The following is a 57,671-nucleotide window of genomic DNA, read 5'->3' as shown; positions in this document are numbered from 1 at the left end:
TCCTCAAGTGCCGTGGCGGCTTGGCGCGTGCGGCGCCGATTGCCTTTACCGTGGGGCACTGAGGTCGCCATGCGCTGGGTGTGTATTCTGTTTCCGCAATTGGCCCTCGACGCCGTGCTGCGTCAGCGTCCCGATCCCGATGAACCGTTGGTGCTGCTCAACGGCCCGGCCCAGCGCCGGGTGCTGCAAGCAGTCAACCCGGCGGCGCGCAAACTCGGTTTGCGTCCCGGCCAGTCGATGACCGCTGCGCAAGCCATGAGCAAAGGCTTTACCACGGCTGATTATGAGGTCGCCGAGGTCGAACACTGGCAGCAGTTTCTTGCCGCGTGGGCCTACGGTTTCAGCGCGCAGGTCAGCGTGCATTACCCGCGCACCGTGGTGTTCGAAATCGAATCCAGCCTTGGCTTGTTCGGTTCGTGGGCGCAGTTCGAAGCACGACTGCGCCAGGAACTGACCGATCTGGGCTTCCGTCATCGCATCGTTGCCGCACCCAATCCGGTGGCGGCGCGGGTGCTGGCCAATGCTTACGATGGCTTGGTGGTGCCGGACGGCGAGGCCTTGCAGCATCACCTCGGTCAGTTGCCGGTCGACCGTGTCGGTCTGGAGCCAGCGGTGGCCACGGCATTATCACGCATGGGCCTGCGCAACCTCAGTCAGGTGCAGAGCCTGCCGCGTCAGGCGCTGGCCCGACGTTTCGAGGCACAGATGCTCAAACACCTCGACACCCTGTTCGGTGCGCGGCCATTGGCGCTTGAGTTTTACTTGCCGCCGGATCGTTTCGACGTGCGCATTGAACTGAATTTCGACGTGCAATCCCATCAGGCGCTGCTGTTCCCGCTACGGCGTTTGACCGGCGATCTGTCGGCATTCCTCTGTGGGCGTGACAGCGGCGTGCAGCGTTTCGACTTGCATCTGGAACATGCCGGGCTGCCGGACAGCATCATCAAGGTCGGGCTGCTCAGCGCCGAACGTGATCCGGCGATGCTCTTCGAACTGGCCCGTGGCCGCTTGGAACAGGTGCAGGTCGAGGCGCCGGTGCGCGGCTTTCGGCTGCGCGCCGAGGACCTGCCGAGCTTCGTGCCGCAGTTTCAGGAACTGTTCGACGACCGTCCGCAGCAGACCTTGCCGTGGGAGCAGTTGCGCGAACGCCTGCGCGCGCGCTTGGGCGATGACGCGGTGCAGGGGCTGCGCTTTCAGGCTGATCATCGCCCGGAGTGCGCGTGGCAGCACGGCGTTGACAAACAACGCTGCGCAGGCTTGCCGAATGTGCACCGTCCAGGCTGGTTGCTTGGCGAGCCGCAAAGCGTGGCAGAAGGTTCGGCGCGAATTCTCATGGGCCCGGAACGCATCGAGTCCGGCTGGTGGGACGGTGACGATGTGCGCCGCGATTATTACCTGATCCAGAACCGCGCCGGTCAGCAGGGCTGGGCTTATCGGGCGGTGGGTGAGGGCGGTCCGCTGTGGCTGCAGGGCTGGTTTGCATGAACGACGGTTATGCCGAGTTGCACTGCCTGTCGAACTTCAGTTTTCAGCGCGGTGCGTCCAGTGCGCTGGAACTGTTTCAACGGGCGAAAAAGCACGGCTATCAGGCACTGGCGATTACCGATGAATGCACGCTGGCCGGGATCGTTCGGGCCTGGCAAGCGGCGAAATCGGTGGAGTTGCCGCTGGTCATCGGCAGCGAAGTACGCATCGAAAACGGCCCGAAACTGGTGCTGCTGGTGGAGAACCTGGCGGGCTATCAGGCGCTGTGTGGCCTGATCACCCGCGCCCGACGGCGCACGCAGAAGGGCCAGTATCAAGTGCTGCGCGAGGACTTCGCCGAGCCATTGCCGGGGTTACTGGTGTTGTGGGTGCCGGACTCGCTTGATCAGGTGGAAGAGGGCCGTTGGCTGCAGCAGATCTTCGCCGAACGATTGTGGCTGGCGGTGCAATTGCATCGTGGCCAGGACGATCAGCAGCGGCTGGCGGCGTTGTTGAGTCTGGCCGCCGAGTTGCAGATTCCGCCGGTAGCCAGCGGCGATGTGCACATGCACGCCCGTGGCCGGCGTGCCTTGCAGGACACCATGACCGCGATCCGTCATCACGTACCGGTGGCCGAGGCGGGATTACGCTTGCACCCCAATGGTGAGCGGCATTTGCGCAGTGTCGAGGTGTTGCGCGAGTTGTATCCGCAGGCCTTGCTGGATGAGTCTGTGAGCCTGGCCCGACGCTGCACTTTCGATCTGGGCGAGTTGCGTTATCAATACCCCAAAGAATTGGTGCCTGAGGGGCACAGCGCCAGTTCCTGGTTGCGCCATCTGGCTGAGCAAGGCATCGCCTGGCGCTGGCCAAAAGGGCCGCAAGCCAAAGTGCTCAAGCAGATCGACGATGAACTGCAACTGATCGCCGAACTCGGTTATGAAAGCTACTTCCTCACCGTGCATGACGTGGTGCGCTTCGCCCGCGAGCAGAAGATTCTGTGCCAGGGCCGTGGCTCGGCGGCCAACTCGGCGGTGTGTTTTGCCTTGGGCATCACCGAAATCGACCCGGACCGCACCACGCTGCTGTTCGAACGCTTCATGTCCAGGGAACGCAATGAACCGCCGGACATCGACGTCGATTTCGAGCACGAACGCCGCGAAGAAGTCCTGCAATATGTGTTTCGCCGTTATGGCCGTGGTCGTGCGGCGCTGACGGCGGTGGTCAGCACCTACCACGCTGCCGGCGCGGTGCGCGACGTGGCCAAGGCCTTGGGCCTGCCGCCGGATCAGATCAATGCACTGGCCGATTGCTGCGGTCACTGGAGCGATGAAACGCCGCCGGTCGCGCGTTTGCTCGAAGGCGGTTTCGACCCGGACAGTCCGGTGCTGCGCCGGGTGCTGAGCCTGACCGGGCAGTTGATCGGTTTCCCCCGGCACCTGTCGCAGCACCCCGGCGGTTTTGTGATTTCCGAGCAGCCGCTGGACACGCTGGTGCCGGTGGAGAACGCCGCCATGGCCGAGCGCACGATCATTCAGTGGGACAAGGATGACCTCGATGCGGTCGGCCTGCTCAAGGTGGATATCCTCGCCCTCGGCATGCTCAGTGCCATCCGTCGCTGTTTCGACCTGCTGCGTCGCCATCGCAATCTGGACCTGAGCCTGGCGACGATTCCGGCCGAAGACAAACCGACCTACGACATGATCAGCCGCGCCGACACCATCGGCGTGTTCCAGATCGAGTCGCGGGCGCAGATGTCGATGCTGCCGCGCCTGAAACCGGCGAAGTTCTACGACTTGGTGATTGAGGTGGCCATCGTCCGCCCGGGGCCGATTCAGGGCGGGATGGTCCATCCGTATCTGCGCCGCCGAAACAAAGAGGAAGAGGAAACCTACCCGTCGCCAGAACTCAAGGTTGTCCTGGAAAGAACCCTCGGTGTGCCGCTGTTTCAGGAGCAGGTGATGCAGATCGCCATCGTCGCCGCCGATTACAGCCCTGGCGAGGCCGATCAGTTGCGTCGCTCGATGGCCGCGTGGAAACGCCACGGCGGACTGGAGCCGCACAAGGAGCGCCTGGCCGCCGGCATGAAGAAAAACGGCTATACGCCGGAGTTTGCCGCGCAGATTTTCGAGCAGATCAAAGGCTTCGGCAGCTACGGTTTTCCCGAGTCGCACGCCGCCAGTTTTGCCTTGCTGACTTACGCCAGTTGCTGGCTCAAATGCCACGAACCGGCAGCGTTCGCCTGTGCGTTGATCAATAGCTGGCCGATGGGCTTCTACAGCCCGGACCAGATTCTCCAGGACGCGCGCCGGCATCAGTTGCAGATCCGCCCGGTCGACGTGCGCGCCAGTGACTGGGATTGCAGCCTGGAAACCACCACGACGGCGCAACCGGCGATACGCATGGGCCTGCGGATGATCAAGGGCTTTCGCGAGGACGATGCCCGGCGCATCGAAGCGGCGCGGGCGTGCGGGGCGTTTGCCGATGTTGCCGATCTGGGCGAGCGGGCGGCGCTCGACAGTCGGGCGCAGGCGTTGCTGGCCGATTCCGGGGCGTTGCGCGGTTTGGCCGGACACCGGCATCGGGCGCGCTGGGAAGTGGCCGGGGTGCAGAAACAGCTGGGCCTGTTTGCCGGGTTGCCGAGTCAGGAAGAGCCGGAAGTGCTGCTGCCCAAACCCAGTGTTGGCGAGGATCTGCATGCCGATTACAGCACCGTCGGCACCACGTTGGGGCCGCATCCGCTGGCGCTGTTGCGCGCTGAACTCAAGGCCCGGCGCTGCCGCAGTTCGCAGGAGTTGCTTGAGGTCGAACACGGCCGACCGGTGAGCGTCGCCGGGCTGGTGACGGGACGGCAACGACCGGGCACCGCCAGTGGCGTGACCTTCGTGACCCTGGAAGACGAGTTCGGCAACGTCAACGTGGTGGTCTGGCGGGATCTGGCCGAGCGTCAGCGGCAAGTGCTGGTGGGCTCGCAACTGCTGAAAGTCGACGGCCGCTGGGAGCGCGAAGGCGAAGTGCGCCACCTGATCGCCGGCCGCCTGAGCGACCTCAGCCCGCTGCTCAACGGCATCCGCGTGCAGAGCCGCGATTTCCACTGATCTCAGGCCGAACACAAAACCCCTGTGGGAGCGAGCCTGCTCGCGAAAGCAATCTATCAGTCAGAGATGATTCGTCAGATCCATCGCTTTCGCGAGCAGGCTCGCTCCCACACGGGATTTTTGTGTGCTTAGCCAAGCCAATTCATTGGCGTCAAAAAAGTCTGTGCTCAATGATGGCACTTTGTCATAATGCCGGCCCTTTTCAGCTCCCGCCGCGCATTGCCGCGCCGGGACACCCCCGTTTTTCAAAAGGAATACTCAGTGAGAATGATCTCCCGGATGCTGGTCTCAGGCGTTGCGATTGCTGTGCTCGGCACGATTGCCGGCACGCTCGCCGGTTGCGCCACCGAAAGCTCCCGCGCGCTGCCGGTGGCCAAGGTTGAAAGCGCCACACAAGTCTGGACCGGTGTTCGTGTGCCGATGGCCGTGGGCAAGTTCGACAACCGCTCCAGCTACATGCGCGGGATCTTCTCCGACGGCGTCGACCGTCTCGGCGGTCAGGCCAAGACCATCCTCATCACCCACTTGCAGCAGACCAACCGCTTCAGCGTGCTGGATCGCGACAACATGGGCGAAATCCAGCAGGAAGCGGCGATCAAGGGCCAGGCCCAGCGTCTGAAAGGTGCTGATTACGTGGTCACCGGCGATGTCACCGAGTTCGGTCGCAAAGAGACCGGCGATCATCAGTTGTTCGGCATTCTTGGCCGTGGCAAGACCCAGGTGGCCTACGCCAAGGTCAACCTGAACATCGTCAACATCAGCACCTCCGAAGTGGTTTATTCGACTCAGGGCGCCGGCGAATACGCCTTGTCCAACCGCGAAATCATCGGCTTCGGCGGCACCGCTGCCTACGACTCGACCCTCAACGGCAAAGTACTGGATCTGGCCATGCGCGAGGCGATCAATCGTCTGGTTGATGGCATGAATGCCGGTGCCTGGAAACCGGGCAACTGATCGACGCCCATTGCAAGGAGCAACACCCATGACTCTGAATTTGTCGCGCTCGTTGATGGCGCTGACGCTGGCCGCCAGTGCCTTGCTGGCCGGCTGTGCCCCTGGCCCGCAAACCCTGTACCAGTGGGAAGGCTACGAGCCCCAGGTCTACGAATACTTCAAAGGCGAAGAGCCGAAGGAAGCCCAGGCCGAAGCGCTGGAACGTGACCTGCAGAAAATCCGCTCCACTGGCAAATCCGTACCGCCGGGCTATCACGCGCACCTTGGCTTGCTCTACCTGAGCATGGGCAAGGACGATCAGATGGTGCAGCAGTTCAACACCGAGAAAACCCTGTTCCCCGAGTCCGGCACGTACATGGATTTTCTGCTTAAAAACGCCAAGACCGGAGACGCGAAATGATCGCGCGCACCTTGAAACTGCTCGCGGCCGGTCTGGCCCTGACCGTGCTGGGTGGCTGCGTCGCACCCAAAACCGTGGACTACTCGGCCTATAAACAGGCGCGGCCGAAGACCATTCTGGTGCTGCCGCCGCTGAACACTTCGCCGGATGTGAAGGCGTCGTACAGCCTGTTGTCGCAGGTAACGTTCCCGCTGGCCGAGGCCGGTTACTACGTGCTGCCGATTGCGCTGGTTGACGAGACATTTCGCCAGAACGGCATGACCACGCCGGACGACATCCATCAGGCACCGCCGAACAAACTGAAGGAGATCTTCGGTGCGGACGCCGCGCTGTACATCACCGTGACCGAGTACGGCACGCGTTACATGGTGATCAGCAGCGAGACTGCGGTGACCGCGACGGCGAAACTGGTCGACCTGAAAAGCGGCACCACGCTGTGGACCGGTTCGGCACGGGCGTCGAGTGAAGAGGGCGGCAACAACAACGGTGGCGGTCTGATCGGCATGCTGATCACGGCAGCGGTGAAGCAGATCATCAACAGTGCCACCGATGCCGGCTACCCGATTGCCGGTGTGGCGAGCAATCGTCTGCTCTCGGCCGGGCATCCGGCAGGCCTGCTGTACGGCCCGCGTTCGCCGAAGTACGGCACAGACTGAACCCGCTAATGATCGTTCCCACGCAGAGCGTGGGAGCGATCCAGTGCAGCCCCCCTTGGCGCTGTATCCCTGCTTGCAACGAGCAGATGGGTAGAGCGACGCTGCCCCGATGGGTGATCCGCAATCAACCTCAATCAAGACCCTGCATCTCGAAGCCGAAGGCTATATCCTGCGTGACACTCAGTTGCTCGACGTTAAAGGAGTGCCCAAATGACCGAAAAGAAACCGGAAACCACGGTCGACCGCGTCTACCAAGGGGTTTACGAGGCGATCAGCAAGCGTTCGTTGCGTCCGGGGATGAAACTGGGCGAGGCCTCGCTGGCCGAGTTGTTCAATGTCAGTCGCACGTCGGTACGCGCGGCATTGAAGCAGTTGGAGGCCGATGGGCTGGTCACCACCGAGCCGAATAAAGGGGCATCGGTGTCGCTGCCGAGCAATGCAGAGCTGCGCTCGCTGTTTGAAACTCGCCGGCTGATCGAGATCGGCATCGTTACCGAATTGTGCCGGCGCAAGGACAGCGCGGCGATGCAGGATTTGCGCGAACACCTGCTGCTGGAAGACGAAGCCCACGCGGCGGGCGATCACGAACGGCTGATCCATCTGCTCGGCGAGTTCCACCTCAAACTGGCGCGCAGCCTCAATAATCCGGTGCTGCTCGACTGGTTCCAGAAACTGATCTCCCGCGCTTCGCTGTACGCTGCGGCGCTGGATGACGACAGCCATGAAGTCTGCCGCGACAACGAACACCTGCGCCTGATCGAGTACATCGAGGCCGGCAATCAGAGCGCCGCCATCGAGCTGACCTGCACGCATCTCAACGGCATCGAGAAGGCCATTCTCGACGCCGCCGCCAAAATGAAAACCGGCTACCACCCGCTCAAGCACCTGATCGGGGTCTAGGCGCCGGGCAGGGATGAAATCGGCTATACCTCATATGAAACCAATACGACTGATGACGCTCGAAACAGACGAGCGTTGCGTCGTTATGGCGTTGCGATTTATCGGGCAATCACCACAGGACACTGAGTCAGTCGATGCAGTTTTTATCCGATAGCCATGGTTGTGAGGGCTGGAAAGGCGAAATGGCCGGACGCATCAGCGCGTTCGACTGGAGCCACACCGAACTCGGTCCGCTCAACAGCTGGCCGCCCAGTCTGTGCAGCGCGGTGCAACTGATGCTGGCATCGCCGCTGCCGATGGTCATGCTCTGGGGTTACGCCGGGTACATGATCTACAACGACGCCTATTCGAAGTTTGCCGGTGGTCGCCACCCGTATCTGCTCGGATCGCCCGTGGAGCTGGGCTGGCCGGAGGTCGCCGATTTCAACCGGCACGTGGTCGATACCTGCCTGGCGGGTGGCACCTTGTCGTTTCGCAATAAAGAACTGGTGTTATTGCGCGATGGCGTCCCCGAAGACGTCTGGATGGATTTGTATTACAGCCCGGTGCCCAATGATGAAGGGCAACCGGCCGGAGTCATGGCGATGGTGGTGGAAACCACCGAATTCGTGCACTCCGAACGCCGGCGCCAGGAAGCCGAAAGCGCTTACCGCGCCGACAACGAACGGGTGCGTCTGGCGCTGAATGCCGGGGCCTTGCTTGGCTCGTTTGTCTGGGACGTGAAAAACAATACGTTGTCGGCAGACGAGCGATTCGCTCGCACGTTCTCCTATCCGCCGGATCAGGACCTGAGCGACTTGCCTCAAGACATCGCCGACTCGCGCATCCACCCCGACGATGCTGCCTGGGTGCAGGAACGGGTCGTCCACTCGGTGCAGACCGGCGAACCGTATAACGCCGAATATCGCGTGCGGCGCATTGATGGCAGTTATTCGTGGGTGTTGGCCAGTGGCGCCTGCGAGTTCGACGAACAGGGTGCGCCGTTACGCTTTCCCGGCGTCTTGATTGACATCCATGAACGCAAGATTGCCGAAGAATCCCTGCTCAAGTTCACCCGCAACCTCGAACAGCGCGTGGGCGAAGAGGTCGAGGCACGGCTGGCGGCTGAAGAACAGTTGCGCCAGTCACAGAAGCTCGAAGCGATTGGTGGCCTCACCGGCGGCGTCGCTCACGACTTCAATAATCTGCTGCAAGTGATCGCCGGCAATCTGCATCTGCTTGCGCGTCACGAACCGAACAACGCCAACGTGCAACGCCGGGTCAGCGCTTCGCTGGCGGCGGTCGAGCGCGGGGCCAAGCTGTCCTCGCAACTGCTCGCGTTTGCCCGGCGTCAGCCATTGTCGCCAGCGGTATGCAACCCGCGGCAGATCTTTGAAGGCGTCGGCGAATTACTGCAGCGAGCACTGGGTGAAACCATTCAGATCGACGTGCAGTTGCCGCAACAAGCGTGGTACATCAACGTCGATCGCAACCAGTTGGAAAATGCCATTCTCAACCTGGCGATCAACGCCCGTGATGCGATGAAGGGCGAGGGCACCATTACGCTCAGCGCTGCCAACGTGCGACTCGACCGCGAGTTCTGTGCCGGTAAAGGCATCGTCCCCGGCGAGTTTGTCCGCGTCGCCGTCAGTGACACCGGTGCCGGCATTCCACAAGAGATTCTCGAGCAGGTGTTTGAGCCGTTCTTCACCACCAAGGCCGATGGTCAGGGCACCGGGCTGGGCCTGAGCATGGTGTTCGGCTTCGTCAAGCAGAGCGGCGGACATGTCGAGATCACCAGCGCCCTGGGCGACGGTACTCGAGTGCAATTGTATTTCCCGCGCAGCCTGCGGCCGATTCTTGAGGAATCACCCAATCTGCAACGGCAGCAGAGCGGCGGCCATGAGACGATTCTGGTGGTCGAAGACAACGAGGCCGTGCGGGCCTCGGCGGTCGAGTTGTTGCGCGAAGAGGGCTATCGTGTGTTGACCGCCGGCCATGGCGATGCGGCCATGCAAATGCTCCTTGAAGGTGTCGAGGTAGACCTGATTTTCACCGATGTGGTCATGCCGGGGCTGATCAAAAGCTCCGACCTGTTCGCCTGGGCCAAGGTGCAGACGCCGCCGGTGGCGGTGCTGTTCACTTCCGGGCACACCCGCGACATCATCTCGCGCAATCACCAGTTGAGTCCCGACACCCACTTGCTTGGCAAACCGTACAGCCCGGAAGCCATGTTGCAGATGATTCGGGTGGTGCTTGGCAACTGAGCGCTGAACATTCCTTTACCAAGGCAGGTCGATGACTTCCAAGCGTAATTCCAAAGCGCCCGCCGGCATGGTCCGGGTACGCGGCGCCCGTGAGCACAACCTGAAGAACGTCGATGTCGACATCCCCCGCGATGCGTTGGTGGTGTTCACCGGGGTGTCCGGCTCGGGCAAGTCGTCACTGGCGTTCTCGACCTTGTATGCCGAGGCCCAGCGCCGCTACTTCGAATCGGTGGCGCCGTATGCGCGACGACTGATCGATCAGGTCGGCGTGCCGGATGTCGACTCCATCGAAGGCCTGCCGCCGGCCGTGGCCCTGCAACAGCAACGCGGCACGCCGAGTACGCGCTCGTCGGTGGGCAGCGTGACCACGCTGTCGAGCCTGATCCGCATGCTTTATTCCCGCGCCGGCAGCTATCCGCCGGGGCAACCGATGTTGTATGCCGAGGACTTTTCGCCGAACACCCCGCAAGGCGCGTGCCCGGAGTGCCATGGTCTGGGGCGGGTGTATGAAGTCACCGAGGCGCTGATGGTGCCGGACCCGAACCTGACCATCCGCCAGCGCGCGGTGGCGTCCTGGCCGCTGGCGTGGCAGGGGCAGAACCTGCGCGACATTCTTGTGACCATGGGTATCGACGTCGACATCCCGTGGAAAAAACTGCCGAAAAAACAGCGCGACTGGATTCTCTTCACCGAAGAAACCCCGACCGTGCCGGTGTACGCCGGGCTGACCCCGGAAGAAACCCGCGTCGCCCTCAAACGCAAGATGGAGCCGAGTTATCAGGGCACCTTCACCGGCGCCAGGCGCTACATCCTGCACACGTTTACCCATTCGCAAAGTGCGCTGATGAAAAAACGCGTTTCGCAGTTCATGCTCGGCAGTCCTTGTCCGTTGTGTGACGGCAAACGCCTGAAGCGTGAAGCGTTGTCGGTGACATTTGCCGGGTATGACATCGGCGAGCTGTCGCAGATGCCGTTGCTGCAAGTGGCCGAGGTACTGCGGCCGGTGGCAGCGGCCAGCTACCTCGAACACGCAGAAGAAACCGGCGAGACCTTGAGCCATGCGCAAACCCGCGAGGCCCGTCAGCAGCGCGTCGCTCATGGCGCCAGTGGCCACGCCAGCGCGCCGGATGTGCGGCACACGCCCAACCTGTCACTGGAAAAACGCCTGGCGGCGCAGCGCATTGCCGAGGATCTGCTGGAGCGGGTCAGCACCCTGACCGATCTGGGTCTCGGATATCTGGCGCTGGAGCGCAGCACGCCGACGCTGTCGTCCGGTGAGTTGCAGCGCTTGCGCCTGGCGACGCAACTGGGGTCGCAATTGTTCGGGGTGATCTACGTGCTCGACGAACCCTCCGCCGGTTTGCATCCGGCCGATGGCGAGGCGTTGTTCGAGGCGTTGCAGCGCTTGAAGGCTGACGGCAACACGCTGTTTGTGGTCGAACACGACGTGGAAACCATGCGCCGCGCTGACTGGCTGATCGACGTCGGCCCGGCGGCGGGCGAGCAGGGTGGTCAGGTGTTGTACAGCGGCCCACCCGCCGGTCTGGCCGAGATCGCAGCGTCGCAGACTCGCGCCTATCTGTTTGCCCAAGCGCAGCGCCAGACACGCACGGCGCGCAAACCGACGGCGTGGCTGAAACTCGATGGCATCACCCGCAACAACCTCAATAACCTCAGCGCCGAATTTCCGTTGGGCTGCTTCACCTCGGTGACCGGCGTTTCCGGCTCGGGCAAATCAAGTCTGGTCAGTCAGGCCTTGCTGGAACTGGTCGGCGCGCAATTGGGGCGTCCGCCGGTGGACAGCGAGCCGGAAGAACTCAGCCTCGAAGATGACGCGCCGCAGGTCAGCAGCGGCCAGGTCACGTCCGGGCTGGAGTCGATCAAGCGACTGGTGCAGGTCGACCAGAAACCCATCGGCCGCACGCCACGCTCCAATCTGGCGACTTACACCGGGTTGTTCGACAACGTGCGCAAGCTCTACGCCGCCACCGACGCGGCACGGGCCGCAGGTTTCGACGCCGGGCAGTTTTCCTTCAACGTCGCCAAGGGTCGTTGCGCCACGTGCGAAGGCGAAGGCTTTGTCAGCGTCGAGTTGTTGTTCATGCCCAGCGTCTATGCGCCGTGCCCGACTTGCCATGGTGCGCGGTACAACCCGCAGACCCTGGCCATTCTCTGGGAAGGTCTGAGCATTGCCCAAGTGCTGCAATTGACCGTCGAGGAAGCGGTGACCGTGTTTGCCGAGCAACCGGGGATTCGCCGTTCACTGGAAGTGCTGCGCGATATCGGCCTCGGTTATCTGCGCCTCGGGCAACCGGCCACGGAGCTGTCCGGCGGCGAAGCGCAGCGGATCAAACTGGCCACCGAGTTGCAGCGCAACCAGCGCGGCGCGACCTTGTATGTGCTGGATGAACCGACCACCGGGCTGCATCCGCGCGATGTCGATCGGCTGCTGGAGCAACTGGATACGCTGGTGACGGCGGGGCATACGGTGATTGTCGTCGAGCACGAAATGCGCGTGGTGGCGCAGAGTGACTGGGTGATCGACATCGGGCCGGGGGCGGGCGATCAGGGCGGCAGAATCGTAGCGGCTGGCACGCCGCAGAAGGTTGCGGCGAGCAAGAAAAGCAAGACCGCGCCGTTTCTGGCTCGGGCGTTGAGTCGGTAATTGCGGTGTTCCGACTGGCACCCTCAAGCGCGGCGGCGAAGTTTTGAACGTTGGCGCGGGCCAGGCTTCGAATCGTTAACACCCCGGCGGATGTGTGTCGGGGGTGTTTGACCAACGAGGTGGCCATGAACGAGCAAACGAAGGAACAGAGTCAATCTGGCGAACCGATCAATCGCAATGATCCGGCGATCGACCCGCAGGTGCCGGGGCAACCGGCGCCGACACAACAGCAGGGCGATAAAGAGCAGGCCCAGAGCGCCGACCCGGCCGTGGACCAAAAAAATCAGAATACGGATAACGACAACGAGTTCAGTCCGGGCTTTGAGCCAAAACCGGACCGGGCTAAGCCGGGCGAGGATACGGATGCGGATATTGATACGGATGGCGGTTGATTTTCGGTTGATATGACAAGGCCGCATCTTATGGATGCGGCCTGTTTTTTCGCTTGAGTCTGGTGGTGTGGCTGAGATCGATCCCCCTCACCCCAGCCCTCTCCCCCCAAGGGGGCGAGGGGGAAAGGGAGCCGACCGGGGCTATTCAAAACCTTAGTTTCACTCCAGAACCTGAGTTCGAAGAGTTGCAATCCAGAGCCCGAGTTCGAAACCGGAGTTGCACTGCAGAACCTGAGTTCGAAAGCCGGAGTTTCCCTCCAGAACCTGAGTTCGAAGCCGGAGTTGCACTGCAGAGCCTGAGTTCAAAACCGGAGTTTCAGGTCGGCGTAACTCAAACATCCACCTCGGTCGGCTCCCTCTCCCTCCGGGAGAGGGCTGGGGTGAGGGTAAAGCTTTTTACTTGCTCGGATGCTTGGCCTGCAGCTCTTTCGCCGCTGCCAGATGTTTCTCCAGCGCCGGCAACATTTTCTGTGCGAACGCCTTCAACTCGGGGGCGCCTTTGACCTTGTCATCGGTCACGGTATTGGCTTGTTTCTTGAACAGCTCAATGGTCTCTTCGTGCGCCTTCACCTGATTGTTGGCGTAAGCGGCGTCGAAGGATTCATCGCGCATATCGAGGATTTTTTCTTTGGCCTGTTTGACCAGGGTCGTTTCATCCGGGACTTCGATGTCATTGGCCTTGGCAATCGTCGCCAGTTCGTCATTGGCCTTGCCGTGATCGGTGATCATCATGTTGGCGAACGCCTTGATGTCAGCCGATTGGCTTTTCTCCAGGGCCAGACGACTGGTTTCGATCTCGGCAATCCCGCCAGCCGCAGCGTTATCGACGAAGTCGTTGTCAGTCGCAGCGAAAGCGCTGCCCATGCCGCTGCTCAAAGCGACAGCCAGAACCAGATGACGCAGGTTGAATCCGTCCATTGTGTATCTCCACGCAGTTTTTGTTGGTGTTAAGCAATGGAGGCAACATGGCGAGCAAAGGTTTGATCGCATTTGCGACAGGGCGACGAACGGACACCGCTGGTCTGACAGGTGGTCGACAGAACCGTGCAACCGAGGCCATTCTGATAACGGGTCAGCGCAATCGGTCGTGCTGGCCCTGCCGATCAACTGACGGAGGTGTTCCATGCCGGTTCCCCATGACCTGTTTCAGGACTTGAGTTGCACGAAGGAAGAGATCCAGCAAAAACGCACCCAGGATCCACGACTGGATTCATTGATCAACAAATACTCCCAAGCCGACGCAGAGGTGGTCAAAGCCGAAACGGCCACTTCAGATGCCCCCACTGACGACGCATTGAAAAAGCTCAAAGAGAAGCGTCTGAAGGTCAAAGACGAAATCGTCAGCCATTTACAGGCACCGTCCTGATTCTCCGATGATCCGCCGATCTGCGGTTGCGGATTGGCGGGAACGACAGCCACGACCGGCACCTCGAATGTACAGAGTCCTCCATCAGCGACTCTTTGCGAGGTGCCACATGAACGATCCCAAATTCCCCAGTGAAGAGCAGGGCGCTTTCGACCCGGTTCCCACCCATCCCGAACCGAACAGTCCGGCGCATACCACGGTCAATCCTGAAGAGCCGGACGAGGATCTTCCCGAAGACGAAGATCCGGACAAGTTCGATAAATCCAGCAACTGACAGACCGCCATCGCTGGCAAGCCAGCTCCCAAAGGGTCACTCGTCGTGCACAAATTTCATGTCCAACGCGATACCTGTGGGAGCTGGCTTGCCAGCGATGGCGTCAGTAGGCTCGATACAGATCCAGCAGATTCACTTCAGCGCCGCATCCAACGGCATCCGCGCCATATGCGTCGCCTTCAACGAGCCAAAATACAACCACGGCCCATACTCGCGCACCGTAGTAATCGGCGAGTAATTGCCAGTGCTCGCGTCCTGCAAATTGGCAATCACCTTGCCCTGCAGATCCAGCCCCAGGACAAACCCGCGCTTCTCCACCGGTTTCGGCAGCACAGTCAACGCCCGCACGATCATCTTGCGCACGAACGGATGCCCGGCGGTACCGTCGAGTAGTGCATTGCGCGGGGCATACAACGCTACCCAAAAGCGATTGCTGCCATTGAACGCGAGGTTGTCCGGCAGCCCCGGCAAATTGTCGATGAACAGGTCGTGAGTGCCGGCTTTCGGCCCGGTCAGCCAATAACGACTGATGCGGTAGGCGCCGGTTTCATTGACCAGCACATAGGCGTCGTCCGGGCCGAGGGTCACACCGTTGGCGAACTCCAGCTTATCGAGCAGGACACTCGTTTTACCGCTCTGGAAGTCATAGCGCAGCAGACGTCCGTCGCCGCCGTGCTCGATGATCGCCTCGCCGTCATGGCCATAGCCCCAGCGGCTGGAAGCGTCGCTGAAGTAGGCGTAATGCCCGGACTTGTCGATGGCCACGTCATCGGTGAAGCCGAACGCCAGACCATTGGCCGCCGTGGTCAAGGGAACCAACTGACCTTGCGCATCAAGGGACAGCAAGCCCTTGACCCCGTCAGCGATCACCAGCATGCCGTTCGGATGTCGGGCCAGGCCCAGCGGGCGGCCACCGGTGTCGGCGAGTACTTTGCGCTGCTGGCCGTCGAGGCTGCTGCGGATCAGTCGACCGTCGTGCAGCCCGGTGATCAGAAAGTCACTTTCCAACAGCAAGGCTTCCGGCCCTTCGATGTCGCTCGGCCCGACCTGCGCTGCCCCTTTGAGTTTCTGGTTCTCGGCATAGACACCTTCTTTCAGCGAGGGCGCTGGCGGTGGCGTCCAGGCCACGGGTTCGACGTTGGTGGGCATCAATAATAAAAAGCCGATGACGATAAGGACCAGCAGCAACAGCAGATGTCTCAGCTTCACGCGCTGGCCCTCGCCGAGGCCAGGTAGCGGGCGGCCATGTCGCGCAGTGCGAGCATCGACGCAGCGGATTCGCGCTCGATGCGCCGTTTCAGCAGCAAGCGGTTGGCGATGCGCATGCCCAGTCCGTCGAAGCGATAATCCAGTGTGCGCACAAACCGCGTGCCGGTGCCTGCGGCGCTGCATTCATAGGTCAGCAGCAGCGACAAACCATGATCGCCCTGCGCCCGCGCACACCAGCGCCGGCCGGGCAGGTACTCGGTGACTTCCCAACTCAAATGGCCTGCGCGCCCGCCGGCATGAATGTCCTCTTCAAAGCGCGCGCCGGCATGCAACGGGCCTTGCGCACCGTCGATTTTCAGCGACGACGGGTGCCACTCCGGCCAGCGACTGACACTGGCGGCGTAGGCCAGCACGGCGATGGGTTCACCAGCGATATCGATCGGGTGCTGCAGGCGGGTCATGGGCATTGTCGAATAGCTCAAAGGGGTGGTTTCCGGCTCCCAGTACAGGGTGCCGAACAGGTAGTCCATCAGCGGCAAAACGATGTTGAAATTACGTTCCTGCATGCGTTCGCGACGGTGATGCAGTTCGTGCAACCGGCGCATCTGGCGGATCCACGGCAGTCGGGTCAGCGGGTTGTGCGGCGGCAGGTGTTCGCAGGCGTGGAATATTTCGTAAGTCAGATAACCGAGGACCATGCAGCCGCCAAACAGCCCGGCGACGTTGGCGTTGATCTGCGCGAGCAGCCACCACAACGGCAGGGTGATCAGCAGTGTGTGCAGCACGATCAGCCACGCGGGGAACAGAATCACTCGCCAGTCGCGGGCGCTGTCATATGTCATGTGGCCGGGGGTGAAGAAACTGTGATGATCGCCGGCATGGCGTGCGTAGAACATTTTCGCCAAGGTCTTTTTGTGGTGGCCGAGATGGCGATGGACCATGTACACACCGAAATTGAACAACAGCAGGGTCAACGGCACCGTCAGCCATTCCACCAGACTGACTTGCTGCACGCTGCTCCAGAACCCGCCGATGGCCAGCACGCCGAACAGCAGCACGAAAGCACCGTGCAACCACGGGTTGTACAGCGGATGAATGGCCGCACGGTAGCGGCTGCGAAATATCTCGGTGGTCTGCCTCACTGCGTCACCTGCGGGTATTGTTGTTATACCCGGCAGATTAGCCGATCCGGCCGTTTGTGCAGGCCGGACCTTGATGTCACATGCGCCATGATCGGCTGTAAAGCCGCCGCTTCAGCTCAGCGGGTTCCAGCGTTGCGACCAGTCGTCGTCGGTGCGGATCACTTCGCGCAGCAAGTGGAAGGCTTGTTGCAGCGTCGCCGAATCGCGATCGCGTGAGTAGACGAGGTAAGTCGGATAGCCGAATTCCGGGGCTTTGGTCACCGCTTCCAGGGCGCCGCTTTCCAAGTAAGTGCGCACGACTCGGGTGCGGAAATAGCCGCTGCCGCCGTGTTCGAGAATGTACTGCAGGGCCAGTGGGCCGAGGTTGAAACTCAGCGCCGCTTTGGCTTTTTCCGGCAGGGCGGCGTCATGCTGGCGGCGGAAGTCCGGGCCCCAGTCAATGTAGACGTAGGGATCGGGACGATCGGGGGCGCGCACCAGAATCAGTTTTTCTTCCAGCACCTGCTCGACCTGCAATCCCGGCCAGTATTCCGGTTGATAGACCAGCGCGGCGTCGAGCACGCCGAGTTCGAGCTGGCGCAGCAGGTTTTCGCCGTCGCGGATTTCCATGCGCAGGGCATGCCCGGGAATCTTCTCGCGCAGTTCCGCCGCCCAACTCAACATCAACGGGTTGCACAGGCTGACTTCGCCACCGATGTGCAGCACGTTGTGATAGCCCTCGGGCAGTGGCAGGTCGCGGCGTGCGGCCTCCCAGGTCTGCACCAGTTGATTGGCGTAGACCACAAAAGCCTCGCCATTGGGCGTCAGTTTCGCCCCGGCGCGGTTGCGCACAAACAGCGTACTGCCCAGCTGGCTTTCGAGTTTCTGCACCCGGGCGGTGATCGCCGTTTGTGTGACAAACAGCTTTTGCGCGGCCGCGGCGAGGCTGCCGTGACGGACGATTTCCAGAAAGGTGCGAGCGAGATCGATGTCCATGGGTGGGCCGGTGTTTGAGGTGTCGGGCATTGTAAAGGCAAAAGCCCCTCACCCTAACCCTCTCCCAGAGGGAGAGGGGACCGATTGGGGGATATTGAAGCAATGCACCGACTTGAACGATCAACGTTGAATCCATAATCGACCCGATTTTTCAGGTCGATGCAGGGCGCCAGACACCTCACCCTGGCCCTCTCCCTTGGGAGAGGGCCAGGGTGAGGGGAAAGCAGTCACCGCAAGATCAACTGGCCAACTCAACCGAACGCCCCCGCGCCCATGCCTCGATCAACCGCGCCGGCGTGCCACAGACCTTGCGCTTGTAAACAAAATTGCGGCACTTCTCGGCAAACTGATTACGGTTGTAGAGCATGTCTTCCTGCATCTCCTGAAGTTCGGTTTCGCGGCATTGCTGGATCAACACCTGATCCACCCGCGCCTTGCGCTCGCGCACCGCCGCATAGGTCGGATCGCTCACCACGCCGTTGGCCCTTTGCAGCAACCACAGGGCAAATTCGTCCGGGCAGCGCGGGCCGATTTCCTGAACCATGCCCAGTTGCCACGCCTGCACCGCGCTCACCGGCAGACAGGCTTGGGTCAATTGCTCGGCCATTGCCGGGCCGACGGCGCGGGGCAGGCTGTAGGTCCAGTATTCGGAGCCGTACAACCCCATGCTCTTGTAATGCGGATTGAGCACGATATCGGCGCGGGCAAAGACAATGTCGGCCGCCAGCGCAAGCATCACCCCACCGGCGCCGGCATTGCCGGTGACGCCACTGACCACCAGTTGCCGGGCCGTCAGCAGTTCTGCGCAGACATCGTCGATCGCCTGAATATTGGCCCAGGCTTCGGCACCGGGATCCTGCGCGGCCTGGATCACATTCAAATGCACGCCGTTGGAAAAACTGCCGCGTCCGCCCTTGATCAACAACACCCGGGTATCACGGGATTTCGCCCAGCGCAGCGCGGCGACCATGCGCTGGCACTGCTCGGTGCTCATGGCGCCGTTGTAGAACTCGAAGGTCAGCTCACCGACGATGCCGGATTCGCGGTAGCGAATCGGTTGATAGGCTTCGTCACTGAACGGCTGCGTGGCGATCGACCAGTCCAGCACCGGTACATCGGCCAATTGCCCGGCCAACAGGTGTCGCGCCGGTTGCTTGAAGGTCTCCTCGCCGGGTTGCGGTTTGCGCCGCAGTGCACCGATCCACAGGCTTTGATCTCCGGCTGCGACCAGCACCGCATCGTCATGCACCGCAAGAATTTCGCCGGGCATGCCGCTGCGCGAATCCAGGTGCGCGTCGTACACGTAATACTGACCGCCGGCCAGGCTCGCCAACACCCCGGGCTGGCCGTCGGCGGCATCGATGCAGCGTTTGATAAAGCGCGCGCAATCGTGCCAGCTGAAACTGCGGTCGGCCTGCTTCATGTTCGGCTGCAAGCGCCCGCGCACCTTGGCATCGGCATAGTCCAGAGCTACCGGCTCGAAGCCTTCGACGAATTTCTCGACCACTTCGCGTACGCAACGAATCGCCGCGTCACTGACCCGGCCGTTGTACAGCTCGGATTTGCGCAGGCCCGACGGCAGGTTGAATTCGCAGGTGGCCCACACCGGGCCGGCGTCCATTTCCTCGACCGCTTGCAACGCGGTGACGCCCCAATTCGGCAGCTCGTTGGTAATCGCCCAGTCGAGGGCATTGGCGCCGCGATCACCGACGATACCCGGATGGATGATCACCACCGGCCGCTCGGTGTTGCTCCACAGCGCCTGCGGAACGCGGTCCTTGAGGAACGGGCAGATCACCAGATCCGCGCCGCTGTGTTCGATCTGTTCGCACACGGCCTGTTCATTGGTAAACAGCACGACGCTGGGCGAGTGCCCGGCCTCGCGCAGTTCCAGCCAGGCGCGTTGGGTCAGGCCGTTGAATGCCGACGACAGCAGAATGATGTTGAGTGCTCGCATGATTGCTCTTCCTTGAGTGGATTCGGCCGTGGGCTCTCGCTGAGCCGTCCCTGGCCTTCGATGGAGCCGCGAGATTAATCAGTGACGAGCCACGCGCCAGTGATCAAGGTCAACGTTCTGTCAGCCATTGTTTCTGCGGCGACGAAGCGCTTTATGTTCAAAGGTTTGCATTTGATGGTTTTTTATTGCGGAAAATGTCGGCGGGGCTATTGCACAGTCGCGCCTGATCAGCGCCGGACGGGGCGGGAGTGGTGGCTGGATGTGAGTGCTCACTTCGGTGGCTGATAGCCGAATGTCTTGCGTTTACGTCCTACGGAAAATGCAGGGTTTTGCCGCAAGCGAGGGATATTTCCGACGACCTTTTCAGGTTGGTCGTCGGAAGCGCGATCTATAGCATCGATCCTGACATTGAAGTCGCTGAGCGGCTGGAACGCTCAGGCTCCCAGATCAAGGATCAGTTATGCGTACCCCACACATCGAGCATGAAACCTCTGTTTATTCCCTGCGCAACTTCTGGATCGACGATCGCGCCAGATGCCCCATGGAGGATATCGCGATGCCCACACCAAAAGCGCCCCGGCTGACGGGGCTGAAGAAGGTCGCGGGCAAGCCTGTCGATCTGCTCGTGAACGGTCAGAACATCGGTGACGATGCCCTGCTGATCATCCGCCTGACCGACGAGGGCTTTGAGCTGAGCGATGTCGTCAACATGCTTTCAACTTGCGAGTTGTATCTGCGCGAAGACATGGTCAAACGCATCACCGGCAAGTCTGTAAGAACCGTGCGCCGGCTCATGAAGGAAGGCAAACCGGTACGGCTTGACCCGCAACAGAGTGTCGTCGCCTACCAATATGCGCTGGTGCTCGAGATGGCCACTCGGGCATTCGCAGGGCAATCGCGTGCGGAGGCCTGGATGCAGAAACCCAGCCCTTATCTGAGCGGCCACGTGCCGTTGGAATTTATCCGACATCCACTGGGTTTCCAGATGGTGGAACAATACCTGTGGCAGATCATGTCCGGGGTTTACCCATGAATCCCTTGCCTTGGGACGAGCACTGGTATGCCTGGCGGCTGGACCCCGAGGTTTATGGGACTACGTGGGACAGCGGGATAGGTTCAGAACTGAATGGAGGTCGATGGAATGCGCCTGGCCGGCGAGTCGCCTACGCCTCTGTCGACCCGTCTTCGGCCATTCTGGAGGTGGCAGCCAATAACAGTTTTGATGCGCTCGACAGTGAGCCGTATGTACTGACGTGCTTTGAAGTCATCAGCGATGCCAAGGTCAGAATCGTGCAGCCGGAAGAGGTGCCCAATCCATACTGATTGAGCCCCGCACGGCCTTCACCCAATCAGCAGTTGTTTGCCGATGCTCTTTTGGCCGAGCATCCGTTTGTGTTGATCCCCTCGGCGGCAACCCGGCATTCGTGGAATCTGCTGGTGAGTTGCGAACTGGCGGAGGGGCAGTTCCAGATGGTCTCCCAGGAAAGGTTTGGCCTGGATACCCGGTTGTTGAAGGAGATGGCATTGGCCTGATACGCAGGGATGCTGTTCATGATTCAATCTTCATCCGTCAAATCACCTTTGAGTCTGGCCGGGCTGCTGGCCATCAACACGCTGCCGGCCATTGCGGCCGAGCGCACGGCAACTGAATGTGAAAGCGGGCATGCGCAGTAAATTTCAGCGTTCGAATGAAAAATCCCGCCATGAAGGCGGGATTCTTGGGTCACTGAACGCGCTATTACGACGGGAACAGCTCGGACAGTTTCATCGACAGCATCATGTCGCCTTCAACGCGCAGCTTGCCGCCCATGAAAGCCTGCATGCCGTCGGTTTCGCCGCTGACGATACCTTTGAGGGTTTCGCTATCCAGTACCAGCGTGCAGTTGGCGTCCGGGTTCTCGCCTTCCTGGATATCGCAGGTGCCGTCCTTGACGATCAGCGAGTACTGCTTGTCTTCGTCAGTGATGTTGAAACCGAAGACCAGATCCAGGCCGGCAGCAGCGGCTGGGTTGAACTTGGCTTGCATTGCTTTTACGGCATCGGCTACGGAGGTCATGGTTCGATCCTTATTGGGGTTGATTACAGCAAGGTTCACAAGTTAACCGGACTCAGCGGAAAGTGATGAGTTCCGGAGCCTTCAACAGTTGCAGGTGCGCATGACTGTTGAAGGAGGCCAAAGCCACCTCGCGACCGCGGAACTTCAGATGGTTGAGCGAGGTGTTGACGATTTGCCAGTTCAATTCAAAGGCCTGTCTGGCGGGCATTTGCGTAATGAGGTGGAGCAGGGCGGTGATGGTGCCGCCGGAGGTGAACACGGCGATTTTCTGTTTGGCGCCAGCCTGTTCCAGGATCCGGTGCAGCCCGGCCTGAACCCGTTCGACGAAACTCAACCAGCTTTCCAGCCCCGGTGTGTCGTAAGTGCCGGCCAGCCAGCGCTCGATGATCAGGGCGAAAATCCGTTGGAATTCGCCACGGTTCTGCGCGGCATTGCGCAAGATGTCGAGGGCTTCAGGCTCGTCCGCCAGCATGTCCGGGAGCAGCGCTCGAATCACCGCGTCGGCATCGAATTCGTTGAATGCCGAATCGGTTTCCAGGGTCGGCACCGGCAGCCCTTTGGCGGCGTATTGCGCCAGTGCGCTGGTGGCCGTGTGCTGCTGACGACGCAGGTTACCGGCGAGGCAGCGATCGAAGCTGATGCCAAGTTCAGCAAGGTGCTGACCGAGGATTTCTGCCTGACGCACACCGGTCGGCGAGAGGACGTCATAGTCGTCTGCACCAAAGGAGGCCTGGCCATGTCGAATCAAGTAGATGCTGCCCACGTCCGCGTCATCCCGGTACGTTGAAGGTTGTGGCGAGGTTATGAGGATGACGGGTAGCTGTCAATGAAAAAACATACGCTTGTTTGAAATGCCCGTTACAGGGGTGTTGCCAGAGTTTTCACGGCTGGTCGACAAGCCGGCGCATGGGTATGCTTGAGCCATCCCGCGCGTGTCCCGCCTCCGCGCATCGTTTAAGGAGTCTCTGTGGAGTTTTTCACCGAATACGCCAGTTTTCTGGCCAAGACCGTCACCCTGGTAGTCGCCATTCTGGTGGTGCTTGCCAGTTTTGCCGCATTGCGCAGCAAGGGCCGGCGCAAATCGGCCGGTCAGTTGCAGGTCAGCAAACTCAATGATTTCTACAAGGGCCTGCGTGAGCGCCTGGAGCAGACGCTGCTCGACAAGGATCAGCTCAAGGCTTTGCGCAAAGGCGAGGCCAAGTCCGAGAAAAGCGCGAAAAAGCAGAAGAAACCGCCTGAAGCCAAATCGCGCGTATTCGTGCTGGATTTCGACGGCGACATCAAGGCTTCGGCGACCGAAAGCCTGCGCCACGAAATCACCGCATTGCTGACCCTCGCTACCCCCAAAGACGAAGTGGTCCTGCGTTTGGAGAGCGGTGGCGGCATGGTTCACAGCTATGGTCTGGCTTCCTCGCAACTGGCGCGTATCCGCGAGGCCGGCGTACCGCTGACCGTGTGCATCGACAAGGTTGCGGCCAGCGGCGGCTACATGATGGCGTGCATCGGCGAGAAGATCATCAGTGCGCCGTTCGCGATTCTCGGCTCGATCGGCGTGGTTGCGCAACTGCCCAACGTCAACCGCTTGCTGAAGAAGCACGACATCGATTTTGAGGTCCTCACCGCCGGCGAGTACAAGCGCACCTTGACCGTGTTTGGCGAAAACACCGAGAAGGGCCGCGAGAAGTTTCAGGAAGACCTGGACATCACCCATCAACTGTTCAAGAACTTCGTGGCGCGCTATCGCCCGCAACTGGCGATTGACGATGTGGCCACCGGTGAAGTCTGGCTCGGCGTCGCGGCGCTGGACAAACAACTGGTCGATGAGCTCAAGACCAGCGATGAATACCTCGCAGACCGGGCGAAAAAGGCTGAGGTCTATCACCTGCACTACGCCGAACGCAAAAGCTTGCAGGAGCGTATCGGCATGGCGGCCAGCGGTTCGGTCGACCGCGTGCTGCTGAGCTGGTGGAGTCGGCTGACCCAACAGCGTTTCTGGTAAATACTCCGACGCTCGCATGACAACCGTCATGCGAGCGTGTTTCAGAAAAACTGTGCACTACATATGTATTTTCAACTTCTTGATTGTTGATGAATTCTGTTTGAGTTCATCAACTAATCGCGCTGTATCGAGTTTTATTTCAACTTTATTCTGAGTGCTCAAGTCAGATTAAGGTTGTTAAACATGGATGTTGAAAATGCAAAACTGAAAACGCCTGACATGACGCCAGCCCAACAAGGCGTCTTTTTTGAGTTGTTCAAAGAACAAATTCCCGCTTGGTTGCTTGAATCGTCGAATGCCGTACGCGACGCCCTCTACACCAGCCTTAAAACCAGCTACAAGTCCCGGCACCTCGCGCGTGAGCAGGCCCAGGCGTTGAGTTCTCCGCAAGCTTTCTGTGCGCCCCTGTTGGCTAAAGCGATGTCACAGAAACTGGGAGAGCCGTTTGACGTCGCGGGCGCGCTCTTCCAGCATGTGCGCTCGACGTCCAGCCTGTTGGGATTGCGCAAAAAACTTGTACTGCCGATCAAGCGCGACGTGTTGACGGCAGCCTGCGAGAATTTCGAACTGTCAGAAACAAAGTCTGGCAACTATAGCGATAACTCGTTTCTGTATGTTCCGCCTCGCGTTAAAGGGCAGCGCAGTCAGATACTGCCACTCGAACCTCATCAGTTCGCCAAACTGTGTCGAGATCTCGATCTGGGTGCGCAATACCAGAAACATGTAGAAGCGTTGTTTGGCAGTGAAACTCAGATCGGCAGTTTGCAGACCGCTGCAGTGGCGTGTTCAAAGGATCAATTCGATGTTGATCGGCATATCGCATTGCTTCGCGGACATATCAGTGCAGATGTTTACGCGATGCTCGAATCGGTCAAGGATTCGGCGTCCACGATCAGTCTGGGCACTAACACGTTGGGGTATCACAATCTCGAAATGCTCGGGGTAACGTTGAGCGGACCGATGTTGATCGGGCCGGTCGGCGTACGTGCCGACGATGATGACGAGCGCTGTGTGGTCTACATACCGGGTGACCCGGATCATCCGCTGAAAGAATACGCCTCGTTCCCGATGTTCGAACGCCAGTTGAGCATGCGCTTGCGAGATGTGAAATGGCGCAGTTTTTTCATGCGTTTCATCCTCCTTGGCGAGCGCTCGACGTTCATCACGGGGCTGAATGTAAGACTGCTGAACGCCAATACCGCGCAGTTTCCATTCGCCACGTTCTACTTGCCGGTGACGGCCGTCGCCCTGGAAGGCGATGCAAAGCACGATCTCTTTCTGGCGCTGTTTCGGCATCACTCGAAAAGATTCCGCGCGGAAGCGCGGTTGCTGGTGGTACCGACCGGTGATGAAGATGAAAAGACCCGCTTGGGGCGGCTGGATACCTATAAGTCCATCGGCTTGAACACGCTGGCGTTCTTTGCCTCTTTTGTCCCTGTCCTTGGCGAAATGATGTTTGCTGTGGCCGGCCTGCAATTGCTCAGCGAGGTCTACGAAGGTGTGGAGAGCTGGGCTTATGGCGATCAGGAACACGCGACGGATTGCCTGTTCGATACCCTGGAAAACCTGATCCTCATGACGGCATTCGCAGCCGGTGGAGTGGCCGCAGGCAAGGTTTACAAAACCCTGCGTTCATCAACGTTCGTTCAGGGTTTGCGACGCCTGCCTATTGAAGGCGACGGCCATCGGCTGTGGTGTGCGGACATGGCCGCCTATCGCCAATGGGAGCCGGTTCTTGCGGGGCTTTCGCCGGACAGTCAGGGCTTGATCCGGCAGGGGGATGAGCGTTTTCTGCCGCTGGGCGCGGATGCCTATGCAGTACGTCCGGTCGCCGGCACCGGGCTGTGGGAGGTGCATGGCACGCCGCCATCTGCGCGCTACCGCCCATTACTCGAAACCAATGGAGCAGGGGCATGGCGCCACGATTCGGAACTGGCGCAGGGCTGGAGCCCGCTCACGCTCCTGCGCCGCCTCGGTTATCGCGAAGAAGGGCTGCCCGATGCCCGTGTCCTGCAAGTCATCGCCTGCACCGGCATCGATGAAACACAGCTACGCCATTCGTTCGTGCAGCGTGGCGAGACGATGGCATTGCTGGCCGACACCGTCAGACGCTTTCGCGCCGATGCGCAGGTTTCGCAGTTTCTGGAGCAGATCGGCACGCCATCGCTGGTTTCTTCAGCCGATGCTGATCTGCAGTTGTACCTGCTGACCACGGCGTCGCGCTGGCCTGCGGATCTGGCGGTGATTGTGAACGACGTCGGGGCGCAAGAGGTGGCGCGTTATGGCGCTGAGAGTGCATCCAGACGCCTGGAAATCAGCAAGGATACGCTGCACCAGGGAGAGTTTCACACGTCACTGCTGGCGGGTCTCAAGGCGGATGAGCGGTCGAATTTGCTGGGCTCGACCGCAGGAAAAGCATCAGAGCAGGTTACCTCGCTTTTGGCCTGTATCGGTACACTTGCGTCGGGCCAGCGGCCGGCGCTGATGAGTCGGCTGTATCGACGCGTTGATGTCTGCGAAAGCGTCCGCGGAGAAATCATTTGCAAGGCTTTTGCACCATTGTCAGCCAGCATCGCCGATGAGTTTGTACGGTATGCCGATATCAATGAATGGGCGCAACTTGACTCGGCCAAAGTGCCGTTGCGACTCGCCGAAGAGGCACGGCGCTTTCAGCCGGTTCAGCGGTTGAACCGCGCGTACGAGGCGCTGTATCTGGATTCGTTCAGCGGCGACGACGCTGACGGGTTGGTACTCGATGCCTTGACGCACTTGCCCGGGTGGCCCGGCGATGTGGATGCGCAGGGAACGGTCGTGTCGACGTCGCCCGCCAGCCCCCGCGCAGATTTTTTCCAGGCTTTATGGGAAAACCTGCCGGCACATGCCCGAAAGGCGCTTGGTGTGGCCACGGACACCGATGGCAGTGGTCTTCGGCAGAACATTACCGCAGTGGCATTGCAGCGCCGCGAGCCGTTTTCCCGGTTGCTGAATATCGAAGCGCTGGGTGCAGACTACCGCTCGCCGATGGGACTGGCGGATCGCCAGATCGAACACTCCATGGGGCTCTCGGCGCCAGACACCAGCCCCTTGCCCTCCAGATCGCCAGCGATCATGCAGCGGGCGGGCGAACTGTATCCTTCCCATTCCACCGAGCAGATCAAGCTGTTTGTAGCGTCACTGGAGGCGGACGACGTCTTGGCCATCAGGACACTCGAGCGCATGCGGGTTGAGTACCAAACGATGGTCGAGACGCTGGAACGCTGGGTCCATCGCGACACCTGGTATCACACGGATAGCGGTGGGCGCGAAAAGGTGCCCTCGCACAGCAAATCTCTGGCGGCACGAGCGATCCGGCGTGCCTGGCGCCGAGAAACCCGCGTGACTGATGAATCGGGTAACAGCGCACCCAGTCTGATACTGGACCGGGTGCCTCTGGGGGAGTTGCCGGTGATCGTGGCCGACTTCAATCACATCGCTGTGTTGCGGATGAGTGGGGTGGGGGCCAGCGCCGGGTTGAACAGCTTTTTGCGCAATTTTTCCCGGCTGAGCACGCTGGATTTATCAGGTAACGGGCTGACGCGCGTGCCGCAGGCGATTGAAGAAATGTCCGGTCTGCGACATCTGGATTTGAGTGAAAACCAGATCGAGCTCACTGAGCGTTCAGTTCCCGAGTTCGGCAACAACGATGGCCTGGTTTCGCTGGATCTGAGTTTGAACCCGACATTGGGGCGCACACCGCGGCTAACGGCGCAGCGTCGATTGCGGCGCCTGGATCTGCGTGCCTGCGGAATTTCCGATTGGCCCTCGGACATTGATGCGCTGACTGAACTGCAGGCGCTGGGCCTTCGCAATAACAATATCGTCGAGGTGCCCGCAGCAGTGTTCAACTACCGCGCCGCGTTGAATCGTGGCACCTGCCTTGACGGCAACCCGCTGTCAGCGTCGAGCCTGAAGGCGATTGCGCAATACCAAAGGACCCAGGGTAGCGGCTTTGGCGTGATGGCTCATGACTACCCGGGTACGGCGTGGCAGGCTGTCGATAGGGAAGGTGCCGGCTGGGTGAATGGTTTGTCGCAAGTGTCGGTTGCGCGTGCGCAGGAGGTGCTGACGTCTTTGCTGGCGGATCCGCAATCACGGGACTTTTTCGAGGTGCTTGAACAATTGCGCGCAACCGCTGATTTCACCCACACCCGCGATCAACTGGCCCAGCGCGTGTGGGGCGTGCTGGAGGCTATCTGCACAGACGCCAGATTGCGCCGAACGCTGTTTCGCATGGCCAGGGCCGGCCAGGCAAGCGCCGTCAATGTCGCCGTGCTGTTCAGTGATCTTGAGGTCAGATGTCTGTGTTATCGGGCAGTCGCGGCTGTGCGCACCGGTACGCAAACACTGGAAGGGGAGCTGATCGGCCTGTTGCGCGGAATGTTTCGCTTGCATGAAGTGCACAGGCACGCCTTGATGGACATCGCGCAGCGTGCGCAGTCCGCTTCACTCACCGCGCAGCAGGCGCTGGATGTCAGTCTGCTGTACAGGGTGCGCCTGGCCGAACGACTGCAACTGCCCGGACAACCCCGGCAACTGAATACCGTGCTGGACGTTGAAGTGACCGCCGGCCAAATCGATCAGGTCGGTCTGGAGGTGATCAGGGCCGAGCAAGGCCCGCAACTACTGGAGTCGATCAGTCAGGAGGAGTTCTGGTCGGAGTACCTGGCAGAGACGCAGCGAGCTGCATTTGAAGACAACCTGCAACGTAGCGGCCGATCACTGGCGCAATTGGAGCGGCGAGCCGGGCTGTCTCGCCAGGCGGCCTCGCAACAGATGAAGACCATTCTTGATAATTTCAGGAACGAAGCTGCGCAGGTTCGCAGGCACCTGACAACTCTGGCTTTGAGTCGCCACCCTGGTTTGACGTTGCCGCCGACGACGGCGCCGGGCCGGTTTGGACAATCCAAGGGTTAAGCAGAAAACCCCGAGTCCGCAGGCGCGGCCCCGGGGTCTTTGATCAGCGGCGACGGAACAGCGGCAGCGGTTCGTCGGTGGCGGCCTGATAGGTCACCGAAAAGTCCTTGAGGCCTTCCAGGGCTTCGTACGGGTCTTTGTCCGCACGAATGGCAAAGGCGTCGAAACCACAGCGGTGCATGTAGAACAGCTGGTCGCGCAGCACGTCACCAATCGCCCGCAGTTCGCCTTTGAAACCGTAGCGGTCACGCAGCAGGCGCGCGTTGGAGTAGTTGCGGCCGTCAGTGAAGGCCGGGAAGTTCAGGGCAATCACCTGAAATTGATCGACGTCGTCACCGATTTCCTCGGCTTCTTCGTCGGCGTCCAGCCAAACACCCAGACCACCGTCACGGGCCTTGAGCATGCGGCTGTGTTCGCGCCACAGCTGCAATGGCACGATCAGGTCGTCGCAGTTGCTGATCTCGTCGATGTTGAAATCCTTGGGCAGTAAGTGCCAGGTTTCGTCGACGACCGCGTTGTTCTTAATGATTCGCTGCATAGACGCGTTCCTTGAAGAGGTCGATGCCAATACGCTGGTAGGTGTCGATGAAGCGCTCGTCTTCGGTACGTTGTTCAACGTACACGTCGATCAGCTTCGAGATCACGTCCGGCATGGCTTCCTGAGCGAAGGACGGGCCGAGGATCTTGCCCAGGCTCGCATCACGGCTGGCACTGCCGCCGAGGGAGACCTGATAGAACTCTTCGCCTTTCTTGTCCACGCCGAGGATTCCGATGTGGCCGACGTGGTGGTGACCACAGGCGTTCATGCAACCGGAGATGTTCAGGTCCAGTTCACCGATGTCGAACAGATAGTCGAGGTCGTCGAAGCGACGCTGGATCGACTCGGCAATCGGGATCGACTTGGCGTTGGCCAGCGAGCAGAAGTCACCGCCAGGGCAGCAGATGATGTCGGTCAGCAGGCCGATGTTCGGCGTGGCGAAACCGCTTTCACGCAGTTCACCCCACAGGGCGAACAACTGGCTTTGCTCGACGTCGGCCAGAATGATGTTCTGCTCGTGCGAGGTGCGCAGTTGCCCGAAGCTGTAGCGATCGGCCAGATCGGCGACGGCGTCGAGTTGCTTGTCAGTGATATCGCCCGGGGCAACGCCGGTCGGCTTGAGCGACAGGGTCACGGCCACATAGCCCGGCTTCTTGTGCGCCAGGGTGTTGCGGGTGCGCCAGCGGGCGAAGCCAGGATGCTCTTGGTCCAGCTCGGCCAGTTGCGCGGTCTGGTCGTCCAGCGCCTTGTAGTCCGGGTCGACGAAGTGCTTGGCGACGCGATGCAGTTCGGCTTCGGTCAATGTGGTCTGGCCACCGCGCAGGTGTTCCATTTCCGCATCGACTTTTTGCGCGAACACTTCCGGCGTGAGCGCTTTGACGAGGATCTTGATCCGCGCCTTGTATTTGTTGTCGCGACGGCCGTAGCGGTTGTACACCCGCAGGATGGCGTCGAGGTAGCTCAACAGATCCTGCCACGGCAGGAATTCGTTGATGAACGCGCCAACGACCGGGGTACGACCGAGGCCGCCGCCGACCAGCACGCGGAAGCCCAGTTCGCCAGCGGCGTTGTGCACCGGCTCAAGGCCGATGTCGTGGACTTCAATGGCCGCACGGTCAGCGGTCGAACCGTTGACGGCGATCTTGAACTTCCGTGGCAGGTAGGCGAATTCCGGGTGGAACGTGGTCCACTGACGGACGATCTCGCACCATGGGCGCGGGTCGATCACTTCGTCGGCAGCGACACCGGCGAACTGGTCGGTGGTGACGTTGCGCAGGCAGTTGCCGCTGGTCTGGATCGCGTGCATCTGCACGGTGGCCAGTTCAGCCAGGATGTCCGGGATGTCTTCCACCGCCGGCCAGTTGAACTGCACGTTCTGCCGCGTACTGATGTGGGCGTAGCCCTTGTCGTAGTCGCGGGCAATCCTGGCCATCATGCGCACCTGACGCGAAGTCAGCTGGCCGTAAGGCACCGCCACCCGCAACATCGGCGCGAAGCGCTGGATGTACAGGCCATTTTGCAGGCGCAGGGGGCGGAATTCTTCTTCGCTCAGCTCACCTGCCAGATAGCGTCGGGTCTGATCACGGAACTGCTTGACGCGGTCCTCGATGATCCGCTGATCGTACTCGTCGTATACGTACATATAAGTCCTGTTCTCAGGCTTGGGCTACTCGGAAAACGCTGCGTTTTCGCTTGCTGGAGTCCGAATGTGCCTCTGCAATTCTGCGCGCACGGCCGCGCACTCCCTAACGGAGCCGGGGCAATATACCCGTTTGCAGTTATGCGCAAAAGTGATGTTTGAGTATATGTAAAGAACCAAATCGCCTAACGAGAATGGCTGTCACCTAACCCACATTTGTCGTGCGGACAATCATCGTCTTAACTGTGGTCGAGTCTTTCTGCAATCACCGATAAAACCGACAAGAGGCGATGCAATGAGCAATCCGACCAAGGCAAGAAAAAGCGACAGCAGTGTCGATGCGTGGGCCATTTTGTTCCTGATCATTCTCGTAGTAGGAACAGCGGTATTCTGGGTCAGCCATCAGTAAACGACCCGTCCGGGCCTCGCTTGCGACAGATTGTCGGACAAAAAGCGGGATCAGGCATCAATAGCCGGTGGATCGAGGGCTATAATGCGCGGCCATTTTTCCCTGGGCCCGGATGCTTCATGTTCAAGTTTTTCCACATCAGTCTTCTGTTGTTCGGCGCGCTGTTCCAGATCGGCGCGCGGGCAGAGTCTGTACTGTTCTTGAATCCGGGCTCGACTCAGGAAGCTTTCTGGGTCAGCTATTCACAGTTCATGCAGGCCGCCGCCCATGATCTGGGCATCGATCTGCAGATTCTCTACTCCCAACGCCAGCCCGAACTGACCCTGGCTCAGGCGCGCGTCGCGTTGCAGGGACCGAATCGTCCCGAGTACCTGGTGTTCGTCAACGAACAATACGTTGCCCCGCAGATTCTGCGCCTGGCCGAGAACAGCGGGGTGAAGCTGTTTATGGTCAACGCGGCGCTGACACCTGACCAGCAAGCGCTGGTCGGCGAACGGAACGACCGCATCGGCAGCCTGGTACCGAATGACGAGGAGGGCGGCTACCTGATGATGAAGGAGCTGATTCGCCTGCACCCGCCGACGCCCGCTGCCGAGCCGATTGAAGTGCTGGCGTTCTCCGGGCTGAAGGTCACCCCTTCGGCGCAATTGCGCGAGCGCGGCATGCAACGGGCGCTGGCCGAACACCCGCAAATGCGCCTGCGGCAATTGGTGTACAGCGGCTGGACCCAAGAGCGCGCCTATGAGCAGGCCAAACAGCTGTTCGCGCGTTACCCGAAGGTGTCGCTGGTGTGGTCGGCCAATGATGAAATGGCCTTCGGCGCGATGCGCGCATACGCCGAGACCGGCAAAGTCCCCGGCAAAGATGCCTTGTTCAGTGCGGTCAACACCTCTCCGGCGGCCTTGCAGGCGTTGGTTGACGGGCGTCTGAGCGCGCTGGTCGGCGGGCATTTCACCTTGGGCGGCTGGGCGTTGGTCGAGTTGCATGATGTCGAGCAAGGCGTCGAGTTGAATCACTACGGCGGCCGTGATCGGCAGATTTCCTTGTTGCAATTGATCGACAAACGGCATGCCCGGCAAATGTTGGACATGGGCACGTCGCCGAACTACGGCGTGAATTTCCGCAAGCTCTCGGCCAAGGGGCAACCGGCTTCGTATCGCTACCCGTTCAGCTTGCAGACCCTGATGCGCTGACCGCGTCAGACTCCGGCGAAATGCAGCACCAGTTTGACGATGGCAAACAGCGTCAGCGCGAAGATGGCGGTGAACAGAATCCCCAGCATCACGAAATGGCTGGGCTTGCCATGGGTGAAATCCCTTGCCCGGTTCTTGCCGCTCTGCACCCCGAACGCCGCCGCCATCACGCTGTGCAGCATCTGCCAGAAGGTCGGCGGTTTGTTGTCGACTGGATCGTCCATAAATCCCTCGTCTGCCGTGTGTGTCAGACAAGCATAGCCAACCCTCTGCAGAACACCGCAAAAGCAAATGTCGGGAAGGGCCAGGAGAGGGGAGTCAACAAAAACACCTGGATCCCTGTGGGAGCTGGCTTGCCAGCGATGAGGCCGGCACACGCGACATCGATGCTGGCTGCCCCGACGCCATCGCTGGCAAGCCAGCTCCCACAGGTTTAGCGTTGGCTCACAATATTTGTGAACAACGTGGACACCTGTAGGCGCTGTCGGAGGCTGCTTAGTTGTCGTAGCCGAGGTTTGGCGCCAGCCAGCGCTCGGTCACGCTCAACTCCTGACCTTTACGCGAGGTGTAGCTGGCGACCTGATCCTTGTCGACCTTGCCCACGGCGAAGTACTGCGCCTGCGGGTGGGCGAAGTACCAGCCGCTGACGGCAGCCGCCGGGAACATCGCGTAGTGCTCGGTGAGGAACACGCCGCTGCGGCCGGCGCGCATTTCTTCCGCTTCCGGGTCGAGCAGGGCGAACAGCGCCGCTTTCTCGGTGTGATCCGGACAGGCCGGATAACCCGGAGCAGGGCGGATGCCGCTGTATTGCTCTTTGATCAACGCGTCGTTGTCGAGCACTTCGTCCTTGGCATAACCCCAGTGCTCTTTACGCACTTGCTGGTGCAGCCATTCGGCGCAGGCCTCGGCCAAACGGTCTGCGAGGGCTTTGACCATGATCGAGTTGTAGTCGTCGCCAGCGTCCTGATAAGCCTTGGCCACTTCTTCGGCGCCGATGCCGGCGGTGGTGATGAAACCGCCGACGTAGTCGGTCACTTCGCTGTCCTTCGGTGCCACGAAGTCGGCCAGCGAGAAGTTTGGTTTGCCGTCGGTCTTGATGATCTGCTGGCGCAGGTGATGCAGCTTGGCCAATGGCTTGCCGTCATCGCCGTACAGTTCGATGTCGTCGTCATGCACCTGATTGGCCGGCCAGAAACCGAACACCGCACGGGCGCTGATCAGCTTCTCGTCGATCAGTTTGGCGAGCATCTCCTGTGCGTCCTTGTACAGCGCGGTGGCAGCTTCACCGACCACTTCGTCTTCAAGGATGCGCGGGAACTTGCCGGCCAGGTCCCAGGAGATGAAGAACGGCGTCCAGTCGATGTATTCGGCCAAGACTTTGAGGTCGATGTTGTCCAGCACCTTGCTGCCCGTGAACGTCGGTTTGACCGGCTGATAATTGGCCCAGTCGAACTGTGGCTTCTTGGCGATCGCGGCGGCGTAGCTCAGGCGTTCGGTGCGGGCACTGCGGTTGGCGGTACGTTCGCGCACTTCAACGTATTCGGCACGGGTTCTTTCAACAAAACCTGCCTTCAATTCCTTCGACAGCAACTGCGTCGCCACGCCCACGGCGCGGGAGGCGTCGGTCACGTAGACCACGGCATCGTTACTGTACTTCGGCTCAATCTTCACCGCGGTGTGTGCTTTGGACGTGGTCGCGCCACCGATCATCAGCGGCAGGTGGAAGTCCTGACGCTGCATTTCGCGGGCCACGTGAACCATTTCGTCCAGCGACGGCGTGATCAGACCGGAGAGGCCGATGATGTCGCACTTTTCTTCCTTGGCGACCTGCAGAATCTTTTCTGCCGGCACCATCACGCCGAGGTCGACAATGTCATAGCCGTTGCAACCGAGCACCACGCCGACGATGTTTTTGCCGATGTCGTGCACGTCACCTTTCACGGTCGCCATGAGGATCTTGCCCTTGGCTTCCGGCTTGTCGCCTTTTTCCAGTTCGATGAACGGGATCAAGTGCGCCACGGCCTGCTTCATCACGCGGGCAGATTTCACTACCTGCGGCAGGAACATTTTGCCGGCGCCGAACAGGTCGCCGACGATGTTCATGCCGGACATCAGCGGGCCTTCGATCACTTCGATCGGGCGCGCGAACGACTGGCGCGATTCTTCGGTGTCCTCAACGATGTGGGTGGTGATGCCCTTGACCAGCGCATGTTCCAGACGCTTGTTGACGTCCCAGTTGCGCCACTCTTCGGTCTCGGCTTCCTTGACGCTGCCGTCGCCCTTGTACTTGTCGGCGATGGCGAGGAGGGCGTCGGTGCCTTCCGGCGTGCGGTTGAGGATCACGTCTTCTACGGCGTCGCGCAGCTCCACAGGGATCTGGTCGTAAATCTCAAGCTGCCCGGCGTTGACGATGCCCATGGTCAGCCCGGCGCGGATGGCGTACAGCAGGAACACCGAGTGAATCGCCTCACGCACCGGGTTGTTGCCCCGGAACGAGAACGACACGTTGGACACACCGCCGGAGCTCAGGGCATACGGCAGCTCGTCGCGGATGTAGGCGCAGGCGTTGATGAAGTCCACCGCGTAATTGTTGTGTTCTTCAATGCCGGTGGCGACGGCGAAGATGTTCGGGTCGAAGATGATATCTTCCGGCGGGAAGCCGACTTCGTTGACCAGAATGTCGTAGGAGCGTTTGCAGATCTCTTTCTTGCGCGCTTCGGTGTCGGCCTGGCCGGCTTCGTCGAACGCCATCACCACCACCGCCGCGCCGTAGCGTTTGCACAGCTTGGCGTGGTGGATGAACTGCTCGACGCCTTCTTTCATGCTGATCGAGTTGACGATGCCCTTGCCCTGAATGCACTTGAGGCCGGCTTCGATCACTTCCCATTTCGACGAGTCGATCATGATCGGCACGCGGGAGATGTCCGGTTCACCGGCGATCAGATTGAGGAAGGTCACCATGGCCTTCTTCGAATCGAGCATGCCTTCGTCCATGTTGATGTCGATCACCTGCGCGCCGGCCTCGACCTGTTGCAGGGCGACTTCCAGCGCTTCGGTGTAGTTGTCTTCACGGATCAGGCGGGCGAACTTGGCGGAGCCGGTGATGTTGGTGCGCTCGCCGACGTTGACGAACAACGAGCTGCGATCAATGGTGAACGGCTCCAGACCCGAGAGGCGGCAGGCCTTGGGGATATCCGGAATCTGGCGTGGGGCATAGCCGGCCACGGCTTTGGCGATGGCTTCGATGTGGCCCGGGGTGGTGCCGCAGCAGCCGCCGACGATGTTGAGGAAACCGCTCTGGGCGAACTCTTCGATGACTTTGGCGGTTTGCGACGGCAGTTCGTCGTACTCGCCGAATTCGTTCGGCAGGCCGGCGTTCGGGTGCGCGGACACGTGGGTGCTGGCCTTGTTCGACAGCTCTTCCAGGTACGGACGCAACTCACTGGCGCCAAGCGCGCAGTTCAAACCGACCGAAATCGGCTTGGCGTGCGCCACCGAGTTCCAGAACGCTTCGGTGGTCTGGCCGGACAGGGTACGGCCGGAGGCGTCGGTGATCGTGCCGGAAATCATGATCGGCAGTTCGATGTGCAATTCTTCGAACACGCCTTGCACGGCGAAGATCGCCGCTTTGGCATTGAGGGTGTCGAAGATGGTTTCGATCAGGATCAGATCGGCGCCACCCTCGATCAGGCCTTTGGTGGCTTCGGTGTAGTTTTCCACCAGCTCATCAAAGGTGACATTGCGGTAGCCCGGGTTGTTGACGTCCGGCGACAGCGAGCAGGTGCGGCTGGTCGGGCCGAGCACGCCGGCGACAAAACGCGGCTTGGCCGGGTTCTCGGCGGTCTTGGCGTCGGCAATCTTGCGGGCCAGGCGCGCGCCTTCTACGTTTAATTCGTAAGCCAGCTCTTCCATGCCGTAGTCGGCCATGGAAATGCGTGTGGCGTTGAAGGTGTTGGTTTCGAGGATGTCGGCACCGGCATCCAGATAGGCTTTCTCGATGCCGCCGATCACATCGGGACGGGTGATCACCAGCAGGTCATTGTTGCCTTTGACATCACTCGGCCAGTCCGCGAAGCGTTTGCCGCGATAATCCTGCTCTTCGAGCTTGTAGCTCTGGATCATCGTGCCCATGCCGCCGTCGAGTATCAGGATGCGCTCTTTGAGGGCTTGCTTGAGAGCTTGAAGGCGGACGCTGCGATCGGACATTTGGACTACTCGGAAAGACCATTACGAAGGAGCGGGATCATAGCAAACCTGTGCGCTTTTAGAGCATGTGGGGCTTTAGCATGAATATCGCTCATGTTGGTACGAGCGTCATACTGTAGAATCGCGGCGTTTTTTTCCAGGATCGGGATTACGGGCATGTCGTACCGCGTCATCAGCATTTTCTTGCTGTTCTTAAGCTGGGGCGCCGTTGCGCAGGAACCCACGATTTCTCCTGCTATTTCGTACAGCCGAGACATCCAGCCAATCTTCACCGAGAAGTGCGTGGCTTGCCATGCCTGCTACGACTCGGCCTGCCAGCTCAATCTGGGCAGTGGCGAGGGCGCGGCCCGTGGTGCGAGCAAGATGCCGGTCTACGACGGCGAGCGCACACAAGCGGCGCCGACTACGCGACTGTTCTACGACGCATTCGGCAAACGTGCCTGGCAGCAGAAAGACTTCTATTCGGTGCTCGATGCGCAGGGCAGTCAGGCGGCGCTGATGGCGCGCATGCTCGAACTTGGACACAAGACGCCACTGACGCCGAACGCCAAGCTCCCGGAAGACATCGTGCTGGGGCTGAACCGCGAGAACCTGTGCGCGATGCCCGCCGAATTCGAAGGCTATGCCGCTACGCATCCGAAAGAAGGCATGCCGCTGGCGGTCACCGGCCTGACCGATCAGCAATATCAAACGTTGCAACGCTGGCTGGCGTCCGGTGCGCCGATCGACGAGCAAGGCCTGGCCCCGAGCGCCAAGGAAGCCCTGCAGATCGTCCAATGGGAAAACCTGCTCAACACGCCCGGCGCACGGCAAAGCCTGGTCGGGCGCTGGCTGTATGAGCATTGGTTTCTCGCGCACATCTATTTCAAGGATGGCGAGCCGGGGCATTACTTCCAGTGGGTGCGTTCGCGCACGCCGACCGGACAGCCGATCGACCTGATCGCCACCCGCCGCCCCAACGACGATCCGGGCACTCAGGTGTATTACCGCTTGTGGCCGGTGCAAGGGGTGATCGTGCACAAGACCCACATCACCTATCCGCTGAGCGCGGCGAAGATGGCGCGGGTGAAAAGCCTGTTCTACAGCGGCAACTGGCAGGCCAATGCGTTGCCCGGTTACGGCCCGCAGAGCCGCGCCAACCCGTTTGCCACTTTTGAGGCGATTCCGGCGCAGGCGCGTTACCAGTTCATGCTCGATAACGCCGAATACTTCGTGCGCACCTTTATTCGTGGCCCAGTGTGCCGTGGCCAGATCGCGACTGACGTGATTCGCGACAACTTCTGGGCGCTGTTCCAGGCACCGGAGCATGACCTCTATATCACCGACCCGAACTATCGCGGCCAGGCCACGCCGTTGCTGGCCATGCCCGGGCAGAACGACGATGTCGGCAGCGTTTTGAGCCTGTGGCATAACTACCGCAACAAACGTAACGAGTACGAGGCACTGCGCCGCGACAGCTACGCCGACGTTCCTGCACCGAGCTGGTCGACGCTGTGGGCCGGTAACGACAACGCGCTGCTGAGCATTTTCCGCCACTTTGATAGCGCTTCGGTGACCAAAGGCCTGATCGGCGAGGTGCCACAGACGATGTGGCTGTTCGACTACCCGTTGCTCGAGCGCACCTATTACCAATTGGCAGTCAACTTCGACGTGTTCGGCAACGTCTCGCATCAGGCGCAAACCCGTCTGTATTTCGACCTGATCCGCAACGGTGCCGAGCAGAATTTCCTGCGCCTGATGCCCGCCGATTCTCGCGAGGGTTACCTCGACGATTGGTACCAGAGCAGTGGCCAATTCAAGATGTGGCTCGATTACGAAGCGATCGACGACGATAAACCGACCGCGCTGAAACTGGACGAGAAAGACCCGAAATACGACTTCGCCATGCAATTGCTGGCGCGTTACGGTGATCTCAATGCGCACCCTGATCCGCTTAACCGCTGCGACGGCGCTTACTGCTCGCGGCCGAATATCGACCCGGCACTGCAAAATGCCGAGCAGGCGCTCAGCCGTCTGACCTCGCGCCCGGCGGCCGGTTTGAAGGTCATCGACCAACTGCCGGAAGCGACGATGCTGCGCATTGAAACCACTAACGGCAAACGCGAGGTCTACAGCCTGTTGCGCAACCGTGCGCACAGCAACGTGGCGTTCCTGCTCGGTGAGTCGCTGCGCTATCAGCCAGGGCTGGACACCCTCACTATTTTTCCGGGCGTGCTCAGCAGTTATCCGAACTTCATGTTCAACATTCCTGCCGATCAAGTGCCGGAATTTGTCGATGCAATGGAAAACGCCAAGGATGCCAACCGTTTCGAAAAAATCGTCGAACGTTGGGGGATTCGTCGCAGTCACCCGCAATTCTGGTTCTATTTCCATGATCTGAGCCAGTATCTGCACGAAACCGATCCGGTGGAAGAGGGCGTGCTGGACATGAACCGGTACGAAAATCTTTGATCGTTCGTGGGCAGGTGCTGTGTGAGCAGCGTTCATCTGCCTTACGTCGGTGCTGCGCAGATTCTTCTGCGCAGCACCGACGTGCCTGACTAACGGCTAAGTCGGGGCGATCAAGGTTTCATGTGTTTCCAGTAATTGGCCCCGTAATCGAGAAACAGCTCGCTACCCGCCGGGATCTTTTCCCACGCGACAAAAAACACCATGTACTTGCCGACGCAGATCGATCCGACGTTCTCGATGCCTATGTTGGCCTGGCCGGGTACGTTGATGGCATTGATCAGGCTGAGCACATTGCTGTTGCCGTGCCCGCTCAGGGTGGCGTTCTTCGTTGCCGTTTCGTACAGATAGGTGCTGACTTTCTCTCTGGATTTTTCAAGTATTTCCGCGCGCAGGGACTTGCCAGTGCGGTGCAGCTTGCCGATGTAAGGGCCCAGCACTTCATAAGGTTCGATATCGACCTTAGCAAACACTGATAAACCCCGCTCGGGACCTTCGGTCGGTCTCCTCACTTCGAAACGCTGCGTCAGCCTGTCATGGTGCCGACCTTCGTCGGCGATCCACTCGTGGATATCCTCAGTGATGCGGCGGGTCATTTCCTTGAGTCTTGCGCCCTGAAAGTGCGTTAAGAGCCGATTGGCGTCGGTGATCGCGATTTTTTCAATATCGCCTTCCAGCTTTTTCGTCAGGCTTGTCCGCACATCCTCCGGATCCTGGAGAATGGGCGCGTTGTTATTGATGTTGTGTCCAAGCGAAGGTGTCAGATCCTCTGGCAGGGCGGCTGCCATGTCATCCAGTCGCGGACGTTTGGAAGGGCCCGCCTTGGGGGGCGAGGGTGGCCCGTTGCCGCGCACAGTTGACTGTTCAGGTAATTGCCAGGGCGCTGATTTTCTCGCTGTGCCGGGAGGGAGTGATTTCCGCGCGGACATTGCATTCGAGTCGACGGCAGTGAGCAATTGCAAGGTTTCCGGAACGGCGCTTCTCAGTTGCCCGGCGTCATTGACGAAGGTTGCCCAGAGCACGGGATTCAAATCGTTTTCAGCGACAAACGCGTTCATCGTGCTGGCCGACCGTGTCTCATCGTAGCGCGCTCGCCACTGCTCTAGATGTGCAGGGGTCAGAGGGGTGAAAGTCTGGTTGTTGGCATATTTTGCCAACACTGTTCCCGGTGCCCGGAAGGTGCCATCCATGTTGACATGGGCGAGGAAATCCTGCGGGTCAAGGTTGTGCTCGGCAGCGAACCCTTCGCGGGTCAGACGGGTGCGGCTTTCCTGTGACAGCGTTCGCCAGTTCTGGAGATGGTCGAACGCAATGGCCGTACGAGCGGTATTGGCCTGGTCGAGCATTTGCTGGCCAAGGGGTTTCAACTGCCCTTGGGTGTGGACGAACTGTTGAAACGCCGCCCGATCCAGCCCGTGATTCTTCGCAAATGCCTTAATGGCCAGATCGAGCATCACCTCGCTGAACTGCGACCACTTTTGCAAATGCAAGGGTGTTACTGCGTTAGGCTGATCGGGCGCTCCGCCTGAAACCCTGATTTCCCTTGTGTACCAATGCCCGGGTCTCACCGACGACAGGTTGATCGACAGGTCGCGGTTGGTTTTCGGGTTGACCAACACGACAGAAAAGCTGTTTTCCCCCGTCTGCGCCGTTTCTGCGATGAACCCGTAGGAATTGTCCCTGATCTGGTAGACGGCGATGGTGCCGTGCTCATCCACGTTGCAGATGAACTTCTGATTATGGTCCGGGCGAAAGAATATGCCGCGCGAGTCAGCCTTCAGTCCCTGAATCCAGTGTGGTTCTACCGCGTATTGACGTATCAGAGGGCTGCTGTTGCTGATTACCGTAACGGGTTGCCGGTATCGCGGGCCGAACGCTTGATGGGTGACGGGGTCGATCAGGCGGAAGTCGGGAGCTTCGGCGGTGCCGACATTGCGCATGGGAATATCGGCGATGCCTTCCACGGTGAACAACTGGTCGCCGGCCTGGTGCGGCACCCAGGTTGCCGGATCGACCGACTGGAGATGGCGTGCGGCAATGGTGCCGTCGCGCAGGTGTGCGATGCCCATCCGTACATGCCGCAGGGTCACGTTACTCAGTTTGCCGAGAGCAAAGCGACCCAGTCTGAGCAGCCCGATAACGCTCTCCAGGGGATTGAGCTCCCGAAGCGTGGAAACAAGCAAAGTTCGCGTCATGGCGGAGAGTTTTGGCAAGGCAAGGCGCAGTCCGATCCTGCCGGCGCCGGATAACAGGCGAGTACAGCCCGCTACGTATTTGCCGACGGGCAAGCCGAAAGACACCACATCGGTAAACAGGCCCAGGCCACCGGACTCGATGCGTCGAGGATCACCCGATGTCAGGTCTTCGATGGAACCCCAGAACGGCACGAACATTTTTCCCCAGAAGGTGATGTCTTCAATAAAGTCCCGACCGATGTCCATGCTGCGCGTCGCTTTACGGGTCTGTTCAAGAAGCGCTGACTCATCTTTGAAGAACAGCTCTCTGGCGATCATCGCGGCCAGCTTTTCAGCTCGCGCAGACGTCAGGTTGTTCGCGGCAAAGGGCAGCGTCCGTGCTGCCACATCTGGGGAGCGCTGTTCGATCGCAACGGCCTCGAATGTCTCTGCGATCTGTTCCACGATCAATGTCGCGTGCTGGTTTTCTCTGGGTTTCGAGCCATCGCGATAGGCTTCCCAGTCGAAGGGCAATTCAGTGCCTTTCCTGAAGGAACCCCGGCTGGTCCGGCTGCTGGAGCCGATCTTCTCGACAACAATTTCACCGCCTGTTTGCAGTGACTTCATCTCTTTGCGCAGGCGCACAACGCCTGCGAACGGGAAGACTTCAATGTAACGAGGGTCGGTCGGGTAGGCGGGGTTGACCGTGCGCAAAATAAACCCCGAGCGCGCACGAACCGCGTCGGTGTTCGTCCGGTTCTCATGCTCCACCTGAGTGTCATGCAGTGGCAGCCTTAACGAGTAAACGATTACTTCGTCGCGCTCCAGATCAGTGCCGCAGGCCGGCAGGTACTGGCTCAGCAATGCTTTGATCAGTGTTGCGTAGGCGGCTCGCGGGTTATCCAGCCAGCTGCGGAATGCCTCGTCGAATGCCGTGTCTGTTTCGTGACGAAAGCGGCTCGGGGGCCTGAGTGTCAGGTTTTCCATGGCACTGACCATGTCGCGTTCGTGTTGCTCGAGTGTCTGCACTGCCAACTCGACTTCGCTCAGCGAGTACGGGGTACGACGAAGTCCCAGCAGCCCCGTTTCCACCGACCAATCCAGCGCAGCACGCGCTTTGGCTGCCGTTACCAGCCGCTGTTGCCCGACATCGTTGGCATGCGCCTGGTAATGCTCGGCTGGCAGGTTGAGCAGTTGTTCGAACGTCATATACCGGGATGACCCGGGAGCGATGGTCTCGGCCAGAATAAAGCCGCTCTTGAAATTGACCCAGGTGCTGGAAGTGCCGTAGGGAAGATCCTCGGGAATGTCCTCGACCCAGGCTTCGCTGGCGATATTGCTTTTGAAAATGGCGACTGCCAGTAATGCGGTGGTGCGGTTGACGCAAAGCGTTCGTTGGAAATGCTCGACCAGCGATTGACGTATGGAAGAGTACCGGCTTCCGGTTTCGATAAGGATCTGCAATTCGTTTCGATAATGACTGTCGGGATCGGGTTTTACCTCTAACCAAAGCGCGCGCCACAACAGTTTTTTCAACACACCAGGGGGGCACTGCTGGTTGTCGCCTGCACCGTACCAGTCCAGTTCGTTGGCAATGCGTTGGGCCAGTTGCAGGTTCTTTGCAGCACCCAGAACGGTTTCCAGAAGAGCGACAGGGATGGTGTTGGCAAGTTTGTCCAGTTTGTCATTGAATTTTTCCGGCAACAGGTTTGCCAACAGTGAGCGGGATGTTTCCAGTCTAATCTGGCGAACAATGCGCATGATCGCTTGATCACCCGCAGCGCCCAACAGGTGCTCCAGGTCACTGACGTGTCCGTCATGTCCAAGCAGCCACAGTGCGCGATGGTCAACCAGATTATGGAGAAGGCGTTGCCAGCCGGCGCTGGTGGCAGGCTGCATCGGTTGCAGCGAGTAGTAGGCAAGCACCAGATCGAGCCTTACCGAGCCGTCGCTGTTGACGCCGTTGCCGACTTTACGGTGAATATCCAGCAAGACATCGACGTCGATAGACCAGTAGATCGGCACCTCTCTGAGAATCACCGAGTGACCGGCTATGGTGAAAACTTCCGGGGGGGAGGGCGCTGGCGTTTTGGCGGAGCTCAAGTGGAACGATACAAGGTCATATAAGAAGTCATTACCTAAAGGCGATTTATCGACGCCGATCGGCGTTGAAATATGCCTGATGAAGTCTTCATCCTTTTCCAGCTTGTTCAAAATACGAAATGCTTCCTTGCATTCGCGCCCCAGCGCAGAACTGGCTGGAGGGTGATAGTAGAGGTCGCGTGCATCACTGTTGAAGTGCTCACCAACGAGCGTGTGCAGGTAGCTGATCAGGTGGTTGATATCCTGTAGTCTGCGCGGCGGCGTTCGGCTATAGAACCTTGATAACGATGTATTCATTAAGCGCCTTTGAAATAAGTGCGATGGAAACTTGCAAATAAACGAAGGCGGTGAATATATCGGCCGAAAAAATCCCCGAGGCATACATATATATGCCTGGTGCTTGTTTCAGTATCCATTTGTTTACGTGGCAGTCCGCTGGAGGAAGCAGGCCTGACGACGCCGCGAGGCGCTGGGTGGAATGACGAATCCGGCATTTTCCGACAAAAATACTAGGACTTTGTCAGCCGCGTCATTTGGCGTAAACTGCGCCCAAGCCTGCGAGGAGTTTCCATGACCGCTATTACCATTACCGACGCCGCCCACGATTACCTGGCCGATCTGCTCTCCAAGCAGAACACCCCGGGTATCGGCATCCGCGTCTTCATCACCCAGCCTGGCACCCAGTACGCCGAAACCTGCATTGCCTACTGCAAGCCGGGCGAAGAAAAGCCTGAAGACACCGCGCTGGGGCTGAAAAGCTTCACCGCTTACATCGATTCGTTCAGCGAAGCGTTTCTCGATGACGCCGTCGTCGACTACGCCACCGACCGCATGGGCGGCCAGCTGACCATCAAGGCGCCAAACGCCAAAGTTCCGATGGTCAACGCCGACAGCCCGGTCAACGAGCGCATCAACTATTACCTGCAAACCGAAATCAACCCGGGGCTGGCCAGCCACGGCGGTCAGGTCAGCCTGATCGATGTGGTTGAAGACGGCATCGCCGTGCTGCAGTTCGGTGGCGGTTGCCAGGGCTGCGGCCAGGCGGACGTGACCTTGAAGGAAGGCATCGAGCGCACTCTGCTCGAGCGTATTCCTGAACTCAAAGGCGTTCGCGACGTGACCGACCACACGCAGAAAGAAAACGCCTACTACTAAGGTGTTCGCTGCGACATAAAAAACGGCGCCCCGTGAGCGCCGTTTTTTTATGCGTGAAGCCCGGGACGCTCTGCGTTCCAATTCAAGGCCTGTAGATGTGCGCATGCCCGGCGCGATACAACGATGACTCGCTGAACACCTCACTGCCCAACACCCGGCCCACCAGAATCAACGCCGTACGCCGAAACCCTTTGGCCTCAACCTTTTCGGCAATATCCGCCAGCGTCCCCACCACCCAATCCTGATCTGGCCACGTCGCCCGGTGAATCACCGCAATCGGGCAATCCGCGCCGTAATGCGGCAGCAGTTCCACCAGAATCTTCGGCAAATGGTTAACGCCCAGATGAATCGCCATGGTCGCGCCATGCTGCGCCAGACTGCCCAGCTCTTCGCCTGCCGGCATCGCGGTTTTCTCGGCGTAGCGGGTCAGAATCACGCTTTGCGACACGTCCGGCAGGGTCAGTTCCGCGCCAAGCAACGCCGCACAGGCTGCGGTGGCAGTTACACCGGGAATGATCTCGAACGGAATATTCAGCTCGCGCAGGTAACGGATCTGCTCACCGATCGCGCCATACAGGCTCGGATCGCCGGAATGCACCCGCGCCACATCCTGGCCCTTGGCATGCGTGGTCTTGATCAGTTCGATGATCTGTTCCAGATGCAGTTCGGCGCTGTTTACCACCGTTTCCGCCTGATGGCCATCGAGCACCGCCGCCGGCACCAGCGAACCTGCGTAGATAATCACCGGGCAACTGCGGATCAGCCGCTGGCCTTTGACGGTGATCAGTTCCGGGTCGCCGGGGCCGGCGCCGATGAAGTAGACGGTCATCGTTGAATCCTGAGTAAAAGAGGGCACGACCGCGTTGCAGATGAACAACGCTCATGATCAATGGCGAGGATTATCGGGATTTTACGCCGCGCCGGCCAATGCCAGCGTGGCCTGAGCGTATTTCTGCCGGGAAATCAGCAGTTTTGCCGGAGCCTGAATCAGCTGTTCGGCGAGGGCCAGTGCCGCGCTTTCGGCGACGCCATAGCAACCGGTGCGTTCATAAGCGATTTGCGAATGGTGACTGAGCCGCTGTTGGTAACTGGCCAACTCGTCGCTGCTGAAGTACAGCAAGGGCAGGGCCAGTTGTGCAGCAAGTTCTTGCAGGCCCGGCTCGTCACGCTTCAAGTCGATGCTTGCCAGCGCCTTCACCGCCTCAAGCTCAATGCGATGCGCCTGTAACGCTTGATCGAGTAACGCGCGCAGGGTGCTGGCCGGGCAGCCACGCTGGCAGCCCAGGCCGACGACCAGGGTCGGCACTGCGCGGTCATCGGTCATGCGGGGTATTGGCCATCGCTTTTGCGGCGGAACAACCAGGCACTGATCAGGCCCAGGGCCAGCCAGAACGCGACGTTGGTCAACTGCGAAGCGATTTTGAACTGAGCTTCCAGTGCTTCGGGGGCGAGCATCGAATGCACTTCCGGTTGCGGCGCGCCAATCACGTGCGGCACGGCGAGGATTGCCACGCCCAGCAGTTTCATCAGCCAGTGACGGCTGAACACGATGAGGGCCAGGCCGGCAGCGGTTGAAGCAGCCGTTCCGATCCACCACGTTTGCCGCGAAGCCAGATCGGCCGCAGCGGTACCCGGCAGTTCAGGCGGCAGGCCCAAGGTCGGAGCAAGCACGAAAGTCGCATAACCGGCCAGGCCCCAGAGCAGGCCCTGCGAAGTTTTGGTCGGTGCGCGCAATGTGTACAGGCCCGCAAGCATCAGGGCGAAACCGACGGCCACCACCAGATTGCCACCCGTGGTCGAAACCACGCGCTGCCAGCCGTCTTCCGGCTCCCAGGCTTCGGCATCGTGGCTGTGCGCAGCCACGCCAGCGGCGTGTTCGTGAACCGCTACCGGCTCGGATTTCTCGAAAGTTTCCGCTTGCAGAATCAGCGGCGAAACCCAGAAGCTTTGCAGTAAGGTGAGGAGCAGGGCGGCCAGCAGACCGGTGAAACCTGCAGTTTGCGCGATACGCTTGATCATGTCGGCAGGCCTCAGTGGCACGGGAACGCGGCGCTGTGGCGGGTATCGTGGGCAGCGTTGTGCACCGCTTCGATGTGCGAGAAACCGGCGAAGTAAACCAGACTGGCGCCGAGGATCGACGCGAAGATCGCGGCGGTCAGGCGTTGGCTCAGGGTGGTGGTGCTGGCGATTTTGTCCGTGTTGTTGCCGGTGCTGCTGATGATCGACATGGCGCTTCCCTCTGGAGTGTCAGCGGGTGAATAGAGCGCATGAAAACCCCGGCGGGTCGGGCTCGCAGAGGTTCGAACAGCGCCCGCCCACCGCGGGTTTGTTATGTGCAGCGCCGCACAAATGCGGGCTGTGTGTTGCGGGCCGGTCTCCGGGCTCACGAGGGGTTGGCGTCAGGCCGACCTGCAAGCGTCACCTTCCCATGCCTTGCTGACACAGTGGTTTTGACGCTTCGCTCGCTTACCGTTGCGGGGGCAGCACCGGACTGACATGGGCTTGAGTAAAGCACATGATTCACCGGTTTCCCGTTTCACCCTGTGAAGGGCACCCGTAACAAGGTGTGTAGGAGAGCATGGGCGGGGGATTTGAGTCAATCGGCGCCTAGCGCATGATCAGCAGGACGTACACCCCCAGCGCTATCAGGAACGCATAATAGGATTTGATTCGCGTCAGGCTCAGCAGCCACGCCAACGCCACCGGCAGGATCCATGGCATGGCCGTCAGGTGCTGGCTGGCCAAAGGGTAGAGTGAGACCGCCAGCAGGCTGACGAGCATCGCCACCGATGTGTATTTTCCCAGACGATCGATGAAAGCGCGGGCAGTTGCCGAAAGCCGTTCGACATCGACGGCAAGCGGCAGCAAGCGGCATACGATCGAAACCAGCGCGCAAATCAGTACGTACAGCCAGAAAGTACCAGGTTCAATCATAGACATAGCTCGTCAGAACGGTGATGGCGAGCACCAGCAGCAAGCTGACCTCGCCCAGCCACAGCAAGCTCGCGGCGGTGGCCAGGCCGGCAATCCATTGCGCATGGAAGCTGTGACGGTCGCGGGCCATCTTGCCAAGCGAAGCGCTGATGAAAATCGCGATCACCACACTGACGTGATCCATCACTGCGTTGTCGGCCACGCTGGCGAAGCAATACCCGCCCACGGTGCCAAGCAGGGCGGCGGCGTACAGCAGAAAGCACACGGTGTTGGCATACGGGCGGCTGATCGGTTGCTGATCCTTGCGGATCGACATCAACGTGAAAGCCGCATTTGCCATCACCGCCAGGGCGGGGACGAACGCTTTGACCGGGCCCTGGAGTCTGGATTTCAGGCTCAGTGTGAAGACCAGAAAACGCAAGTTGATACTCAGCGCCGAGACCAGCACGCCAAAGGCGTTAAGCAGGTGCGCGGGGGTTTCCAGCAGCGTCAGTTGCAACGGCGAGGCCATTACCGTACCGCTGAAAACCACCATGGCCGGAAGATCCAGACCATGGCGGCGCCCGAGCATGCCGATCAGGGTGAAGGTCAGCAGCAGCGAGAAGACGAACGGTAGCGCATCGCGGATACCGGTCGCGATCTCGCTGCGCGACGCCGGTTTTGCCAGGTTCGACTCAACCAGCATGAGTGCTGTGCCGCGAGCCGGCCAGCAATTGCTCTACGCCGTTCTTGTAGGCCAGGGCTTTTTCCAGGTAGTACTCGGTGGAGAAGCGCGGAATGAACTCTTCCACCACGGCCACACCCCGATAGCCGTTGACCGCGAAGCGATTGAGCACATCGCTCAGGCGCAAGTTGCCTTCGCCAATCGGCAGATGTTGATGGTGGGTGTTGTTGAGGTCGGCAATGTGCAGATGCCGGGTAACCGGCGCCAGATCGGCAATGGCTTTGAACAGGCTTTCACCATACGGCAGCAGTGAGCACAGATGCGTCACGTCGATGGTCACGAAGCACCCGGTCTCCTTGTGAAAGCGCAGGTGTTCCTCGACGGTGAAGACCGGGAATTTCGGCCGCTGACCGCCCATGTTCTCCAGGCACAGGGCGATGCCATCGGTGTTGCAGCGCTTGGTCACCTCGTTGATCGCTACTATCAGGTTGTCCAGCAGTTCGCCGTTTTCCAGTTGATCTTTGTAGCCGGGATGAAAAGTGACGCTGGTGGCGCCGGCCTCGTGGGAAAACTCCACGGCGGCACTCAGGCAGTCCACCGCTTGGGCACGTTCGGTCAAATCCGGGGAGCACAGGTTGTACTGGCGACCCCACCATCCGGCGTGGACGGTCAGCGTGATACCACTGTGTTCGGCGAAGCTGCGGATTTTCCCGGCAAGCTCGGACCGGTCTTCGGCGCTCAGCGACCAGAAGGTTTTTTCGGCGTCTTCGCCGATCTCGAACTCGACCGCTTGGAAATGTCTGGCCAGATCGGTGATCGAACCAAGGATGTCTGCAGGGTTGTCGTAGACATTGGTGGAAAAGGAGATCATCGGGAAGTGAGCGCTGATCGGGCCTTCGATGTGATATAGCGGGTCTTTACGGGTCATTGCGCTGGTCCTTGCGTAGTGAACTCTGGGTGGGTGATCGCGGCGTTGAAGTCCGCCGGGTCGTCAGCGTCGCTGCAGCCCAGCAGCGTGTAGCCGTGGCGGTCTGCGGAACGGCTGATGCTCTGGCCGAACTTGTCGGGGTTGAGGTTCACGCGTAATGCAAACGGGTGTTGCAGCAGGCGTGCCTGGAGCTGTTGCGGATCGGCGGTCGGGGCCGCCTCGATGTAGCGGATCGCCATTTTGGTGTAGGTTTTCTCGGGCGTCGGCAGTGACGTGCCGGTCATCGCGGCGATGGTGCTCGCTGCCAAATGCACCCCGGTGGTTTTCCAGACCATTTCCCAGATCTGGTCACCGCCGAAGCGGGTCTGGGTTTCGATGAATTGCAGGCGTGAACCGTCCAGCTTGATTTCCGTGTGGGCCGGGCCCCAGCGGTTGCCCATTCGCCCGAGCAGCCACAGCACCGCTTCTTCGATCTGCGCGGCGGTTTTCTCGTCGAGCCCGGCAGGAAAGTCATGCCCGGTTTCGACATAACCGGGGGCACCGCTGGTGTATTTGCGCGTGATGCCGAGAATCCGGTGCTGGCCATCCAGGCTGAGGGATTCAACGCTGTATTCGTCGCCGCTGGCGAAGGCCTCGATCAGATTGTTTCCCTCCAGCGAGAGGTGGTCGACATCCTCGGGCCTGTCTATGGCATAGACACCCTGGCTGCCCGAACCGTTGACGGGTTTGACGATGGCCGGGCCATGGCGCAGCACGAAAGCGCGAGCCTCGGCACCATGGTTGATAGCGGCAGTGGGCAACTCGTAGCGACTGCCTTTGAGCAATTGGCGAAACAGCAGCTTGTCGCGACTGACTTCCACACTGCGCAGGTTGTTGTGGACGATGCCCAGACGTTCGCCCAAGTGTGACGCGGGCAGCAGGCCCAGTTCCGAAAACGAAACCACGGCATCGAATGGCGATTGCCGGTGCAGCCGTTCTACCATCGTGCTGTAGGCCGGCAGATCGGCAATGTCAGGCGTCAGCAGTAGCGTTGCGCGCTCGCGCTGATAGTCAGATAACTCGCCGGGTTGCTGGACGAGAGTAAATCGAAACTGCCGCGCAGTATCCCAATCCAGTCCCGAATCACGCCCGCCGATGAGCAGAATGTGTTTGGTGTTCGCCGCCGTGGGCTGTTCGCCATAGACATCAATGTCGCTGACGGCGAGCAAGGATTGTCGCAGGCGGGCGGTGTCGGGTTGCCTGAACTCGATGTACAGGTAGTTCTGAAAACCGTTGCTGACCGGTCCGATGGCTTCGCCCGGAGTGACGTAGGCATACCAACGCTGGAAACCTGGCAAGCGGCAGATCCGGTCGGCGCCGTGCAGTCCGTCATAGAGCCGGTCTGTGCGGGCGAAAGGGGTGGCGATGCCGAACGCATCCGGCGCTTCGCTGGCGCTGGGCAGAGGCTCGGCGGACAGAGCACGGTGGTAGCAGACATCCAGCGCCAGCCCCCAGGCTTGGCGAATCACATGAATCCGGCTGCCGCCGGGGCGTGCGCCGACTTCGAGGACTCTTGGCCCGCGGGGGGTGAGAATGAACTCGACATGGGCAAACGTGCCTTTGAGCGCTAACGCTTTCACGGCGTCATGGGCCAGGCGATGGCAACGCTCCTTCAGCGCCGCGTCGGGCTCCAGCAGCGACGGCGTGTAGCGGGCGAAATGGTGAAAGTCGCCGCGATCGATATCGACGCCGGCAATCACATCGACGATCGGAAAACTGCTGATCGTGCCATCGGCGGCAATCGTGCAATCGATGGAATGGTTGGAGCCCTGGAGAAACTCCTCCAGCAGCAGTTGATCGGTTTCGCGGCTTTTGCCCGCTACATAGCGCTGCAGCGCCGGCCATTCATGACGGGCGTAGTCGAGCAGATCCTGCTGATCGTCGATGCAGCGTACGAACAGGCTGCTGTAAAGGTTCGCTGGCTTCAGGATGAACGGGTAGGGCAGCTCGCCCGGGCGCGCCAGCAGGTCATCGATACGCACCTGGCGAGAGACCACGTGCAGATCCAGGTTGCGCGACTGTTGGAAGCATTGGCGTTGCAGCACCTTGTCCAGGGTGTTTTCCACGTTACGGTGCAGGTGGGCCAGCGCCGGCAGCGCCGCACACAGCCGCCCCGTGATCGCGACATAACCTTCACGGAAATTCAGGACACTGGTGAAGCCGTGCTCGTCCAGCAACTGTTGCGTCAGCTGGATCAGATCCGGGGTCAGCCCTCTGGAAAAGTCGTACAGCGCCACCGGCGAGATCTGTTTCGCATCGGCGATCTTGCTGGTTTTGCGACTATCGGCAATCAGCAAAGGGGTGATGCCCTCGGCAATCAGGCCCTCGTATTCTCCGTCGCGAATATTGCCGATGATCAGGCAGGCCGCTGCACTCATTCGCCAACCTCCTGATCGAAGCTGTAGTGGACCCGGTTCAGGCGCTGGCAAATGTGAGCCAGACGAATCCGGTCCACGCCGTTGGCGCCACCGCTCAAGACATTGCGAATGATGTGCGCCAAGGCATCCAGGTCTTCGCTGCTGATGCCCAGACGAGTGATTTCCTGCAGGCCGAAGCGCAGGCAGTCGCGGCCATTGATCTGTTTATTGTTGATCCGGATCCCCAGTTCATTGAGCTGCTGCGCCGCTTGCCGGGCCCGTTCGCCTTCGAGCAACAGCAGGTGCGTGTCGGAGGGGTGCAGCGTCCAGCCCGGCAGGTCGGCGAGTGCGTCGTGCAACTGGCGAGTATTGGCGCACATACGTTGGGCGTAGGCCTGGCCGTAGCGCTGGGTTTCCAGCAGGCTGACGAACAGTTGCAGCAGACCGGGCAGATTGGGCGAGGACACCAGCGCACCGCTGAGCGTTTGCTCGATCCGCTGGGCCAGATCGGCACGCCGGCAGACGATCAGTGCCCGGTGCGGACCTGCCAGGGATTTGTGGGTGTTGCCTTGAAGAATGTCCGCCCCCTCGTCAAGCGGGTTGGGAAAGGCCTTCCCGGCGATGAGGCCCAGAGTGTGCGACGCATCGTAGATGATCAGTGTCCGCTCAAAGCCCCGGCGGTTCAGCAGCGCGCGCAGTGGTTTAAGGGCGATTGCCCGTGTGGTCAGACCGTGGTCGAGCAGTACGGCTGCCGGTTGTACACCACACGCCTGGAGTTGCCGATCAACATCCCCGAGATCAATTTGTCCGTCAGCCGTCAGTTTCAAAAAGACGCTGTGCCGGCCCATCTTCTGCACCAGAGGCCCGGTTGCGAAATGCCCGCCGCTTTCGGGCGCCAGTGATAATACGCAGTCGCCCGGCTCGGTCAGGGCGGCCAGCACGCTCAGCGTGCAGTGCACGCCGGAGAGTACGCGGTATTCGACGAACGGCGCGTTGAACATCGCCTGCACGGCTTGGGTCGCCAAAGCCTTTAATGTTTCGACTTCGGGGAAGTGTTCGACCTGCATACCATTGAATTCGGCGGCATAGCATTGACCGTCAATGGCCTGTGCATTGAACAAGTAACGCTCGTAATGACGATTCTGTCCTAGCGTGCGTGCAGTCTCGGACAATATGTTTTCATTGGCGGTCAGCGATAGTGTGGAAGTTCTTCGTGCGCACGCCTGTTGAAACTGTTCAATGATGAAGTTATGCGCGAGGGGGGTGCTGACTGAAAGTGCATGAGTCGAATGATTCATTAGTAGTCCGCCAGGTCGAAGTCGATAATCAACATATCGCGACTGCCGCGATCCGAATTAATGCTCGATGTTTGCAGTGGGGAAACTTCATGCAGAAGTATTCGGTCATTCAAGACGACGGTTTCCAGATAGTCAGTCAAAGTTGCACTGAATACTTGGCCACCTTCTTCATCAAATATCCGGCTTTCGCCACCGATGACATGCTGGCGTTGAATGAGGTGTTGAAAGACAAAATCGTGCCCGTCGCGATGTCGGCCCTCAGGGGTGGCCTGGCCAGCATTGCCTTGATCGCAGAGGATACGGAACTGATGGCAGGTCACGAGCCAGTCGCGCGGGCCCAGCGCCATGTCCATCAGTGCCAGGTCGGCGGCCAGCAGTGTCTGCAGAACCGGGGAGTCAATGAACGTCGCCTCGCAGCGGGTGTAGGTGCGCTGCACCCCGCCCAACAGCGGGTTGTCGGTCTCGGCTTGAAAAAAGTGGCAGTCTTGCAGCGCCGTCCACTGGCGTTCCCGTTGGCGATACTGGAACTTGCAGATGCGTCGTTCGCGAAGACCGTTCTCTGCGCTGAGATACGCGTCGGTATGCAAATGCTCCCAGGTTGCATTGAATGCCCGGCATGCTTCGCGTCCCAGCAGTGCAACATCCAATGCTGGATAATGGGCGCTGTGCGCATAGTGGCAATTGCGCAGTAGTTCGGAAAGTTCCTTTAGTCCGGCATCACTTGGAAGCCGTAACGCGTTACCGGCACTCATGTTGTGGATACCCATGGGTGCAGGAAAGAAACAGGCAGGATCAAATACTGATAATAATCAGCCATGCAAGAAATCCTTTCTTGAGAGACTCATAGTCCTTGTGCGAACTCATCGTTCATATCTTGTATTGATTTATCAATTTGGTTTTTGTAAAGATATGTAATCGAATGCACGCGGCCGCTCTATTTCAGGGTTTAACGCGGCGGTAGTTTTCTTATGTAACGGATAGGGCATGTAAGACATAACTTACAACTACTTTTTAAGTGAGAAGTGTTCGCGATCATTAGATGAAAAAGTTGGTGCCCTTATAACCACAATGATCCAGGCGTTGACCCGCCTGCCGTGCATGCGTAGCCTTGCGCATTCGAGGTTCTCCGGCGTATGCCGGAGCTAAGAAGGGAACGCGGTCAATGCCGCGGCTGCCCCCGCAACTGTGAACGGTGATGTTCGCTGCCACGCCACTGCCAACTCAATCGATGAGCCAGCGGGAAGGCGCAGCCAACGCCAGGCCCAGCGCCTGAACGCCGTCAGCCAGGAGACCTGCCTCGTCACAGATTCTCACTACAACCGGGCGGGGTGATCCGGTGGCGAATGCTTCCGGCGCGCACGCGCGTTGCCGGTACTCGTCCCGTATGCCCGCCGCTTGCCAAAGGGCATACCGATGAAAACACTGGCCAAACTCCCCGTCACCATCGTCACCGGCTTCCTTGGCTCGGGCAAGACCACGCTGCTGCGGCACATGCTCGACAACGCGCAGGGCCGTCGCATCGCGGTGATCGTCAACGAGTTCGGCGAGTTGGGCATTGACGGTGAAATCCTCAAGCAATGCACCATCGGTTGCACCGAAGAAGAAGCCACCGGCCGCGTTTACGAGTTGGCCAACGGCTGCCTGTGCTGCACCGTTCAGGAAGAGTTCTTCCCGGTGATGCGCGAACTGGTTGCCCGTCGTGGCGACCTCGACCACATCCTCATCGAAACCTCGGGCCTGGCCCTGCCAAAACCGCTGGTGCAAGCCTTCCAGTGGCCGGAAATCCGCAGCGCCTGCACCGTTGACGCGGTGATCACCGTGGTCGACAGCCCGGCCGTCGCTGCTGGCACCTTCGCCGCGTTCCCGGATCAGGTCGATGCCCAGCGCAAACTCGACCCGAACCTCGATCACGAATCGCCGCTGCACGAATTGTTCGCCGACCAACTGGCCAGCGCCGACCTGGTGATCCTCAACAAAGCCGACCAGACCAGCGCGCAAGACCTCGCTCGTGTCCGCGCCGAAGTCGCCGAAGAGCTGCCGCCAGCAGTGAAAATCATCGAAGCCAGCAACGGTCGTCTGCCGCTGGACGTGCTGATCGGCCTCGGCGCCGGGTCCGAGGAACACATCGACAGCCGTCACAGCCATCACGATCATCACCACGACGGTGATGACGACCACGATGACCACGATCACGACGCTTTCGATTCGATCTCCATCGAACTGCCGCAAGCCGACGAAAGGCTGCTGCTCGACGCCCTGACGCAACTGGTGGTTCAGCACGGTATCCTGCGTGTCAAAGGTTTCGCGGCCATCCCGAACAAACCAATGCGTCTGCTGATCCAGGGCGTGGGCACGCGTTTCGACAAGCATTTCGACCGTCAGTGGGGCGCCGATGAAGCGCGCGTCACGCGTCTGGTGCTGATCGGCCAGGAACTCGACGCCGCCCGACTCGAAGCGCAACTGCGCGTCGCGCTCAGCGTTTAAGCCATGCACCTGCTCAGGACCCAGCCCGGCGGTTTCGTCTCGGATGACAACATTGCCGACCTTGGCCAAACCCCCGCCGAGCTGGTGATCCTGTGCAGCGGCGACTCCAGTCTGGCGCTGCTCGCCGAGGCCGCGCAGCAATTGCCCGAGGATTACCCGAGCCTGCGTCTGGCCAACCCGATGCAGGTGCAGAATCATGCGTCGGTCGATCTGTACGTCGACGAAGTACTGCGTCATGCCAAGGTCATTCTGATTTCGTTGCACGGCGGCATCGCTTACTGGCGTTACGGCGTCGAGCGTCTGGTCGAACTGTCCGAGCGTGGTGTGCAGCTGATTCTGGTGCCGGGCGATGACCGTCCTGATCCGGAACTCAGTGACTTGAGCACCGTCAACGCCGTGGATCGTGATCGCCTCTGGCAGTTCCTGCGTCAGGGTGGCCTGGGCAATGCGCTGGATTTCTTCCGCTGTCTGGCCAACCGCTGGCTGGCTCGCGATTATGCTTGGGAAGAACCGCAAACCCTGCCGCGCACGGCGATTTACCACCCGAACAAAACCACCGCCGCACTGAGTGACTGGCAAGCCGATTGGCTGCCCGAGCACCCGGTCGCGGCGGTGTTGTTTTACCGCTCGCATCTGCAAGCGGCGAACACCGCGTTTATCGATGTGTTCTGCCAGCGCTTGCAGGCGGCGGGGCTGAATCCGCTGCCGATTGCGGTGGCCAGTTTGAAAGAGCCCGGCTGCCTGGCGGTGGTCGAGGACTGGCTGGACGAGGTCGAGGCCGGGGTGATTCTCAACACCACCGGGTTTGCCCAGTCCAGTCCTGAAGCGCCGCACTTGCGGCCGTTTCGCCGCAACATCCCGGTGATTCAGGCAATCTGCGCGCAGGACAACGAGCCCGGCTGGCGCGACAGCGAGCAAGGCCTAGGGCCACGGGATCTGGCCATGCACATTGCCTTGCCGGAACTCGACGGGCGCATCATCAGCCGGCCGATCAGTTTCAAGGACCTGGCCTGGCGCAGCGAGCGCAGTCAGTCCGATGTGGTCTGCTACCGCGCGCAACCCGAACGCATGGATTTTGTCGCCGAACTGGCGCGGCGCTGGATCGATCTGGCGCGGGTGCCGAATGGCGAAAAGCGCATCGCGCTGATCCTCGCCAATTACCCGACTCGCGATGGACGCATCGGCAATGGTGTCGGTCTCGACACGCCGGCAGCGGCGCTGAATATTCTGCGGGCGTTGCAGGCCGAGGGCTATCCGGTTACGGCAGAGCTGCCAAGTAGCGGCACCGCGTTGATCCAGCAACTGCTCGGCGGCGTCAGCAATGATCTCGACACGATTGATCTGCGCCCGTGCCAGCAAAGCCTGGCGATGGACGCCTACCTGGCGATGTTCAACGCGCTGCCCGAGGCTAATCGCAGCGCTGTGATCGAACGCTGGGGCGCGCCGCAAAACGACCCGATGTGCCGCGACGGCCGGATGATGATTGCCGGCATTCGCTTTGGCCTGACCTTCGTCGGCATTCAACCGGCGCGCGGATATCAGGTGGATCCGAGCGCGGTCTATCACGACCCGGATCTGGTGCCGCCGCACGCTTATCTGGCGTTCTACTTCTGGTTGCGCAATACCTACGGCGCCCATGGCGTGATCCACGTCGGCAAACACGGCAACCTCGAATGGCTGCCGGGCAAAGGCGTCGGCCTTTCGGAGAACTGCTGGCCGGATGCGCTGCTCGGGCCGCTGCCGAACATTTATCCGTTTATCGTCAATGACCCGGGCGAGGGCGCTCAGGCCAAACGGCGCACACAAGCGGTGATCATCGACCATCTGATGCCGCCGCTGACCCGTGCCGAAACCTACGGGCCGTTGCGCAATCTTGAACTGTTGGCCGACGAGTATTACGAGGCGCAGTTGCTTGATCCGCGCCGCGCTCGTGAGTTGCAGCGCGACATTCTGCAATTGGTGCGCGAGACGCAGATCGACCGTGAGCTGCAACTCGATGCGGCGCTGGACAGCGACGCCGATGCGGCGATCTGGCTGCCGCGCCTCGATACCTATTTGTGTGATCTGAAGGAGTCGCAGATTCGCGATGGCTTGCACATTTTCGGTGAATCACCGAGCGGGCGTCTGCGCATCGATACGTTGCTGGCGTTGCTGCGCATTCCACGGGGTGACGGCAAGGGCGCGCAATCGAGTCTGTTACGGGCGCTGGCCAAAGCATTCGAACTCGGTTTCGATCCACTCGATTGCGCGCTAGCCGATCCATGGACTGGCCCGCGCCCCGCACAGCTGCAAGCGCAAAGCGCCGAAGTCTGGCGCACTGCCGGCGACACCCGCGAACGCCTCGAGCTGTTTGCCACTGCGTTGATCTCCGAGTCCCTGCAAATCCCTTGTGGGAGCGA

43 protein-coding genes, 1 pseudogene and 2 riboswitches (1 of these 46 only partly in view) are annotated in these 57,671 nt (G+C 60.2%); of the genes and pseudogenes, 22 read left to right on the top strand and 22 right to left on the bottom strand.

What is annotated here, in order from left to right:
• The 10 genes from imuA to M9827_RS10435 all read left to right on the top strand — a co-directional run.
• On the top strand, positions 1-62 hold the 3' end of the coding sequence (gene imuA / locus M9827_RS10480; protein WP_250605376.1) for a translesion DNA synthesis-associated protein ImuA. It extends 556 nt beyond the left edge of the window; the window shows 62 of its 618 coding nt (coding positions 557-618); its start codon lies beyond the left edge, outside the window; the stop codon is at positions 60-62.
• A 7-nt stretch (positions 63-69) separates the two neighbouring features.
• Complete coding sequence (locus M9827_RS10475) at positions 70-1,485, top strand: Y-family DNA polymerase (protein ID WP_250605375.1); 1,416 nt, start codon at positions 70-72, stop codon at positions 1,483-1,485.
• Positions 1,482-4,559, top strand: coding sequence for an error-prone DNA polymerase (locus tag M9827_RS10470; protein ID WP_250605374.1), 3,078 nt, complete (start codon positions 1,482-1,484; stop codon positions 4,557-4,559). Before M9827_RS10475 ends, M9827_RS10470 begins: the two co-directional genes overlap by 4 nt.
• Positions 4,560-4,826: 267 nt before the next feature.
• On the top strand, positions 4,827-5,513 hold the full coding sequence (locus tag M9827_RS10465) for a CsgG/HfaB family protein (RefSeq protein WP_161986630.1): 687 nt from the start codon (positions 4,827-4,829) through the stop codon (positions 5,511-5,513).
• Positions 5,514-5,541: 28 nt separating this feature from the next.
• Positions 5,542-5,913 carry a DUF4810 domain-containing protein gene (locus M9827_RS10460; RefSeq protein ID WP_250605373.1) on the top strand — a complete coding sequence of 124 codons (372 nt, stop codon included), beginning with the start codon at positions 5,542-5,544 and terminating at the stop codon, positions 5,911-5,913.
• Positions 5,910-6,569: a DUF799 domain-containing protein gene (locus M9827_RS10455; RefSeq protein ID WP_250605372.1), complete on the top strand. Its 660-nt coding sequence runs from the start codon at positions 5,910-5,912 to the stop codon at positions 6,567-6,569. Before M9827_RS10460 ends, M9827_RS10455 begins: the two co-directional genes overlap by 4 nt.
• 210 nt (positions 6,570-6,779) lie before the next feature.
• Positions 6,780-7,469, top strand: coding sequence for a GntR family transcriptional regulator (locus M9827_RS10450; protein ID WP_250605371.1), 690 nt, complete (start codon positions 6,780-6,782; stop codon positions 7,467-7,469).
• Between the two features lie 134 nt (positions 7,470-7,603).
• Positions 7,604-9,715, top strand: a complete 2,112-nt coding sequence (locus tag M9827_RS10445) for a hybrid sensor histidine kinase/response regulator (RefSeq protein ID WP_250605370.1) — start codon at positions 7,604-7,606, stop codon at positions 9,713-9,715.
• Between the two features lie 31 nt (positions 9,716-9,746).
• Positions 9,747-12,380: an excinuclease ABC subunit UvrA gene (locus M9827_RS10440; RefSeq protein WP_250605369.1), complete on the top strand. Its 2,634-nt coding sequence runs from the start codon at positions 9,747-9,749 to the stop codon at positions 12,378-12,380.
• A 125-nt stretch (positions 12,381-12,505) separates the two neighbouring features.
• The gene (locus M9827_RS10435) at positions 12,506-12,772 is read left to right on the top strand and encodes a hypothetical protein (protein ID WP_250605368.1); all 267 of its coding nucleotides are present in this window, start codon (positions 12,506-12,508) and stop codon (positions 12,770-12,772) included.
• Between the two features lie 396 nt (positions 12,773-13,168).
• Here the strand turns inward: M9827_RS10435 and M9827_RS10430 are convergent, their stop codons facing one another.
• Positions 13,169-13,690 carry a DUF4142 domain-containing protein gene (locus M9827_RS10430; RefSeq protein ID WP_186624531.1) on the bottom strand — a complete coding sequence of 174 codons (522 nt, stop codon included), beginning with the start codon at positions 13,688-13,690 and terminating at the stop codon, positions 13,169-13,171.
• A gap of 205 nt (positions 13,691-13,895) precedes the next feature.
• Between M9827_RS10430 and M9827_RS10425 the strand changes: the two genes are divergently transcribed.
• Positions 13,896-14,138, top strand: a complete 243-nt coding sequence (locus tag M9827_RS10425; protein WP_038368920.1) for a DUF465 domain-containing protein — start codon at positions 13,896-13,898, stop codon at positions 14,136-14,138.
• 109 nt (positions 14,139-14,247) lie between these two features.
• Positions 14,248-14,412 carry a hypothetical protein gene (locus M9827_RS10420; RefSeq protein ID WP_250605367.1) on the top strand — a complete coding sequence of 55 codons (165 nt, stop codon included), beginning with the start codon at positions 14,248-14,250 and terminating at the stop codon, positions 14,410-14,412.
• A 132-nt stretch (positions 14,413-14,544) separates the two neighbouring features.
• Here the strand turns inward: M9827_RS10420 and M9827_RS10415 are convergent, their stop codons facing one another.
• The 4 genes from M9827_RS10415 to M9827_RS10400 form a co-directional block, all read right to left on the bottom strand.
• The gene (locus tag M9827_RS10415; RefSeq protein WP_250605366.1) at positions 14,545-15,621 is read right to left on the bottom strand and encodes an SMP-30/gluconolactonase/LRE family protein; all 1,077 of its coding nucleotides are present in this window, start codon (positions 15,619-15,621) and stop codon (positions 14,545-14,547) included.
• Positions 15,618-16,763, bottom strand: coding sequence for a sterol desaturase/SRPBCC family protein (locus M9827_RS10410; RefSeq protein ID WP_250605365.1), 1,146 nt, complete (start codon positions 16,761-16,763; stop codon positions 15,618-15,620). Before M9827_RS10410 ends, M9827_RS10415 begins: the two co-directional genes overlap by 4 nt.
• Before the next feature lie 111 nt (positions 16,764-16,874).
• Positions 16,875-17,738, bottom strand: coding sequence for a LysR family transcriptional regulator (locus M9827_RS10405; RefSeq protein WP_007912548.1), 864 nt, complete (start codon positions 17,736-17,738; stop codon positions 16,875-16,877).
• Between the two features lie 238 nt (positions 17,739-17,976).
• The gene (locus M9827_RS10400; RefSeq protein WP_250605364.1) at positions 17,977-19,695 is read right to left on the bottom strand and encodes a hydrogenase maturation protein; all 1,719 of its coding nucleotides are present in this window, start codon (positions 19,693-19,695) and stop codon (positions 17,977-17,979) included.
• 556 nt (positions 19,696-20,251) lie between these two features.
• Between M9827_RS10400 and M9827_RS10395 the strand changes: the two genes are divergently transcribed.
• The 3 genes and pseudogenes from M9827_RS10395 (at position 20,252) to M9827_RS27735 (ending at position 21,369) form a co-directional block, all read left to right on the top strand.
• The gene (locus tag M9827_RS10395) at positions 20,252-20,728 is read left to right on the top strand and encodes an MbcA/ParS/Xre antitoxin family protein (RefSeq protein WP_250605478.1); all 477 of its coding nucleotides are present in this window, start codon (positions 20,252-20,254) and stop codon (positions 20,726-20,728) included.
• Positions 20,725-21,228: pseudogene (locus M9827_RS10390) on the top strand (RES family NAD+ phosphorylase). The gene M9827_RS10395 and the pseudogene M9827_RS10390 overlap by 4 nt, the downstream one beginning before the upstream one ends.
• A 9-nt stretch (positions 21,229-21,237) precedes the next feature.
• Positions 21,238-21,369 carry a hypothetical protein gene (locus tag M9827_RS27735; protein WP_284676806.1) on the top strand — a complete coding sequence of 44 codons (132 nt, stop codon included), beginning with the start codon at positions 21,238-21,240 and terminating at the stop codon, positions 21,367-21,369.
• 64 nt (positions 21,370-21,433) lie between these two features.
• Here the strand turns inward: M9827_RS27735 and M9827_RS10385 are convergent, their stop codons facing one another.
• Positions 21,434-21,751 carry an SCP2 sterol-binding domain-containing protein gene (locus M9827_RS10385; RefSeq protein WP_007912567.1) on the bottom strand — a complete coding sequence of 106 codons (318 nt, stop codon included), beginning with the start codon at positions 21,749-21,751 and terminating at the stop codon, positions 21,434-21,436.
• Positions 21,752-21,803: 52 nt separating this feature from the next.
• Positions 21,804-22,514 carry a histidine phosphatase family protein gene (locus tag M9827_RS10380; RefSeq protein ID WP_250605363.1) on the bottom strand — a complete coding sequence of 237 codons (711 nt, stop codon included), beginning with the start codon at positions 22,512-22,514 and terminating at the stop codon, positions 21,804-21,806.
• A gap of 204 nt (positions 22,515-22,718) precedes the next feature.
• Here M9827_RS10380 and sohB point away from each other — a divergent pair, with 204 nt between their 5' ends.
• Complete coding sequence (gene sohB / locus M9827_RS10375; RefSeq protein ID WP_250605362.1) at positions 22,719-23,750, top strand: protease SohB; 1,032 nt, start codon at positions 22,719-22,721, stop codon at positions 23,748-23,750.
• 183 nt (positions 23,751-23,933) lie between these two features.
• Positions 23,934-28,703: a dermonecrotic toxin domain-containing protein gene (locus M9827_RS10370; RefSeq protein WP_250605361.1), complete on the top strand. Its 4,770-nt coding sequence runs from the start codon at positions 23,934-23,936 to the stop codon at positions 28,701-28,703.
• Between the two features lie 43 nt (positions 28,704-28,746).
• Here M9827_RS10370 and M9827_RS10365 read toward each other — a convergent pair whose 3' ends face one another.
• The gene (locus M9827_RS10365) at positions 28,747-29,241 is read right to left on the bottom strand and encodes a DUF934 domain-containing protein (RefSeq protein ID WP_250605360.1); all 495 of its coding nucleotides are present in this window, start codon (positions 29,239-29,241) and stop codon (positions 28,747-28,749) included.
• Positions 29,225-30,883 (bottom strand): nitrite/sulfite reductase, encoded by a 1,659-nt coding sequence (locus M9827_RS10360; RefSeq protein WP_250605359.1) that lies wholly within the window; start codon positions 30,881-30,883, stop codon positions 29,225-29,227. The genes M9827_RS10365 and M9827_RS10360 overlap by 17 nt, the downstream gene beginning before the upstream one ends.
• 525 nt (positions 30,884-31,408) lie before the next feature.
• Between M9827_RS10360 and M9827_RS10355 the strand changes: the two genes are divergently transcribed.
• Positions 31,409-32,482 (top strand): ABC transporter substrate-binding protein, encoded by a 1,074-nt coding sequence (locus M9827_RS10355; protein WP_250605358.1) that lies wholly within the window; start codon positions 31,409-31,411, stop codon positions 32,480-32,482.
• A gap of 5 nt (positions 32,483-32,487) precedes the next feature.
• On the opposite strand, the gene M9827_RS10350 is transcribed toward M9827_RS10355, so the two are convergent.
• Positions 32,488-32,706, bottom strand: coding sequence for a DUF2970 domain-containing protein (locus tag M9827_RS10350; protein ID WP_095120983.1), 219 nt, complete (start codon positions 32,704-32,706; stop codon positions 32,488-32,490).
• A 271-nt stretch (positions 32,707-32,977) separates the two neighbouring features.
• A complete protein-coding gene (metH, locus tag M9827_RS10345) occupies positions 32,978-36,688 on the bottom strand; it encodes a methionine synthase (RefSeq protein ID WP_250605357.1) in 3,711 nt (1,236 codons plus the stop codon).
• Positions 36,689-36,844: 156 nt separating this feature from the next.
• Here metH and M9827_RS10340 point away from each other — a divergent pair, with 156 nt between their 5' ends.
• A complete protein-coding gene (locus M9827_RS10340; protein WP_250605356.1) occupies positions 36,845-39,139 on the top strand; it encodes a fatty acid cis/trans isomerase in 2,295 nt (764 codons plus the stop codon).
• Between the two features lie 110 nt (positions 39,140-39,249).
• Here M9827_RS10340 and M9827_RS10335 read toward each other — a convergent pair whose 3' ends face one another.
• The gene (locus M9827_RS10335; protein WP_250605355.1) at positions 39,250-43,710 is read right to left on the bottom strand and encodes an SET domain-containing protein-lysine N-methyltransferase; all 4,461 of its coding nucleotides are present in this window, start codon (positions 43,708-43,710) and stop codon (positions 39,250-39,252) included.
• 273 nt (positions 43,711-43,983) lie between these two features.
• Between M9827_RS10335 and nfuA the strand changes: the two genes are divergently transcribed.
• On the top strand, positions 43,984-44,568 hold the full coding sequence (nfuA, locus tag M9827_RS10330; RefSeq protein ID WP_003225494.1) for a Fe-S biogenesis protein NfuA: 585 nt from the start codon (positions 43,984-43,986) through the stop codon (positions 44,566-44,568).
• An 82-nt stretch (positions 44,569-44,650) separates the two neighbouring features.
• Here the strand turns inward: nfuA and cobM are convergent, their stop codons facing one another.
• From cobM to M9827_RS10280, 10 genes are all read right to left on the bottom strand, one after another.
• Positions 44,651-45,397, bottom strand: a complete 747-nt coding sequence (gene cobM / locus M9827_RS10325) for a precorrin-4 C(11)-methyltransferase (protein ID WP_250605354.1) — start codon at positions 45,395-45,397, stop codon at positions 44,651-44,653.
• Between the two features lie 81 nt (positions 45,398-45,478).
• Positions 45,479-45,892: a cobalamin biosynthesis protein gene (locus M9827_RS10320; RefSeq protein WP_250605353.1), complete on the bottom strand. Its 414-nt coding sequence runs from the start codon at positions 45,890-45,892 to the stop codon at positions 45,479-45,481.
• The gene (locus M9827_RS10315) at positions 45,889-46,587 is read right to left on the bottom strand and encodes a CbtA family protein (RefSeq protein WP_250605352.1); all 699 of its coding nucleotides are present in this window, start codon (positions 46,585-46,587) and stop codon (positions 45,889-45,891) included. The genes M9827_RS10320 and M9827_RS10315 overlap by 4 nt, the downstream gene beginning before the upstream one ends.
• Before the next feature lie 11 nt (positions 46,588-46,598).
• Positions 46,599-46,796 (bottom strand): CbtB domain-containing protein, encoded by a 198-nt coding sequence (locus M9827_RS10310; RefSeq protein WP_123449101.1) that lies wholly within the window; start codon positions 46,794-46,796, stop codon positions 46,599-46,601.
• A gap of 123 nt (positions 46,797-46,919) precedes the next feature.
• Positions 46,920-47,141, bottom strand: a riboswitch (cobalamin riboswitch).
• 34 nt (positions 47,142-47,175) lie between these two features.
• Positions 47,176-47,502 carry a hypothetical protein gene (locus M9827_RS10305; RefSeq protein ID WP_250605351.1) on the bottom strand — a complete coding sequence of 109 codons (327 nt, stop codon included), beginning with the start codon at positions 47,500-47,502 and terminating at the stop codon, positions 47,176-47,178.
• On the bottom strand, positions 47,495-48,187 hold the full coding sequence (locus tag M9827_RS10300) for an AzlC family ABC transporter permease (RefSeq protein ID WP_250605350.1): 693 nt from the start codon (positions 48,185-48,187) through the stop codon (positions 47,495-47,497). Before M9827_RS10300 ends, M9827_RS10305 begins: the two co-directional genes overlap by 8 nt.
• Positions 48,177-49,094 (bottom strand): sugar phosphate isomerase/epimerase family protein, encoded by a 918-nt coding sequence (locus M9827_RS10295; protein WP_250605349.1) that lies wholly within the window; start codon positions 49,092-49,094, stop codon positions 48,177-48,179. The genes M9827_RS10300 and M9827_RS10295 overlap by 11 nt, the downstream gene beginning before the upstream one ends.
• On the bottom strand, positions 49,091-51,511 hold the full coding sequence (locus M9827_RS10290) for an ATP-grasp domain-containing protein (RefSeq protein ID WP_250605348.1): 2,421 nt from the start codon (positions 51,509-51,511) through the stop codon (positions 49,091-49,093). The genes M9827_RS10295 and M9827_RS10290 overlap by 4 nt, the downstream gene beginning before the upstream one ends.
• Positions 51,508-52,788 (bottom strand): hypothetical protein, encoded by a 1,281-nt coding sequence (locus M9827_RS10285; RefSeq protein WP_250605347.1) that lies wholly within the window; start codon positions 52,786-52,788, stop codon positions 51,508-51,510. The genes M9827_RS10290 and M9827_RS10285 overlap by 4 nt, the downstream gene beginning before the upstream one ends.
• Positions 52,788-53,540: a 2OG-Fe dioxygenase family protein gene (locus M9827_RS10280; protein ID WP_250605346.1), complete on the bottom strand. Its 753-nt coding sequence runs from the start codon at positions 53,538-53,540 to the stop codon at positions 52,788-52,790. The genes M9827_RS10285 and M9827_RS10280 overlap by 1 nt, the downstream gene beginning before the upstream one ends.
• A 350-nt stretch (positions 53,541-53,890) precedes the next feature.
• A riboswitch (cobalamin riboswitch) is annotated at positions 53,891-54,102 on the top strand.
• Between the two features lie 99 nt (positions 54,103-54,201).
• On the opposite strand from M9827_RS10280, the gene cobW reads away from it, so the two are divergent.
• Together cobW and cobN are read left to right on the top strand one after the other, a co-directional pair.
• On the top strand, positions 54,202-55,272 hold the full coding sequence (gene cobW, locus M9827_RS10275; protein WP_250605345.1) for a cobalamin biosynthesis protein CobW: 1,071 nt from the start codon (positions 54,202-54,204) through the stop codon (positions 55,270-55,272).
• Positions 55,273-55,275: 3 nt separating this feature from the next.
• Positions 55,276-57,671 (top strand): cobaltochelatase subunit CobN (cobN, locus tag M9827_RS10270; RefSeq protein WP_250605344.1); only part of this gene is annotated, 2,396 nt, incomplete at its 3' end.

Origin of the sequence: Pseudomonas sp. AKS31 (assembly GCF_023634765.1) — a bacterium.
In the GTDB taxonomy this organism is placed as follows: Bacteria; Pseudomonadota; Gammaproteobacteria; order Pseudomonadales; family Pseudomonadaceae; genus Aquipseudomonas.
This window is presented reverse-complemented; position numbering and strand designations above follow the sequence as displayed.

Excerpts from the sequence above, each read along its gene's own strand:
- M9827_RS10310 (WP_123449101.1), bottom strand. The coding sequence starts at position 46,796 with ATGTCGATCATCAGCAGCACCGGCAACAACACGGACAAAATCGCCAGC.
- M9827_RS10280 (WP_250605346.1), bottom strand. The coding sequence starts at position 53,540 with ATGAGTGCCGGTAACGCGTTACGGCTTCCAAGTGATGCCGGACTAAAG.
- M9827_RS27735 (WP_284676806.1), top strand. The coding sequence starts at position 21,238 with ATGCTGTTCATGATTCAATCTTCATCCGTCAAATCACCTTTGAGTCTG.
- M9827_RS10400 (WP_250605364.1), bottom strand. The coding sequence starts at position 19,695 with ATGCGAGCACTCAACATCATTCTGCTGTCGTCGGCATTCAACGGCCTG.
- nfuA (WP_003225494.1), top strand. The coding sequence starts at position 43,984 with ATGACCGCTATTACCATTACCGACGCCGCCCACGATTACCTGGCCGAT.
- M9827_RS10305 (WP_250605351.1), bottom strand. The coding sequence starts at position 47,502 with ATGATTGAACCTGGTACTTTCTGGCTGTACGTACTGATTTGCGCGCTG.
- M9827_RS10370 (WP_250605361.1), top strand. The coding sequence starts at position 23,934 with ATGGATGTTGAAAATGCAAAACTGAAAACGCCTGACATGACGCCAGCC.
- M9827_RS10395 (WP_250605478.1), top strand. The coding sequence starts at position 20,252 with ATGCCCACACCAAAAGCGCCCCGGCTGACGGGGCTGAAGAAGGTCGCG.
- M9827_RS10450 (WP_250605371.1), top strand. The coding sequence starts at position 6,780 with ATGACCGAAAAGAAACCGGAAACCACGGTCGACCGCGTCTACCAAGGG.
- M9827_RS10300 (WP_250605350.1), bottom strand. The coding sequence starts at position 48,187 with ATGCTGGTTGAGTCGAACCTGGCAAAACCGGCGTCGCGCAGCGAGATC.
- M9827_RS10460 (WP_250605373.1), top strand. The coding sequence starts at position 5,542 with ATGACTCTGAATTTGTCGCGCTCGTTGATGGCGCTGACGCTGGCCGCC.
- M9827_RS10360 (WP_250605359.1), bottom strand. The coding sequence starts at position 30,883 with ATGTACGTATACGACGAGTACGATCAGCGGATCATCGAGGACCGCGTC.
- M9827_RS10445 (WP_250605370.1), top strand. The coding sequence starts at position 7,604 with ATGCAGTTTTTATCCGATAGCCATGGTTGTGAGGGCTGGAAAGGCGAA.
- metH (WP_250605357.1), bottom strand. The coding sequence starts at position 36,688 with ATGTCCGATCGCAGCGTCCGCCTTCAAGCTCTCAAGCAAGCCCTCAAA.
- M9827_RS10425 (WP_038368920.1), top strand. The coding sequence starts at position 13,896 with ATGCCGGTTCCCCATGACCTGTTTCAGGACTTGAGTTGCACGAAGGAA.
- M9827_RS10405 (WP_007912548.1), bottom strand. The coding sequence starts at position 17,738 with ATGGACATCGATCTCGCTCGCACCTTTCTGGAAATCGTCCGTCACGGC.
- M9827_RS10320 (WP_250605353.1), bottom strand. The coding sequence starts at position 45,892 with ATGACCGATGACCGCGCAGTGCCGACCCTGGTCGTCGGCCTGGGCTGC.
- M9827_RS10465 (WP_161986630.1), top strand. The coding sequence starts at position 4,827 with ATGATCTCCCGGATGCTGGTCTCAGGCGTTGCGATTGCTGTGCTCGGC.
- M9827_RS10295 (WP_250605349.1), bottom strand. The coding sequence starts at position 49,094 with ATGACCCGTAAAGACCCGCTATATCACATCGAAGGCCCGATCAGCGCT.
- M9827_RS10470 (WP_250605374.1), top strand. The coding sequence starts at position 1,482 with ATGAACGACGGTTATGCCGAGTTGCACTGCCTGTCGAACTTCAGTTTT.
- M9827_RS10335 (WP_250605355.1), bottom strand. The coding sequence starts at position 43,710 with ATGAATACATCGTTATCAAGGTTCTATAGCCGAACGCCGCCGCGCAGA.
- M9827_RS10350 (WP_095120983.1), bottom strand. The coding sequence starts at position 32,706 with ATGGACGATCCAGTCGACAACAAACCGCCGACCTTCTGGCAGATGCTG.
- M9827_RS10455 (WP_250605372.1), top strand. The coding sequence starts at position 5,910 with ATGATCGCGCGCACCTTGAAACTGCTCGCGGCCGGTCTGGCCCTGACC.
- M9827_RS10365 (WP_250605360.1), bottom strand. The coding sequence starts at position 29,241 with ATGCAGCGAATCATTAAGAACAACGCGGTCGTCGACGAAACCTGGCAC.
- M9827_RS10430 (WP_186624531.1), bottom strand. The coding sequence starts at position 13,690 with ATGGACGGATTCAACCTGCGTCATCTGGTTCTGGCTGTCGCTTTGAGC.
- M9827_RS10475 (WP_250605375.1), top strand. The coding sequence starts at position 70 with ATGCGCTGGGTGTGTATTCTGTTTCCGCAATTGGCCCTCGACGCCGTG.
- cobM (WP_250605354.1), bottom strand. The coding sequence starts at position 45,397 with ATGACCGTCTACTTCATCGGCGCCGGCCCCGGCGACCCGGAACTGATC.
- M9827_RS10420 (WP_250605367.1), top strand. The coding sequence starts at position 14,248 with ATGAACGATCCCAAATTCCCCAGTGAAGAGCAGGGCGCTTTCGACCCG.
- M9827_RS10340 (WP_250605356.1), top strand. The coding sequence starts at position 36,845 with ATGTCGTACCGCGTCATCAGCATTTTCTTGCTGTTCTTAAGCTGGGGC.
- cobW (WP_250605345.1), top strand. The coding sequence starts at position 54,202 with ATGAAAACACTGGCCAAACTCCCCGTCACCATCGTCACCGGCTTCCTT.
- M9827_RS10440 (WP_250605369.1), top strand. The coding sequence starts at position 9,747 with ATGACTTCCAAGCGTAATTCCAAAGCGCCCGCCGGCATGGTCCGGGTA.
- M9827_RS10315 (WP_250605352.1), bottom strand. The coding sequence starts at position 46,587 with ATGATCAAGCGTATCGCGCAAACTGCAGGTTTCACCGGTCTGCTGGCC.
- M9827_RS10385 (WP_007912567.1), bottom strand. The coding sequence starts at position 21,751 with ATGACCTCCGTAGCCGATGCCGTAAAAGCAATGCAAGCCAAGTTCAAC.
- M9827_RS10285 (WP_250605347.1), bottom strand. The coding sequence starts at position 52,788 with ATGAATCATTCGACTCATGCACTTTCAGTCAGCACCCCCCTCGCGCAT.
- M9827_RS10290 (WP_250605348.1), bottom strand. The coding sequence starts at position 51,511 with ATGAGTGCAGCGGCCTGCCTGATCATCGGCAATATTCGCGACGGAGAA.
- M9827_RS10435 (WP_250605368.1), top strand. The coding sequence starts at position 12,506 with ATGAACGAGCAAACGAAGGAACAGAGTCAATCTGGCGAACCGATCAAT.
- M9827_RS10355 (WP_250605358.1), top strand. The coding sequence starts at position 31,409 with ATGTTCAAGTTTTTCCACATCAGTCTTCTGTTGTTCGGCGCGCTGTTC.